This is a genomic window from Amycolatopsis jejuensis, assembly GCF_000717335.1.
In the GTDB taxonomy this organism is placed as follows: Bacteria; Actinomycetota; Actinomycetes; order Mycobacteriales; family Pseudonocardiaceae; genus Amycolatopsis; species Amycolatopsis jejuensis.
In genome coordinates, this window is the sequence record NZ_JNYZ01000005.1 from 1 (window position 1) to 57,671 (window position 57,671).

General features: G+C 69.2%; 48 protein-coding genes and 1 pseudogene (1 of these 49 running past the window's edge). 25 read left to right on the plus strand and 24 right to left on the minus strand.

Annotated elements, in window-relative coordinates; genetic code table 11:
* Nucleotides 1-94: 94 nt before the first annotated feature.
* Together OO71_RS06610 and OO71_RS06615 are read right to left on the minus strand one after the other, a co-directional pair.
* Complete coding sequence (locus OO71_RS06610) at nt 95-1,186, minus strand: glycosyltransferase (RefSeq protein ID WP_033288776.1); 1,092 nt, start codon at nt 1,184-1,186, stop codon at nt 95-97.
* Between the two features lie 318 nt (nt 1,187-1,504).
* Nucleotides 1,505-4,462: an AfsR/SARP family transcriptional regulator gene (locus OO71_RS06615; RefSeq protein ID WP_033288777.1), complete on the minus strand. Its 2,958-nt coding sequence runs from the start codon at nt 4,460-4,462 to the stop codon at nt 1,505-1,507.
* A 197-nt stretch (nt 4,463-4,659) separates the two neighbouring features.
* Between OO71_RS06615 and OO71_RS06620 the strand changes: the two genes are divergently transcribed.
* Nucleotides 4,660-5,880, plus strand: coding sequence for a hypothetical protein (locus OO71_RS06620; protein WP_033289083.1), 1,221 nt, complete (start codon nt 4,660-4,662; stop codon nt 5,878-5,880).
* 224 nt (nt 5,881-6,104) lie between these two features.
* On the opposite strand, the gene OO71_RS06625 is transcribed toward OO71_RS06620, so the two are convergent.
* On the minus strand, nt 6,105-8,078 hold the full coding sequence (locus tag OO71_RS06625) for an AAA family ATPase (RefSeq protein WP_033288778.1): 1,974 nt from the start codon (nt 8,076-8,078) through the stop codon (nt 6,105-6,107).
* A 113-nt stretch (nt 8,079-8,191) separates the two neighbouring features.
* Nucleotides 8,192-8,575, minus strand: a complete 384-nt coding sequence (locus OO71_RS06630) for a helix-turn-helix domain-containing protein (RefSeq protein WP_033288779.1) — start codon at nt 8,573-8,575, stop codon at nt 8,192-8,194.
* A gap of 339 nt (nt 8,576-8,914) precedes the next feature.
* On the opposite strand from OO71_RS06630, the gene OO71_RS52005 reads away from it, so the two are divergent.
* Complete coding sequence (locus tag OO71_RS52005; RefSeq protein ID WP_245633587.1) at nt 8,915-9,457, plus strand: hypothetical protein; 543 nt, start codon at nt 8,915-8,917, stop codon at nt 9,455-9,457.
* A gap of 6 nt (nt 9,458-9,463) precedes the next feature.
* Here OO71_RS52005 and OO71_RS06640 read toward each other — a convergent pair whose 3' ends face one another.
* From OO71_RS06640 to OO71_RS06655, 4 genes and pseudogenes are all read right to left on the minus strand, one after another.
* Entirely contained in the window at nt 9,464-10,549 is a 1,086-nt protein-coding gene (locus OO71_RS06640) for a TFIIB-type zinc ribbon-containing protein (RefSeq protein WP_033289085.1), read from the minus strand.
* Nucleotides 10,550-10,557: 8 nt separating this feature from the next.
* Nucleotides 10,558-11,697, minus strand: coding sequence for an SPFH domain-containing protein (locus OO71_RS06645; protein ID WP_033288780.1), 1,140 nt, complete (start codon nt 11,695-11,697; stop codon nt 10,558-10,560).
* A 43-nt stretch (nt 11,698-11,740) separates the two neighbouring features.
* A pseudogene (locus OO71_RS46195) lies at nt 11,741-12,886 on the minus strand (serine hydrolase domain-containing protein).
* The gene (locus OO71_RS06655) at nt 12,883-14,514 is read right to left on the minus strand and encodes an ABC-F family ATP-binding cassette domain-containing protein (RefSeq protein ID WP_033288781.1); all 1,632 of its coding nucleotides are present in this window, start codon (nt 14,512-14,514) and stop codon (nt 12,883-12,885) included. Before OO71_RS06655 ends, OO71_RS46195 begins: the two are co-directional and overlap by 4 nt.
* A 545-nt stretch (nt 14,515-15,059) precedes the next feature.
* On the opposite strand from OO71_RS06655, the gene OO71_RS06660 reads away from it, so the two are divergent.
* From OO71_RS06660 to OO71_RS06680, 5 genes are all read left to right on the plus strand, one after another.
* Nucleotides 15,060-16,706 (plus strand): sigma-54-dependent Fis family transcriptional regulator, encoded by a 1,647-nt coding sequence (locus tag OO71_RS06660; RefSeq protein ID WP_051791334.1) that lies wholly within the window; start codon nt 15,060-15,062, stop codon nt 16,704-16,706.
* Between the two features lie 63 nt (nt 16,707-16,769).
* Nucleotides 16,770-18,269 carry an aldehyde dehydrogenase family protein gene (locus tag OO71_RS06665; protein ID WP_033288782.1) on the plus strand — a complete coding sequence of 500 codons (1,500 nt, stop codon included), beginning with the start codon at nt 16,770-16,772 and terminating at the stop codon, nt 18,267-18,269.
* 28 nt (nt 18,270-18,297) lie between these two features.
* Nucleotides 18,298-19,419 carry an NDMA-dependent alcohol dehydrogenase gene (locus OO71_RS06670; protein ID WP_033288783.1) on the plus strand — a complete coding sequence of 374 codons (1,122 nt, stop codon included), beginning with the start codon at nt 18,298-18,300 and terminating at the stop codon, nt 19,417-19,419.
* A complete protein-coding gene (locus OO71_RS06675) occupies nt 19,416-20,354 on the plus strand; it encodes an AAA family ATPase (RefSeq protein ID WP_033288784.1) in 939 nt (312 codons plus the stop codon). The genes OO71_RS06670 and OO71_RS06675 overlap by 4 nt, the downstream gene beginning before the upstream one ends.
* A gap of 200 nt (nt 20,355-20,554) precedes the next feature.
* Nucleotides 20,555-21,292: a vWA domain-containing protein gene (locus OO71_RS06680; protein WP_245633588.1), complete on the plus strand. Its 738-nt coding sequence runs from the start codon at nt 20,555-20,557 to the stop codon at nt 21,290-21,292.
* A 237-nt stretch (nt 21,293-21,529) separates the two neighbouring features.
* On the opposite strand, the gene mftR is transcribed toward OO71_RS06680, so the two are convergent.
* The 4 genes from mftR to OO71_RS06700 form a co-directional block, all read right to left on the minus strand.
* Nucleotides 21,530-22,186, minus strand: a complete 657-nt coding sequence (gene mftR, locus OO71_RS06685) for a mycofactocin system transcriptional regulator (RefSeq protein ID WP_084144754.1) — start codon at nt 22,184-22,186, stop codon at nt 21,530-21,532.
* 117 nt (nt 22,187-22,303) lie between these two features.
* Entirely contained in the window at nt 22,304-23,533 is a 1,230-nt protein-coding gene (locus OO71_RS06690; protein WP_033288786.1) for a GDSL-type esterase/lipase family protein, read from the minus strand.
* 265 nt (nt 23,534-23,798) lie between these two features.
* On the minus strand, nt 23,799-24,419 hold the full coding sequence (locus OO71_RS06695; RefSeq protein WP_033288787.1) for a cupin domain-containing protein: 621 nt from the start codon (nt 24,417-24,419) through the stop codon (nt 23,799-23,801).
* 83 nt (nt 24,420-24,502) lie between these two features.
* Nucleotides 24,503-24,967: an Lrp/AsnC family transcriptional regulator gene (locus OO71_RS06700; RefSeq protein ID WP_033288788.1), complete on the minus strand. Its 465-nt coding sequence runs from the start codon at nt 24,965-24,967 to the stop codon at nt 24,503-24,505.
* A 173-nt stretch (nt 24,968-25,140) separates the two neighbouring features.
* Here OO71_RS06700 and OO71_RS06705 point away from each other — a divergent pair, with 173 nt between their 5' ends.
* Together OO71_RS06705 and OO71_RS52010 are read left to right on the plus strand one after the other, a co-directional pair.
* The gene (locus tag OO71_RS06705) at nt 25,141-28,587 is read left to right on the plus strand and encodes an indolepyruvate ferredoxin oxidoreductase family protein (RefSeq protein ID WP_033288789.1); all 3,447 of its coding nucleotides are present in this window, start codon (nt 25,141-25,143) and stop codon (nt 28,585-28,587) included.
* A 958-nt stretch (nt 28,588-29,545) separates the two neighbouring features.
* Nucleotides 29,546-31,330 carry an IniB N-terminal domain-containing protein gene (locus tag OO71_RS52010; protein WP_245633589.1) on the plus strand — a complete coding sequence of 595 codons (1,785 nt, stop codon included), beginning with the start codon at nt 29,546-29,548 and terminating at the stop codon, nt 31,328-31,330.
* A 634-nt stretch (nt 31,331-31,964) separates the two neighbouring features.
* Here OO71_RS52010 and OO71_RS06720 read toward each other — a convergent pair.
* Nucleotides 31,965-32,750: a sigma-70 family RNA polymerase sigma factor gene (locus OO71_RS06720; protein WP_033288790.1), complete on the minus strand. Its 786-nt coding sequence runs from the start codon at nt 32,748-32,750 to the stop codon at nt 31,965-31,967.
* A 136-nt stretch (nt 32,751-32,886) separates the two neighbouring features.
* The gene (locus tag OO71_RS06725; RefSeq protein WP_033288791.1) at nt 32,887-33,747 is read right to left on the minus strand and encodes a helix-turn-helix domain-containing protein; all 861 of its coding nucleotides are present in this window, start codon (nt 33,745-33,747) and stop codon (nt 32,887-32,889) included.
* 122 nt (nt 33,748-33,869) lie between these two features.
* Between OO71_RS06725 and OO71_RS06730 the strand changes: the two genes are divergently transcribed.
* Together OO71_RS06730 and OO71_RS06735 are read left to right on the plus strand one after the other, a co-directional pair.
* Nucleotides 33,870-34,772, plus strand: coding sequence for an MBL fold metallo-hydrolase (locus OO71_RS06730; RefSeq protein ID WP_033288792.1), 903 nt, complete (start codon nt 33,870-33,872; stop codon nt 34,770-34,772).
* Between the two features lie 13 nt (nt 34,773-34,785).
* On the plus strand, nt 34,786-36,123 hold the full coding sequence (locus OO71_RS06735; RefSeq protein ID WP_051791145.1) for a carboxylesterase/lipase family protein: 1,338 nt from the start codon (nt 34,786-34,788) through the stop codon (nt 36,121-36,123).
* Here OO71_RS06735 and OO71_RS06740 read toward each other — a convergent pair.
* The 4 genes from OO71_RS06740 to OO71_RS06755 form a co-directional block, all read right to left on the minus strand.
* Nucleotides 36,116-36,613, minus strand: coding sequence for an SRPBCC family protein (locus OO71_RS06740; RefSeq protein ID WP_033288793.1), 498 nt, complete (start codon nt 36,611-36,613; stop codon nt 36,116-36,118). The genes OO71_RS06735 and OO71_RS06740 overlap by 8 nt on opposite strands.
* A 4-nt stretch (nt 36,614-36,617) precedes the next feature.
* Complete coding sequence (locus tag OO71_RS06745) at nt 36,618-36,965, minus strand: metalloregulator ArsR/SmtB family transcription factor (protein WP_033288794.1); 348 nt, start codon at nt 36,963-36,965, stop codon at nt 36,618-36,620.
* Nucleotides 36,966-37,006: 41 nt separating this feature from the next.
* A complete protein-coding gene (locus tag OO71_RS06750) occupies nt 37,007-37,369 on the minus strand; it encodes a DUF5313 family protein (RefSeq protein ID WP_033288795.1) in 363 nt (120 codons plus the stop codon).
* A 104-nt stretch (nt 37,370-37,473) separates the two neighbouring features.
* On the minus strand, nt 37,474-37,848 hold the full coding sequence (locus OO71_RS06755; protein ID WP_033288796.1) for a sigma factor: 375 nt from the start codon (nt 37,846-37,848) through the stop codon (nt 37,474-37,476).
* 206 nt (nt 37,849-38,054) lie between these two features.
* Between OO71_RS06755 and OO71_RS46200 the strand changes: the two genes are divergently transcribed.
* Nucleotides 38,055-38,630, plus strand: coding sequence for an SDR family oxidoreductase (locus OO71_RS46200; RefSeq protein ID WP_245633590.1), 576 nt, complete (start codon nt 38,055-38,057; stop codon nt 38,628-38,630).
* 100 nt (nt 38,631-38,730) lie between these two features.
* Here OO71_RS46200 and OO71_RS06765 read toward each other — a convergent pair whose 3' ends face one another.
* On the minus strand, nt 38,731-39,603 hold the full coding sequence (locus tag OO71_RS06765; RefSeq protein ID WP_033288797.1) for an oxidoreductase: 873 nt from the start codon (nt 39,601-39,603) through the stop codon (nt 38,731-38,733).
* A 218-nt stretch (nt 39,604-39,821) separates the two neighbouring features.
* Here OO71_RS06765 and OO71_RS06770 point away from each other — a divergent pair, with 218 nt between their 5' ends.
* The gene (locus OO71_RS06770; protein WP_033288798.1) at nt 39,822-41,471 is read left to right on the plus strand and encodes an MFS transporter; all 1,650 of its coding nucleotides are present in this window, start codon (nt 39,822-39,824) and stop codon (nt 41,469-41,471) included.
* A 1-nt stretch (nt 41,472) separates the two neighbouring features.
* Nucleotides 41,473-41,658 carry a tautomerase family protein gene (locus OO71_RS06775; protein WP_033288799.1) on the plus strand — a complete coding sequence of 62 codons (186 nt, stop codon included), beginning with the start codon at nt 41,473-41,475 and terminating at the stop codon, nt 41,656-41,658.
* A gap of 40 nt (nt 41,659-41,698) precedes the next feature.
* Here OO71_RS06775 and OO71_RS06780 read toward each other — a convergent pair whose 3' ends face one another.
* Nucleotides 41,699-42,430: an SDR family NAD(P)-dependent oxidoreductase gene (locus OO71_RS06780; RefSeq protein WP_051791148.1), complete on the minus strand. Its 732-nt coding sequence runs from the start codon at nt 42,428-42,430 to the stop codon at nt 41,699-41,701.
* Between the two features lie 128 nt (nt 42,431-42,558).
* Between OO71_RS06780 and OO71_RS06785 the strand changes: the two genes are divergently transcribed.
* From OO71_RS06785 to OO71_RS49920, 8 genes are all read left to right on the plus strand, one after another.
* The gene (locus OO71_RS06785) at nt 42,559-43,317 is read left to right on the plus strand and encodes an enoyl-CoA hydratase/isomerase family protein (protein ID WP_033288800.1); all 759 of its coding nucleotides are present in this window, start codon (nt 42,559-42,561) and stop codon (nt 43,315-43,317) included.
* A 90-nt stretch (nt 43,318-43,407) separates the two neighbouring features.
* Nucleotides 43,408-44,844 (plus strand): aldehyde dehydrogenase, encoded by a 1,437-nt coding sequence (locus OO71_RS06790; protein ID WP_033288801.1) that lies wholly within the window; start codon nt 43,408-43,410, stop codon nt 44,842-44,844.
* A gap of 23 nt (nt 44,845-44,867) precedes the next feature.
* Nucleotides 44,868-45,284 carry a RidA family protein gene (locus tag OO71_RS06795; RefSeq protein WP_245633591.1) on the plus strand — a complete coding sequence of 139 codons (417 nt, stop codon included), beginning with the start codon at nt 44,868-44,870 and terminating at the stop codon, nt 45,282-45,284.
* Complete coding sequence (locus tag OO71_RS06800) at nt 45,277-46,827, plus strand: amidohydrolase (RefSeq protein ID WP_051791150.1); 1,551 nt, start codon at nt 45,277-45,279, stop codon at nt 46,825-46,827. Before OO71_RS06795 ends, OO71_RS06800 begins: the two co-directional genes overlap by 8 nt.
* 9 nt (nt 46,828-46,836) lie before the next feature.
* On the plus strand, nt 46,837-47,358 hold the full coding sequence (locus tag OO71_RS06805; RefSeq protein ID WP_033288802.1) for a 3-hydroxyanthranilate 3,4-dioxygenase: 522 nt from the start codon (nt 46,837-46,839) through the stop codon (nt 47,356-47,358).
* 155 nt (nt 47,359-47,513) lie between these two features.
* Nucleotides 47,514-48,596 (plus strand): class I adenylate-forming enzyme family protein, encoded by a 1,083-nt coding sequence (locus OO71_RS06810; protein WP_156096207.1) that lies wholly within the window; start codon nt 47,514-47,516, stop codon nt 48,594-48,596.
* On the plus strand, nt 48,593-49,570 hold the full coding sequence (locus OO71_RS06815; RefSeq protein WP_051791152.1) for an amidohydrolase family protein: 978 nt from the start codon (nt 48,593-48,595) through the stop codon (nt 49,568-49,570). Before OO71_RS06810 ends, OO71_RS06815 begins: the two co-directional genes overlap by 4 nt.
* Nucleotides 49,571-49,645: 75 nt before the next feature.
* The gene (locus OO71_RS49920) at nt 49,646-50,611 is read left to right on the plus strand and encodes an SMI1/KNR4 family protein (protein WP_162186038.1); all 966 of its coding nucleotides are present in this window, start codon (nt 49,646-49,648) and stop codon (nt 50,609-50,611) included.
* Between the two features lie 3 nt (nt 50,612-50,614).
* On the opposite strand, the gene OO71_RS06825 is transcribed toward OO71_RS49920, so the two are convergent.
* The 4 genes from OO71_RS06825 to OO71_RS06840 all read right to left on the minus strand — a co-directional run bounded on the left by OO71_RS06825 (nt 50,615) and on the right by OO71_RS06840 (nt 55,021).
* Nucleotides 50,615-51,448 (minus strand): IclR family transcriptional regulator, encoded by an 834-nt coding sequence (locus OO71_RS06825; protein WP_156096209.1) that lies wholly within the window; start codon nt 51,446-51,448, stop codon nt 50,615-50,617.
* Between the two features lie 95 nt (nt 51,449-51,543).
* The gene (locus OO71_RS06830) at nt 51,544-52,896 is read right to left on the minus strand and encodes an MFS transporter (protein WP_051791156.1); all 1,353 of its coding nucleotides are present in this window, start codon (nt 52,894-52,896) and stop codon (nt 51,544-51,546) included.
* Nucleotides 52,893-53,852, minus strand: coding sequence for an NADPH:quinone oxidoreductase family protein (locus tag OO71_RS06835; RefSeq protein ID WP_033288804.1), 960 nt, complete (start codon nt 53,850-53,852; stop codon nt 52,893-52,895). Before OO71_RS06835 ends, OO71_RS06830 begins: the two co-directional genes overlap by 4 nt.
* Entirely contained in the window at nt 53,852-55,021 is a 1,170-nt protein-coding gene (locus tag OO71_RS06840; protein WP_033288805.1) for a CaiB/BaiF CoA transferase family protein, read from the minus strand. Before OO71_RS06840 ends, OO71_RS06835 begins: the two co-directional genes overlap by 1 nt.
* A gap of 104 nt (nt 55,022-55,125) precedes the next feature.
* On the opposite strand from OO71_RS06840, the gene OO71_RS06845 reads away from it, so the two are divergent.
* The 3 genes in view from OO71_RS06845 to OO71_RS46205 are tightly spaced (at most 38 nt apart) and all read left to right on the plus strand, a layout consistent with a single transcriptional unit that may run on beyond the window.
* A complete protein-coding gene (locus OO71_RS06845; protein ID WP_063740025.1) occupies nt 55,126-55,971 on the plus strand; it encodes an alpha/beta fold hydrolase in 846 nt (281 codons plus the stop codon).
* Nucleotides 55,964-56,776, plus strand: coding sequence for an alpha/beta fold hydrolase (locus OO71_RS06850; RefSeq protein WP_033288807.1), 813 nt, complete (start codon nt 55,964-55,966; stop codon nt 56,774-56,776). Before OO71_RS06845 ends, OO71_RS06850 begins: the two co-directional genes overlap by 8 nt.
* Before the next feature lie 38 nt (nt 56,777-56,814).
* A protein-coding gene (locus OO71_RS46205) for an amidohydrolase (protein WP_211260456.1) crosses the window boundary here: on the plus strand, nt 56,815-57,671 show its 5' portion. Its footprint extends 283 nt past the window's final position; 857 of the gene's 1,140 nt are visible here — the first part of the coding sequence; the start codon lies at nt 56,815-56,817; its stop codon lies off the right edge, out of view.

Consider the following 57,671-nt stretch of genomic DNA (forward strand, 5'->3'; position numbering starts at 1 on the left):
CCCACGGCCTGCGCTGGGCCACACCAACCTCCCGCCACATGATCAACAACAGGAGACATCAAACCACAAACCAAGATCATTCTGTTAGGACCTCTTAGTACGTCCGCCCTTTCCACCCGGTGCGGCGGCGCGCGGAATCGAGCGTCATGAGTGAGTACAGGGCCGCAGTGAGCGGCAGGAGCAGACCGGCGATCGGTGGCTGCCGGTAGTACCGTGCGACCGGCGCGAAGGTGATCGCCATGAGTAGCCACGCCATTGCGGCTGTCCATGATGGACCGAAGACCGCAAGCACTGGTGGGGCAAGAAAAACCACGGCCATGCCGACCACGGTTCCGGCCAGCAACAGCTTCGAGTGCCGAAGTTGCGTGTACGCGCTGCGGGTCACCATGTGCCACAGGTCGGCGAGGCGGGGGTACGGCCGTACACTGTGGACATTCTCCGCGTAACCCAGCCAGATCCGCCCGCCTGCGTTGGAAACCGAACGGGCAAGGGCGACGTCGTCGATGAGCGCGCCGCGGATTGCGGCGATTCCTCCGGCGCGCTCAAGGGTTTCACGGCGGACGAGCACACAACCTCCGGCCGCGGCGGCGGTGTGCCAGCTTGGGGAATTGACCCGGCGGAATGGGTAAAGCATCGCGAAGAAGTAGACGAACGCGGGGACGATCAGCTTTTCCCAGAAGGTTTCCGTGCGGAGGATGGCCATCTGGGACACGAGGTCACGCCCGCTGTACGTTGCGGCGACCAGGGTTTCGAGCGAATCGGGGCTGTGCGCGATGTCGGCGTCGGTGAGGAGGAGGAAGTCGACGTTGCCTGCTTCGGCGACGCCATGGGCGACGGCCCACAGTTTGCCGGTCCAGCCGTCCGGTGGGTCGCCGGGGCTGGTCACGGTGAGGTCGAGTCCGTTGAGGACAGTGAGGGAGCGCGCGATTTCCGCGGTACCGTCCCGGCTGCCGTCGTCGACGAGGATGACGCGGGCCGCGCCGGGGTAGCTCTGGCCGAGCAGGGTGGGGAGCGTTGACGGCAGGAGCGCGGCTTCATCACGTGCGGGCACGACGATGGCGACCGACGGCCACCGCTCCGGCCGGACGAGCGGGGGCAGCCGTTGGTCGGTACGCCAGAACCAGCTGTGCCCCAAAGCAAGGCCGGCCCAGATGGCCACCGTGATCCAGCCGAGAACCCCGATCATGCACGGAGTGTAGTCAGAACGCGACCCATCTCGGGGGTGGTCAGCAACGCCACCAGGCCGTGATGGCACCCATCGCCAGTGCGAAGGCTGGCGCGAATTCGGCGGCGGACAACACGAAGGACAGCAACGATAACTCCTGGCTGCACGGCGGGGAGGGTGGATGTTGGGCAAGCGTAGCAACGTGGATCTCACAACGTGACCGGGGTCGTCCGGCAGCCGAAATCGGATTGCGCAGAGTGGCTGTCTGCGGGCGGTAACCGCTCGGCGGAGGGATCCTTTCGCAACAATGGGTGGTTCAACCAGTGGTGATTTCTACGTTCACCCGTTCGTGATAGCTCGGGGTGCCGGCATGGCCACGGTGCTTTCCCCGCTCTCCCCGTCGCGTGCCGGAGGGATCACCTGCGGATCGCGGATCGCGGACAGTCGCGCTTCGATGCGGTCGGCCTTGGCGTGCCGTCCGCGCCCGCGGTAGAAGCCGGCGGCGCGAGTCCACGCATCGACGGCGTCGGCGAGGTTGCCACGCACGTAGAGGATCTCCGCGAAGGCTTCCAACGCCCGAGCCCGGCCGGTCGCGTTGTGTGCCCGGGCGGCGAGCTCGACTGCTTCCTGTGACAGCCGCAGCGCGGCCCGGTCGTTCCGTTCGGCCATGGCGAGCCGCGCCTGCACGGTACGCAGCCGCATGCCGGCCGTCAGGTCGCCGTCGAGCTGCTCCGCGGCTAGCCGGCAATGCCGGTGGGCGGCGGTGAACTCCTCTTCAGCCAGGTGAAGCTCGGCCAGCGCGATGTGGGTGGCGACCTGGCCTGAGCTGTCCCCGATCAGCACACGCAGGTGCAGTGCCCGGTGGTAGTGCGGCAAGGCATGCTCGTACTGGTCGAGGTCGGCGAGTGTTTCGCTCAGGTACTGTTCTGCTTTTGCTTCACGAACCCGGTCCCCGATGCGCTGCGCGTGAGTGATGCAGCGCCGGTAGCGGGAGATCGCTTCCCCGTAGTGCCCGGTTTGCCGGTGCAGGCGGGCGAAGTTGATGTCGACGGTCAGCACCCCCATGGCGAAACCTTCGGTCGTGACGAGCTCGAGTGCCCGGGCGAGCGCATGCGCGGCCGCTTCGTCGTTGCCGAGGACAAGATGCAGCTCGCCGAGATCATTGAGGGTGGAGGCTTCGGCGAGGGCGTCGTGGTTCGCGCGCGCGGCCCGCGCTGCCGTGCTCAGCCCGGCGCTCATCTCGTCGTAGAAGCCGTACCGGTCGAGCGTGTCGAGCGTGAGGTGGGGAAGCGAGCAGGCGTACTCGAAGAGCCCGCTGGACTCCGCGAGGGCCGAAATCGCCGCGAGATTCGTGCGTTCCCGGAGGAACCATCGGGTTGCTGCGGCCGGAGTGTCGAACCGCGTCGGGCGGATGCCCGGCTCCGCTTCGGGCAAGGGCGGACGGCTGCGGTGTGGATGTGCCATCCGGTGTGCGCCCGCTGCGGTGTGGCTGTAGTGGGACAGCAAACGGCGCAATGGCACCAGATCACGGTCTTGATCGCCCAGTGTTTGCGCGTACCGGTGGAAGATCGACAGGATCCGGTAGCGGTCGGTGTCGCCGGGTTGATCGACGAGATGGAGCGCGACCAGGGTCTCCAGCGCACCGCGAGTCTCAGTGGCCGGGAGACCGGAGGCGGACAGTAGCGTGTCGATGTGGATCTCCGCGCCGGGATGGTGGCCGAACAGCCGGAAAACCCCTTGGCTCGGTGGCTCCAGTGTCTGGTACGACGACGAGAAGGTGGTGCGCAGGCTCTGGTCGTCCCCGTTGTCTCCTACGCTCAGCAGCATTTCCGGATCCCGCAGCTGGTCGAGCATCGTGGCGAGGCTCAGGCCCGGCCTGTCCGCGGCCCGTTCGGCGACCAGGGTGAGGGCGAGTGGGAGCCCGTCGCAGAGATGCGCGATCCGGCGTGCCGCATCGGGTTCCTTCTGGCCACGCCCGCGCATGCGCCGGACGAGCAGTTCCAGCGAGTCGCGGTCGTCGAGGCGGGTGAGGCTGAGGCCGGCGAGCTCGTGCCGCCGGATGAGGGCACCGAGCCTGCGCCTCGAAGTGACGACCACAGCGGAGTCCGCCAGAACATTCAGCAGCCGGTCCACGTGATCGGAGTTCGCGGCGTCGTCGAGGACGACGAGGACGGAACGTTCCGCCAGCCGCTGCCGGAGTACCCCGGCCCGAGCCGCGCCGTTGACCACGTGGTCGACGGGGTAATCGAATGCCTGCAGGATCCGGTCGACCACATCGGCTGGTTCGAGCCGGGGCGCGGGCCCGAAGCCGTGCAGGTCGAGGTAGATCGCCCCACCGGGGAACCGGTGCGCGTTGCGATGTGCCCAGTGGATCGCGAGGCTCGTCTTCCCGATGCCCGGCGGGCCGCTCAGCACCACCGCCGGTGCGCCGGGCCGGAGCAGATGATCGAGCGTCGCGAGGGCATCGGCACGGCCGATGAAACCGCCGAGGTCGCGGGGCAGCACCCGGATCGGCCGCGTGACCGGCGGGGCGATCTCCCGCGGGCGTTCGTGGCTGCTCCGGATCTCGTCGTGGAAGGCGCGCAGGGCCGCCGCGGCGGTGTCGTCGGCTGCCTCGCGGAACCGGCGGTAGGACTCGAGGTAGTAGGTCTGCGCCCGGTCGAAGTGGCGGAGTGCGTAGTAGGTCTGCGTCCGGAGCTTGACGAAAACCAGGTTCCCGGCATGCTCGCCGGGCAGGTCGTGCAGCCGGCGAGCGGCGTCTTCGGGCCTGCCGAGCTCCAGCAATTGGCGCACGGCCACTTCATGGGCCGGAAGGTATTCGGTGAGCATCGTCTGCCGCCGCCAATTCCTGGCCGGTTCGGTGTGCATGCCGGCCAGTGGTTCATCGCGCCACAAGGAAATCGCTTGCTGTGCTGATTCATATGCTTTTTCATGCTCACCGGATTCGGCCGCACGGTGCGCCTCGCGCATTCTGGCACGAAACGCGCTGAGGTCCACGAAATTCGGATCGAGGTCGAGAAGGTAGCCGTCTCCGGCACTGCGGATCGGAGCAGGCTGGTCCGCCCCGGCCAGCGCGCTGCGCAGCCGGTTGACCGCTTTGTAGAGTGCTTCCTTGGGGTTGGCGGGTACCTCGTCGTGCCATGACCAGTCGATGAGGGTGCGCAGGGAAATGCGCTTGCCCGGCCGGGTCAGCAAGATTGCCAGAATATTCCGCGCTTGGGGTGGCGCCCACTGCTCATTCATCTTCCCGTGCATCCGCACCGCAGTCTGCCCGAGAATTCCGTACGCGATCTCCACCTCGACGTCCCTCCCTCGCCGACTTTCCAGTTTTGCATCGAATCGGTGAATGGGCGACCTCGTCCGGATAACGATCGGCCCGGGAAATGAACTGTCCGGTTTCGGTCAGCTTCGGGTCCGGCGCCGGGGAGGGGATGGACAGGTCCGCGCGGCAGTCTCGGGTCTGTCGGGAATTGCTTGCGATGGAGGGGATTCGGATGGTGCACGAGGTGTGGGTTCGCGGCCCGAACGGCATGGACGCCGCTTCGCGGGTGACCAGGCCGGGTTGCCGCGCGGTGCTGATCGTCGTTCCGACGATGACTGCCGGGACCCGTCTGCTGGAGCTCGTATCCCTGCTCGAACCGGACCTTCGGGTGCAGGTCGTGTTCACCGTGCCGCACGGCAACGACCGGTGGTATGGCGTAGCGGAGTACGTGCGTGCGCAGCACGGCCTGGTGCTGCCATGGGAACAGGCAGCCAGGCACAGGTTCGACCTTGTGCTGGCCGCCAGCCACCGCCAGCTGGACCAAGTCCGCGGGCCGGTACTACTGGTCGGGCACGGGGTCGGGCAGGTGGGGCAGCGGAGGTTCAGCCGGAAGGCGTGCGGGGCGACCGTCGAGACGACCGGCCTTGACCGGGAACTGCTCACTTACCGCGGGCGGGTGCTCCCGTCGGTGCTGGGGCTGGGGACCGAGGCGGAGCTCGACCTGCTGCGCGAGCGGTGTCCGGAAGCGGTGCCCACCGCTGTCGTCGCCGGTGATCTCTGCTTGGACGGGATGCGCGCGGCGGCCGGTCTGCGCGAGCGGTACCGCAGCGCTCTGGGGGTCGGTTCGCGCCAACTCGTAGTGCTCAGCTCGACCTGGTTCACGGATTCGGCCTTCGGCAGTGCCCCGCAGCTTTACGCGGCGGTCGTCGACGCGCTGCCGCGGGATCGCTATGCGGTGGCCGCCGTGCTGCATCCGAACGTCTGGGCCGTCCATGGCCGGCGCCAGGTCGCAGCCTGGCTCGGCGGGTGCCGGGATGCGGGCCTGCTGGTGATCCCGCCTGAGCGGGGCTGGCAAGCGACGATGATCGCGGCGGACTGGGTGATCGGGGACCACGGCTCGACCACCGGCTACGCGGCGGCGCTCGGCCGGCCGGTGACGCTCGCGGCGGAGCCGGACGGGCGGCCGAAAGCCGGGAGCGTCGCGGACGTAGTACAGGCCCACGTGAAACGGCTTGACCCGGACCGTTCGTTCGAACACCAGGCAGCAGCCGCGGCGGCGGTCGCACCTCGCCTGGCGGCAGCCGTCCTGCCGGTGGTGAGCACGAGAGTGGACCAGTCTGCCGGGATCCTGCGCGCGGCGATGTACCGGTTGCTGGAACTGTCGGAACCGCAGACTGCGGCGCGGCCGCCTCTCCCGGCCGTCCCGCGCCCGTTGCCCGGGTGGGACGGATGACCCGCGGAGTCGTGGTCGCCCGGCTTTCGATGACCGGTCGCGGTGCGGTGCCGCTGCTCGTCGTCGACCTCGACGCAGCCGGGTCGCAGTGGCCGGCGCACGCCGACGTCGTGGTCGCCGGGTACGGATCCCGGGAGGTGGCGATCCGCGCGGCTCGGGAGGTGATGAGTGCGTGGCCGGGAGCGGTTGCCGCCGTCGTGCGGTGGCCGGGTGGAACGGTGTGCTCACTGCGTCGGCTCGCCGGAATCACGGCGGAGCAGGCGGGCTTCCTCGCGATGGCGCTGGGCGCGCTCCTCGTTGCCATGGCAGTCTTCGAGGCCGGCGAGCGCGAGGAGAACCTCGGCCTGGAAATGAGGTGACTCGAGCTGCTTCACGCTTTCGAGCGCACTCTGCAGTTCGGTACGCGCCCGGTCGTAGTCGCCCTGCCGGTCGTGTACTCCGGCGAGTGAGATCACTGCGCGGGCGTGCTGACTGGCGTCCTGTACGGCGGCCATGATCGCGGCTGCTTCGGCCAGTTCGCTCAGTGCTTCGTCGTCGCGTCCCAGCCTGATCAGTAGTTCACCGCGACGGCGTCGTGCCAGGCCGACTCCGCGCGGAAGCCCGATTTCCGCGTACTTCTTCGCGCTGCGCTCGTACAGCGCGAGCGCGCCCTCCAGTTCGCCCCGGCCCCGGGCGTCCCTGGCCAGCCGCGACAGCGCGTCGGCCTGCGTCGGACCGTGCTGTTCCCGATCGCCGATTTCGAGAGCAGCGGCGTGATGCGCGGTCGCTTCCTCATCACGGCGCAGCTTGGTGCAGGCAAAACCGAGCTGGCTGTGCAGCCGTGCTTGCACCAACGGTTTCCGGCACCGCCGAGCAGCATCGAGGCCGGCCGTGGTCATCCCGAGGAAGTTTTCGTAGTCCCGGTGGTGCAAGAAGAAGCCCCAGGATACTTCGGCGAACTGCCACAGTTCCTCGTCCCAGCGGTGGTGCTCCGCCGCGACGGCGACAGCGTGGATGATGGGGAGATTTTGCCGCCACCAGTGCAGCGCGGTGTAGCGGTCGGGGAAAATGGCTGAAGGGGCGACGGTTTCGGCGGCGAATGCCGGCCGGAACGGATGAATGAGGGCGCTCGCGGCGACAGCCTGGTCGCGGTACCAGCGCGTGTATCGCCGGAGAAGATGGGCACGGTCCTCTTCGGCGACTTCCCGTTCGCCGCGTGTTCTGGCGTCATGGCGGACGACGTCGTGCTGCGTCACGGTGTCGTCGTCCAGCTCGACGAGGAGATTGGCCTCGATCAGTTCGTCGACGGCGTCGTCCAAGTGCGCCGGCGAACTGGGTAGCGTTTCGGCAAGCGCGCCGAGGGCGTGGTGCGGCCCGGGCAGCAACCCGCAGGTCCGGTAGAGCCGCGCGGCCGCGTCGCCGAGGGTGCCGTATGCGTCGTCGAAAATCGTTGCGAGAGAATCGAGTTCTCCGGTCGGCCGGTACCGCCCCCGGCGGGCTTCCCGGCGGAGGCTGCGGGCTGGACGGGTGCGCAGTCTCGCTCCGGTGATGGCGAGCGCAAGCGGGAGACCGGCGCAGGCATCGAGGAGTTCGTCAGTCGCGTTTTCGCCGATCCGGCCCGGCCCCGCCCGGTGGGCGATCACCTCACGGGCAGACGTGTCCGGAAGCGGGTCGAGCGGAAGGATTTCAGCGCCGTCCAGCGCCAGGCTGGTCAACTGCAAGCGGCTGGTGACGAGCACGAGGGCCGTGGCGCTGGCCGGCAAGACGGCACGGGCGTCCGCACCGTGCGCGACGTCGTCGAGGAGGACAGCGAACGTACGCTCGGCGGTCATCGCCCGGAATCTCGCGGCACGCTGGGCGAAGGAGGCGGGAATGTCGTCCGCGGGAACGCCCAGTGCGGTCAGGAAGCCGTGGAGCACGCTGCTCGCGGATTCGGCTGCCTCGTCTCGTTCGACGGAGAATTTGGTGCACAGGATGCCGTCGGGAAACTCGGTGCGGTGCGCGTGGAGCCAGTGCAGGGCGAGGGCAGTCTTGCCGATTCCGCCGACCCCGGTGAGCACGACGACCGACGGCACCGGATCGGATCGGTGCCAGATCTCGTCGAGCCGCGACAGTTCGGTGCCGCGGCCGATCAAGGCGGGTGGCATGGGCGGGAGCTGCACCGGCGCCGGCGTGCATCCGGATCTGCCGTGCGGTGCCCACTGCCGTTTGTCGCTCATTGCGCCTCCCCGACATCCCTGTCTACCGTTTCGGGGCGGCGAGCGGAACTTGTCAGTGGCCAATCTCCTCTTCGGGGTGCCCGGGAGGCCTGCAGTGGACCGGACCACTGCGGTCAGTGGTCCTGACTGCCGTTCGGACTCCGCCTTTCGCCGGCATTGTGTCCGCCATGTGGGCGTATCGCGACGTTTTCCCGGAGCAGCAGCCGGCGGATCGTGCCATAGGACGCCTGATGCCGATCCGCCAGGCTGCGCAGCGTCGCACCGGACCGGTACTCCGCGGCGATGCGCTTCACGTCGAGTTCGCGCCGGACTCCCGGCCGGACTTCGGGCTGGTCGGCACCCTGCTTGCGGAGCAGCCGCCCGGTCCAGCCCAGGGAGAGCCCGTGTTCGCGGGCAATCTCGGTGATCGAAGCTCCGGCCTGCCAGGATTCGAGCATCCGGCGGTTGCGGTCTGCGCGTTCCGTCCGATCCGGGTGCGGTGTGCCCGGCGTGTCCATGAGATCGCCCCCGCGGCTGGCGCTGATCGTGGTCGGCCTTCCATTGTGGGCCCGGCGGGAGCGCGGGTCGACCCGGCAAAGGTGTGAGTGCACGTGCGCACAATGGGTGTTGCCAACTGATGACGCCACCCTGGTGAGGTGTCCGCTCCGGATGGCGTACGCCATGGGTTTCGTACTCGGAAGCCTTGCTGTTGCAAGGTTGCCGTTCCTGGGCAGCTGGTGCCTGATCGGGCACGCACCGGCGGGATGTCCGCGCAGGGTTGGGCTCGCGCAGTTGCCCCTCGTGAACCTGCGGTCAAGGCTCGGGCGGACTGGTACCGAATCTCCGGAGGAATTCCCGTGACTGGCAGGCTTACTGGTTCGAATGCGGTGCGCTCCCTGCTGGGGGCCGCAGTGCTGGTCGGGATGGCCGCGTGCAGTACCGACGGGACCGCGTTGCCGGTGCGCGCGGCTGCCGCGCAGCCCCATGCCGGGCCGGGGGCCGACACGCCAGGGGCAGCGGTCGAGGCATGGGTCACGAATATTCTCACCGAGCGCTACAAGGAAGCGTGCCTGGCCAGTGCGCCGGTGTCGGCACCGGGGAAGGATCCCGAAACCGAGTGCGCCGATCCGTCCCGGATCTCGGCGGCCAAATCGCTGCGGGAGGCCTGGGCGAAGCCGGGTGTGAAGCTGCCGCCGGAGAGCAAGGTGGAGGTGACCGGCGTGCCCGCGGACGGGGACAAGGTCGCGGTGCCCGACACGGCGATCAAGCTCGACGGCCGGACCCTGCACAGCCTCGAACTGATCGGCGCCACCGGGAACACCGACGGGTTCAGCCTCAAGATCACCGCGCAGAAGCACGACGGCAAGTGGTACATCGGCGACATGGACATCAACTTCTGAGGCGCGTCAACGCCCCTTGGCCGCGACGAGGTAGACGATCGCCGCGATCACGAGCACGGCCAGTACCACCGCGATGGTGATCTTGACCTTGCTCCACGGGCGCTCGCCGTGGATCTCACCGGTGCGGCCGTTGACCAGGATCTGCCAGTTCCGGCCGCCGTACACGTAACTCGCGACCCACACCGGCAGCAGCATCAGCTTGAACGTCACGTTCTGGTGCTGCGTGTCCACCGACGTCAGCTGCTGCGTGTCGCCGCCGATGTCGGCCCGGCAGTCGTCGGCGATCACCGGCGCCATGCGGTTTTTCGCCTCCTCGAACCCGGATTCCGCCTCGATGTCGTACCGCAGCGCGAAATGCCCGGCGAGGAACTGCGGCTGGTACGGCGCCGCCTCGGCCAGCGGCCACGGCGCGAGTTTGTCCAGCTCCGGCAAGGGTAATCGGGTGCTCCCGGGTACGAGGACGTCGTCGAAAGCCCGCTCGACCCGGCCGCGCGCCGGGTACCACCTGGTGTGGCGGACCTGGCGGGTCTTGCGTTCGCCGTTGACGTAGTACGTTTCGGTGACGTAGTAGTACTCACCGCGCGCGCCGGTGTACACCGACCTGGTCTGCGAATCGTAGGTCCAGTGCGGAAGGTAGGTGCTTTTCGTGGACTCCGCCGTGGTGACCTTCTTGAGCGCGGTGGGCGCGAACCACCGCGACGACGTCCACTTTTTCAGGTTCGTGCTCACCGCGCCGCGGTCGACGGCGAACGGCAGCACGCCCTCGGGCACCAGCTGCCCGGACGCCGTCGCGTCGATCACCAGCGGCGCGCCGCAGAACTGGCACCGGCTGGCGGTCTCGTTCGTTTCGGTGCGGGCCGCGCAGCGCCGGCACGCGAAGACGTACTTGCCGATGCTGCCGACCGGTTTGCGCGCCAGATTCACCAGCTCGGCGAACGGGATCTCGCGGATCTGCCGGTCGCCGGTGGTGATTTCCTGCCGGAATCCGCAGTACGGGCACTGCATGACGGTGGATCCGGGCGCGAACTCCAGCCGGGCGCCGCAGCCGCCGCACGGATAGGTCGCGGCGGCTACGCCGGCGGGATCGGTCACGGGCTCGCTCACGCTTGCGGCAGGGGCGGCGGGGTCGCGCCGAACAACGCCGCGACCTCCGGCACCTGCGCGGCCGGGGTCCACTGGGCCATCCCGGCCTTCCAGACGAGGGTGTCCGGGGTGAGGATGCCTGCGGAGACCTGCTGGCCGACCTGGGCGCGATCGAACGGGCCGAGCTGCTGACCGTTAGAGCCGAGGAACCATTGCTCGACCGGGGGAAGCGGCGGCGGTCCCTGCGGCGGGGCGGGTTGCTGATACTGCTGCGGCGCAGGTTGTTGCTGATACTGCTGCGGTGCAGGCTGCCCCGGCTGGGCCGCGCGCTGTCCCAGCGCCATCCCCAGCCCGATCCCGACCCCTTCACCCGCGCCGCCCTGGTTGTTCGCCGCCGCCTCGATGGCGTTGGCGGACTGGAACTTCGTGTACTGGTCGAGGTCGCCGACCACGCCCATCTGCGTGCGCTTGTCCATCGCCGCCTCGACTTCGGGCGGCACCGAGATGTTCTCGATGACGAACTTCGAGATCTCGATGCCGACCGAGCGCAGCTCGAGGTTCAGCGCGTTGGCCACCTTTTCGCCGATCCGGTCCTGGTGGACGACCAGGTCGAGCATCGGCACCTCGGCGGCCGCGATCGCCGGGCCGAGCTTGCCGATGATCATCTGCCGGAGGTAGTCCGACACTTCCTCGGTGCGGAACTGCGGATCGGTGCCCGCGAGTTCCCGCAGCAGCGCGACCGGCTCGACCACGCGTACCGCGTACCCGCCGAACGCGCGCAGCCGGACCATGCCGAACTCCGGGTCGCGCAGGATGACCGGGTTTTGCGTGCCCCACTTGAGGTCCGTGAACTGGCGGGTGTTGACGAAGTACACCTCGGCCTTGAACGGCGAGTCGAAGCCGTACTTCCAGCCCTTCAGCGTGGACAGCACCGGCATGTTCTGCGTCTGCAGCGTGTACATCCCGGGCGGGTAGGCATCGGCGACCTGGCCCTCGTTCACGAATACCGCGGCCTGCGACTCCCGGACGGTGAGCTTGGCGCCCATCTTGATCTCGTTCTCGTAGCGCGGAAAACGCCACACGATCGTGTCACGGCTGTCGTCGGTCCAGTCGATGATGTCGATGAACTCGCCGCGGATCTTGTCGAAAATGCCCACGCCCGGCCCCCCTGTGAGTGCTTTCGTGCGCAACACTACCTGCTCACTCCGGGGCGGCCGCCCGCCGCCAGAAGGCTTCCAGCAGCTCGGTGCTGCCCGGCCCGTCGACGCCGCGCTGCACCAGCAGGATCGCGACCGAGCCAGTAGCCGGAACCAGATACGCGCTGGTCCCGGTGCCGCCGACCCAGCCGTAGCGGCCGGGTACCCGCCACGGCTCGCCGGGTGCGACGTCCACGCTGCCGCCGAAACCCCAGCCCTGGCCGTCGAGGAAAACGGGGTTGGCCGCGCGTTGCTCGCCGGTGATCTGGTTCGTGAGCATCTGCCGCACCGATTCGCCTGCCAGCAAGCGTTTCCCGGCCGCCAGCCCGCCGGACAGGAGCATCCGGGCGAAGCGGTACCAGTCGTCGGCCGTGCCGGCCAGCCCGCCGCTGCCGGCCGGGAACGGCGGCACCTCCCGCCACTGGCCGTCCGGTCCGTCGGCCAGTTCCAGGCCGCCCTCGGCGGACCGGTAATAGGTGGCGAACCGGTGCCGTTTCGCGGCGGGCACCTCGAATGCGGTGTCGGTCATGCCGAGCGGCTCGAACAGCCGCTCGGCGAGGAAATCCGGAAACGACCGGCCGGACGCCCGTGCGACCAGGATGCCCTGCAGGTCGGCACACGTGTCATACAGCCACGCCTCGCCCGGCTGGTGCAGCAACGGGATGCGGGCGAGCCGCGCGAGCCATTCGCCGGGTTCCGGGCGCAGCCGCACCTCGCGGCCGTCGGTCTGCACCGTGAACAGCGCCTGGACCTGCGGGAGCGAGAAATCCGACGGAAAGCCTTACCCGGCCCGGAAGGTGAGCAGATCGCGAACGGTGATCGGACGGCGCGCGGGCACGACGTCGTCGATCGGGCTCTGCGGGGTCCGCACCACCACCGGGTCGGCGAGCTCGGGCAGCCACGGCGCGATGGGGTCGTCGAGGCCGAACCGCCCGTCCTCGACCAGCATCAGCACCGCGGCGGCGGTGATGGGCTTGGTGATCGAGGCGAAGCGGAAGATCGTGTCACGTGCCATCGGGGTGCCGTCCTCGAAACCGAGCGTCCCGGCAGTGGTGACCCGGACGTCGTCGCCGCGCGCCACCAGCGCAACGGCACCGGGCACGTACCCGCTCTCGACGTGCCTGTTCAGCACCTCTTGCTCCGTGGTCATGTTTCGAGCACGCTACCCGTCCCGCCGGTTTCCCACAGCCGTCCGTCCGCCAAAGTCAGCCACCTGTCCACCCCGATTTCCGCGAGAAACCGCGAATCGTGACTGACGACCACAAATGCCCCGCGATACGCATTCAGCGCACTTTCCAGCTGCCCGGCACTGATGAGATCGAGATTGTTCGTGGGCTCGTCGAGCAACAGCAACTGCGGCGCCGGTTCGGCGAACAGCACGCACGCCAGCGTGGCCCGCAGCCGTTCGCCCCCGGACAGCACCCCGACCGGCAGATGTGCCCGCGGACCCCGGAACAGGAACCGGGCCAGCAGGTTCATCCGATCCGCCGGCACCATCTCCGGCGCGGCAACGGCGAGGTTTTCCGCCACCGTACGGTCCGGGTCCAGCAAATCGAGCCGCTGCGACAAATACGCAATGCGCCCGTCCGCGCGGCTGATTTCCCCGGAATCCGGCGTAAGTTTTCCATGCATCAACCGCAGCACCGTCGATTTGCCCACCCCGTTCGGCCCGGTGAGCGCAATCCGCTCCGGACCGCGAATCGACAGGTCCACGCCGTCGCCGAACAACTCCCGCACCCGCAATTGCTTGCCGTCGAACAGAGTCCGCCCGGCCGGGACTGCCGTCTTCGGCAGTTCGAGATTGATCTTCCGGTCGTCGCGCAGGGCCCGTTCGGCTTGGTCGAGCTTGGCTTTCGCCGCGCTGACCCGAGCGGCGTGCGTGCCGTCGGCCTTTCCGGCGGATTCCTGGGCGTTGCGTTTCATCGTGCCCGCGAAGATTTTCGGCAACCCCGCGCTGGACAAATTGCGTTGCGCGTTGCTCGCCCGTCGCGCCGCGCGTTCCCGTGCTTGCTGCATCTCGCGTTTTTCCCGTTTGACCTCGGCCTCCGCGGTGCGGATGTGCTTCTCCGCGACCTCGCGCTCGGCCTGCACCGCCTGTTCGTACTCGGTGAAATTGCCGCCGTGGAAACGGATTTCCCCGGCGTCGAGCTCGGCAATGCGGTCCATCCGGTCGAGCAGGGCCCGGTCGTGGCTCACCACGAGCAGGCAGCCGGACCAGTCGTCGAGCACGGAGTAGAGCTTCCGGCGCGCCGGGTCGTCGAGGTTGTTGGTGGGTTCGTCGAGCAGCAGGATGTCGGGCATGCGCAGCAGCTGCGCGGCCAGCCCGAGGGACACGACCTGGCCGCCGCTGAGGGTGCCGAGCAGCCGGTCGAGCGCGATGTCGCCGAGCCCGAGCCGGTCGAGCTGGGCGCTGGTGCGGTCCTCGATGTCCCAGTCGGTGCCGATGGTGGTGAAATGCTCCTCGGCCGCGTCGCCGCCCTCGACGGCTTCGATCGCGGCCAGGATCGCGTCGATGCCGAGCACCTCGGCGACCGTGCGGTCAGCAGTGAGCGGCAGGTCCTGCGGGAGGTACCCGAGGACCCCGTCGGCGGTCACGCTGCCCGCCGACGGGGTGAGCTGCCTGGCGATGAGCTTCAGCAGCGTGGATTTCCCCGCGCCGTTGGGCGCGACGAGCCCGGTGCGCCCACCGGGGAAAGTGGCGGACAGCTCGGTGAAAACGGGGGTGTCGTCGGGCCAGGAAAAAGAAATCCCGGACAGGACGACGCGAACGTCGGACATGGCGGAAGCCTCACGGTGGATCGGCAGGACGACGTCCTGCTACGGACGGTTTCGACGACTTTTTTCCGGCGGCTTCCCACACCCGGACAGGCCGGGGCGACGGGAGCTACGCGGGGCCGGTCGCGCGTTCGAGTGCGCGCAACGGCCCGGGCTCACCCGGAGATGTCGTCTTCACCTGCCACGGCCGTGCTTCCTTGTGCTCGGGGTTGCGTCCGCTCGCCACGATACCAGCACCCGGTGACAGTGCCGCTGGAGTCCACAATGGACAGTGCGGTGGCTGGCCGTTCCGGCAGAGGCGCGGCGTATCCCAAGCGCCGACCCGTCCGGGCAAGGGATCTTGATCCGGCCAGCGGGAGCCGGGCCCGGCTCCCGTCACGCGCCGCGAAGATCGTCGCCGCGCCCGGACACTCCCGGCCCAACCCGTCGTCCACTCAGGACAGTGCAGGTCACTCGGGGTGCACGTCTGGAACTTGCCGGTCCGCGAAGGTACTGTCGAACGAATCACAACGAACCGCTACGCCGACGTCCGGTGGTCGGGAGGAGCAGTGTCGCTCGGAGGGATACCGGCGCAGGGTGGCACCACCCTGCGGCCGCCGATCGCGGATTCGTGGCGGCGGTCCCGGCTGTTCGGCGTCGAGCCCGGGCTCGGCCCGGGGGCCATTTCGATCGGCGCGGTCGACCGGACCAGCAGGCTGATGACCGCGGCCCGGCCGGTGCTCGAACAGCTGGCCGAGCAGCTTGCGGGTACCCGGTTCAGCATCCTGCTCGTGGACCGCGACTGCCGCCTCGTGTTCCGCTGGTTCGGCGACCGCGGGCTGCAGCGCCAGCTGGAGGAGATCGGCGTCCTCGAAGGCTCGCAGCTCAGCGAGGGCCGCGTCGGCACGAACGCGCTCGGCACGCCGCACGAGTCACGCCAAGCCGTCGAAATCCATGGTCAAGAGCACTATGCCGAGGCGTTGAAGCGATTCAGCTGCTACGGCCATCCGATCCGGCATCCGCTCACCGGGCGGATCGAGGGCGTCCTCGACATCACCGGCGAGAGCAGCAGCGGCAACCCGCTCTTCGGGCCGCTGGTGAAGCGGGTCGTCGGCGATATCGAGCAGCTCGTGCTGGAGAGCGCCCGCGCGTGCGAGCGGCGGCTGTTCCTCGCGTTCCAGCAGGCCACGCACCATCGCAGCGTGCCGGTCGCGGTGCTCGGCGGCGACCTCGTGTTCGCCAACGAAACCTGCATCGAACAGCTCCGGCCCGCCGATCCGACCCTGCTGCGCACCCTGTTGCCGCAGGTTCCGGAACGCGGAGTGTTCGACACCCGCCTCGATGTGGGTGACGGGGTCAGCCTTTCGGTCGTAGCCGAACGCGTGGAGGGATCCACGGACGGTGCGGTTTTCCGCATTGCAAAGGCCGGACCGAGCAGTCGTAAACATGTCCCTGCGGCGGCAAAACCCGCTCGGTCGATCCTCGTCGCGGGTGAGCCGGGCACCGGCCGTACCACCGAAGCCCGCAGGCTCGCCGGAGTCGACGACCCGGTGGTCCTGCATGCTGCCGCCGCGCTGCGCGAGGAACCCCGCGCGTGGGCGGCCCGGTTCGCCGACCTCATCGCCCGCCCGCGCACCACCGTGGTCCTCGACGACGTCCACCTGCTCCCGGAAAGCCTCCTGCCGCTGGTCGGCGAGGCCTTGGACAACGACTCCCCGGCGCGGCTGCTGCTCACGTCCGTCCCGGCGAACGCCATGCCACCGGCAGTCGCCGCCGTCGCGATCAGATGCGCGGAAACGGTCACGCTCGCCCCGCTGCGCGAGCGGCTCGACGACCTTCCCGAGCTGGCCGCCGCCATGTTGCGCGACGAATATCCGGACCGGAAACCGCATTTCACCGGTACCGCGCTGGCCGCGCTGCGCACGCATCCGTGGCCGGGCAACCTGCACGAGCTCCGCGCGGTGCTGCGCGAAGTGTCCCGCCTTCCGTACACGGGGGTGATCGACCTGGCCCAGCTGCCGCCCGCCTACCGCGGCAGTTCGAGAACCCGCCGGCTCGGCGGGCGCGAACTCGCCGAACGCAATGCGATCGTCACGGCGTTGCGCGCCAGCGAAGGCAACAAGCTGCGCGCGGCCCGTGAGCTCGGGATCAGCCGTACCACGCTCTACCGCCGCATGCAGGCGCTGGGCGTCACCGACGACTGTCCACTTCTGTAACACTTCGGGCCCGGTCCGCCGGGCCACGATGACCTCCGTCACAACGTAGTGAGGAGGCGCCAGGTGACCGCAACGGTGGAATTCCCCCTGCACACCGAGGTCCGCGAATTCGTGAGCGGCCCGCTCGAGCTCTTGATCGGCGGGCGGTGGGTCCCGGCTGCGTCGGGCCGCACGTTCCCGACCTACGACCCGGCCACCGGGGAGAAGATCGCCGAGGTCGCGCACGGCGAGGCCGAGGACGTCAATCGCGCGGTCGCCGCCGCGCGCAAGGCGTTCGACGAGGGCCCGTGGCCCCGGATGAAGCCGAACGAGCGCGAACGGCTGATCTGGCGCATCGGTGACCTGCTGTCCGAGCGCGCGGAGATCTTCGGGCAGCTGGAAGCGCTCGACAACGGCAAGTCGGCGGGGATCGCGACGGTCGTGGACACCGGGTGGGCCGCGGACGTATTCCGGTACTACGCGGGCTGGGCGACGAAGATCGAAGGCAGCACGGTGAACGTGTCGATGCCGTTCGCGCCGGATGCGCAGTTCCACGCCTACACGCTGCGCGAGCCGGTCGGGGTGTGCGGGCAGATCATCCCGTGGAACTTCCCGCTGCTGATGGCCTCGTGGAAGATCGCCCCGGCGCTGGCCGCGGGCAACACCGTGGTGCTCAAGCCCGCCGAGCAGACGCCGCTCACCGCGCTGCTGCTGGGTCGCCTGTTCGAGGAAGCCGGATTCCCGCCCGGCGTGGTCAACATCGTCACCGGGTTCGGCGACGCCGGGGCCGCGCTGGCCGCGCACGACGACGTGGACAAGATCGCGTTCACCGGGTCCACCGAGGTGGGCAAGAAGATCGTGCAGGCCGCGGGCGGCAACCTCAAGAAGGTCTCGCTGGAGCTGGGCGGCAAGAGCCCGAACGTCGTGTTCGCCGACGCCGATTTCGACCTCGCGGTACCGGGTTCGGTGAACGCGTGGATGTTCAACCACGGCCAGTGCTGTGTCGCGGGCACGCGGTTGTACGTCGAGGACACGATTTTCGAGGAGTTCACCCAGGCCGTCGCGCAGGCGGCGAGCCAGGTGAAGATCGGTCCCGGTCTCGACCCGGAAACCCAGCTGGGACCGATGGTTTCGCAGGAGCAGTTCGACCGCGTTTCGCGCTACCTCGGCGAGGGCCTCGCCGACGGCGCCCGCGCGCTCACCGGCGGAAAGCGCTGGGGCGACACGGGATACTTCATCGAGCCCACCGTTTTCGTCGACGTCCAGCCGGAGTTCAGCATCGTCCGCGAGGAGATCTTCGGCCCGGTCGTGGCGGCCATGCCGTTCAACGCCGAACAGGGCGTTGCCGCCGCGGCCAACAGCAGCGAGTACGGACTCGCCGCCGGCGTGTGGACAAAGGACGTCTCGAAGGCGCACCGTACTGCACGTGAGCTCAAAGCGGGCTCGGTGTGGGTGAACCAGTACAACGGCTTCGACACGGCGATGCCGTTCGGCGGGTACAAGCAGTCCGGCTGGGGCCGGGAGCTCGGCGCCGCCGCGCTGGACCTCTACACGCAAACCAAATCCGTGAACGTCGCGTTGTGATCCGCCCGTCCGAACAAAGGAGTTCCCGATGAAGACGAAGGCCGCAGTCGTCTACGAGGTGGGCAAGCCGATCGAGGTGGTGGAACTCGACCTCGAAGGCCCCGGCGAGGGCGAGGTGCTGATCCGCTACACGCACGCCGGGCTGTGCCACTCCGACGTGCACATCGCGCACGGCGACCTGGAGGCGCGGCTGCCGATGGTGCTCGGCCACGAGGGCGCGGGCATCATCGAGGAGGTCGGGGTCGGCGTCACCCGCGTCAAGCCGGGTGACCACGTCGTGTGCTCGTTCATCCCGAACTGCGGTGTGTGCCGCTGGTGCGCCACCGGCCAGCAGGCGATCTGCGACATGGGTGCCACGATCCTCGAGGGGTACCTGCCGGGTGAGCGGTTCCCGTTCAGCGGTCCCGGGCCGGTGAAGCAGTACGGCGCGATGTGCATGCTCGGCACGTTCAGCCAGTACTCGACCATCCACCAGAACTCGGTGGTGAAGGTCGACGACGACCTGCCGCTCGACAAGGCGGTGCTGGTCGGCTGCGGTGTCCCGACCGGATGGGGTTCGGCGGTCAACGCGGCGGACGTGAAACCGGGCGAGACCGTGATCGTGTCCGGCGTCGGCGGCATCGGCATCAACGCGGTGCAGGGTGCGCGCTATGCCGGGGCGAAGAACGTGATCGCGCTGGACCCGCTGGAGAACAAGCGGGAGAAGGCGATGGAGCTCGGCGCGACGCACGCGGTCGCGACGCCGGAGGAAGCGGCCGAGCTGGCGCAGTCGTTCACCAACGGCAACGGCGCGGACAAGACCATCGTCACCGCGGGCATCGTCACCGAGGAGATCGTGACCGGCGCGTTCAACGCCACCGGCAAGGGCGGCACGATCGTGCTGACCGGGCTGAACAAGCTGTCGGTCAACAACATTCACCTGCCCGGGTCGATCCTCACGCTCTTCAAGAAGACGGTGAAGGGCAGCCTGTTCGGCGACTGCAACCCGACCACGGACATCCCGAAGATCCTCGGGCTGTACCAGAGCGGGGACCTCAAGCTGGACGAGATCATCACCCGCACCTACACCCTGGACGAGGTCAACCAGGGGTACGACGATCTGCTGGAGGGCCGGAACGTGCGAGGCGTGCTGGTCCACGACGCACCGTGACGGCTTTGCATGCGGCGGACCGGGGGCCGGTACCCGGCTCCTGGTCCACCGCCCATTTCCCGTCCGCGGACGTGGTCGGCCGCCGCCGCGAGATCGAGCTGCTGCTCGCCGGTCTCGACTGCGGCGCGCACGTGGTGCTCGAAGGACCACCGGGCACCGGCAAGACCACGCTGCTGCGGGCGGTCGCGGAGGCGGGCGGTTCGCCGTTCGTGTTCGTGGAGGGCAATGCGGAGCTGACCCCCGCGCGGCTGGTCGGGCAGTTCGACCCGTCGCAGGTGCTCGCCGAGGGTTATGTCCCGGCGACCTTCGTGGACGGGCCGCTGATCGAGGCGCTGCGCACGGGCGGCCTGCTGTACGTCGAGGAGGTCAACCGGATCCCGGAGGAGACGCTCAACGTCCTGATCACCGTGATGTCCGAGGCCGAACTGCACGTGCCGCGGCTCGGCCGGGTACGCGCGGCGGACGGGTTCCGGCTGGTGGCCGCGATGAACCCGTTCGACGCGGTGGGCACGGCCCGGATTTCCTCGGCGATTTACGACCGGGTGTGCCGGATCGTGATGGGGTACCAGGACCACGAGGAGGAGAGCGACATCGTCGCGCGCCGGTGCCCGCCGGTGCCGCCGGAGTGGCGCGACCGCGTGGTGGACCTGGTACGCCGCACGCGTGAACATGCCGACGTCCGGGTGGGTTCGTCGGTCCGCGGGGCGATCGACGTCGTACGGCTGTCGGTCTCGCTGGCCCGGATTCGCGGCGGGCTCGCCACGGAATGGCGCATCGGGCACGATGCCGCACTGGCCGCGTTGTCCGGCCGGATCGGAATGCACGAATCCAGCGGGCGGACCGCGGAATCGGTGATCGATGAGCTGTACACGGCCGTGTTCGGAGAGGAATCAGCTTCGGACGATGCGGCAGGTGACCCGCCGGGGGAAGCCTGAGCCCGCCACCGGCGGGCCCTCAACAGCAGCAACGCCGTCCGCGCCCGGGATCGGCGCGCAGTAGCACCACGCCGCGCTCGGAGCTGTCCCGCAACGGCCGGTTCGCGGAAATCTCCCCCGAGGTCGGCGTACTGGACGAGGAGGCATTCAGCGCCGTATTCCGCGACGACGCAGACGAAGCGATGGCGCTACTGGTCGAAATGAGCAAGGCGACCGACGAATCCCTGCGCGCCGCCGCACGAGGCCTGGCCCGCCGCCTGATGATCGACGTCGCCCGCCGCGGCGTCCTTCGCGGACGAGGCGTCGGAAAACTACGCCGAGACCGAGCCGACCGCGGCGGCGAACTGGACCTGGACCGGTCGCTGCCTGCGTTGGTAGACGCAGCGGCAATCGGCGGCGTACCACCGGTAGACGAGCTGGTGGCCCGACGATGGGCCCGGCCGGAATTGGCGCTGTGCCTGGTAATCGACACGAGCGGCTCAATGACCGGCGCCCGCTTGGCCGCCGCCGCCCTCACCGCAGCGGCGTGCGCATGGCGGGCCCCAGCGGAACACGCAGTGGTGTCCTTCGCCCGGACAGCGGACGTAATCCGGCCAATCCGGTCGTCGCGCTCGAAGGCGTCGGTGGTGGATGCGGTGCTTTCACTGCGCGGCCACGGCGTGACAGCGTTGTCCACAGCATTGCGAAAGGCGAACGAACAATTGGCGTCATCGCAAGCAGCACGCAAGACGGTAATCCTGCTGTCAGACTGCCGCGCAACCGACGACCAGGACCCCGTACCGGCCGCACGAGCCTGCGAGGAACTGCTGATCCTGGCCCCAGCAGAGGATTGCGAGGAAGCAGAACGCTTCGCAACGACCACCGGCGCCCGATGGCACCCCCTGAGCGGCGCCGCCGCCGCCCCCGCAGCCTTAGCCGCACTTCTCGACCACTCCTAGACCACTCCTAGACCGTCCGTGAAGGGAACCTTCACGGAATCTGATTCCCTCATGGTTCCCTTCACAGACCTACATTCCGTGAAGGTTCCCTTCACGGACTTCCATCCACCACCACCCACCCAACCGCCGCCCGCGCACCCATCGGACCCAGGCACCCAGACCCGGCCCTGCTCCCCGATCCGCAGCCCCTCAGACCGTAGTGACACTCGGGCTTCGGGGTACCCCCGCAACAGTTCTCTATGACCGACCAGGCGCATCAGGCTCCCCAACAAGCACCTCATCGGAAAACCCAGCCCCCAACGCCCGCAACCCGGCATCCAAATACAACGTAAGATCGGCATCCGCCCGAGCAGACCACCGCTCATAAGCCGCCCGGCAAGTCGCCAGCACCGCCCGCCCCACCGCCAGCGGGTACAGCGAATCCTCCGGCTGCCCGGTCCGCCGCGCAACGAAACCGATCACCGCCCGCTCCCACGCGTCATAATGCCGGGTAGCGCTAGCCGCCAATTCCGCAACCGTGCTCAGCAAATTCATCCGCATCCGCAGCTCCGGCACGTCCTCAGCGCGGTAATGATTGGCCGCCAGGACCGCCCGCCGAACCGCTTCCAGCACCGGCAGATCGTCCGGCATGTCCGCGAGCAGCTCGCGGATGGTGTCCACCTCGGAGTCGAACTCGTTCCACAGCACATCCGACTTGGCCTCGTAGTACCGGAAGAACGTGCGCTTGCTGACGCCCGCCGCGCCGGCGATCTGGTCCACCGTCGTCTCGTGGAAGCCCTGTTCGGTGAACAGCCGCAGCGCGATCACCTCCAGCTGCCGCGCGCTGGTGCCCCGCGGCCGCCCGCGCCGGGGCCGTCCTGCGTCGGCCTGCTCGTCAGCCAGGTCAGCGGACATGCCGTTCCCTCCGGTGCGGTGCTTCTGTCACCGCGTGACACTACTCGGTCACCGCGTTCCGTGAAGGGAACCATCACGGAATCTAATTACGTGATGGTTCCCTTCACGGACTTCGGGTCACCGCGTCGAGGACAGCAGCTGCGGCAGCGAGAGGTACCCGGCGATCGCCTGCTGGCCGGTGCTGTTCGCGTGCACCCCGTCGCCCGAGTCGTACCGCGGCTGGAGGCCGTTGGGCCGCAACGGGTCCTTGAGCACCTGGTCGAAGTCCGTGACCCCGGTGCAGGTGCCCGCGCACGACTCCCACTGCTTCACGAACGTGCCGACGGCGTAGCGGTCGAGGTTGTTCTGGTCGCTGTAGCCCGGACGCGGCGTGATCGGCGTGACGAACACCTTCACCCCGGCTTGCCGCAGCCGCGCGAACACCGTTCGGTAGCTGGTCAGGATCTGGTCGGCGGAGCATCCGTAGGCCAGGTCGTTCGTCCCGTAGTAGTAGACGACGCCGGTGACGCCGTGCAGGCCGAGCACGTCACGGTCGAGCCGCGAGGCCGCGTCGAGGCCCTTGACCCCCGAGGGCATCCCGGGGCAGTCCGGCGCGCTGGTGGTGCCGCCGATCCCGGCGTTGGCCACGGTCATCCGCTGCCCGGCCGGGAGCTCCGCGGTGATGCGGCGGGCGAGGTCGTCGGTCCAGCGGACGTTCGCCCCGTACGTGCTGCCGTTCCCGTCGACGACCGAGCTGCCGAACGCCGCGATCGTGCCGCGGAGTGCCGTGTTGTGCACGTCGACTGCGCTGACCAGGTAGGTTTCGGACACCTTCTGGGCGTACGCGTTACCGTCCGTGTCTCCAGTGTGGTTGCCGGCGCCGGTCGCGGTGAGGTAGTGGTCGCGCAGGCCGGTGTTGTGCTGTCCGGGCACCGCCTTGCCTGCCACGTACATGCTCACCCCGACGTCTTGACCGGCTTCCGTGCGGAGGTCGGCTGCATCGCTCCAGACCTCGCCACCGGGCTGGACGGTGACCGACCGCTTCCCGGCGAAGGTGACCGGGCGCGGCGCGGTGACCGCGGAGCCGCCGCTGCTCTGTCCGACGGTGGTTGCATCAACGGTGAGCGGGCTGGTGCCGAAGGTGTTCTGGATCCGCACGCGGACGGCGTCCCCGCCCTGGCTCAGGTGCGTGACGACGCGGACCGACTGGTGGTCCAGCGTCCGTCCGGCCTGGCTTTGCTGCGATTGCGCCCACGAGGTGAACCACCCGCTCCGCGCGAGCTGGCTACCGGGCGCGGCGCCGGTGAGCGCGGCGCCGAAGAACGCGACCAGGGACAGGACGAGGGCCGATCTGCGGAATGTGCGCACAGGTACTCCTCGGGCGGATGGCACGACGGGGACGCGCCGGGCCGTGGCGGCGTCCCGGAGTGGTTTTCGGTGCGGCTACGACGATTCTCGTTCTGCTCCACAGTGGACAGTGCGGGTACTGGCAGGTCCGGCTCGCAGCGACATCGAAGCCTCCAGCTCGGGTCCACTGAGCAGATGGTTCAGACCCTGCTAGGCGCCCCGGCGACCTGTCAAGAACATCGCCGGACCTTGTCCGATTCACGTCGCCCGGTCAGGCTTGCGCTGATCAGCCCAGCGGTTCGTGCAGGAAGAGGATCAGGCACCCGGTCCGGCTGAAGGTCTGGTGCTCGATCGGAGACGGGTAGTCCACGAAGTCCCCACGGCCGCGGCGGGCGGTGGTGCGCGTGCCGTCCGGGAACACCAGCTCGTCGTCGGCCTCGCCGTCGAGGAACAGGAACCGGTGCGCGGTCGGATGCGGATGCCGGGCGGCGAACGACCCCGGTTCGAACCACGCCAGGCCGACCACGCGTTCGTCGAAAGTCTCGTCGAAGGCCACGTCGAGCAGCAGCCGGAACCATTGTCCCGGACCGGATTGCTGCCAGCCGGCGGGGCCGAAGACGTCGTCGGCCGGGGCGCCGAGGCGGTCGCCGCGGATGCTCAAGGCAAGGCAACCGTCCGAACTGGACAGTGCGCCGTCCGGAGCGAAGTACGCGCCGGTGCGGTGCTTGTCCACAGTGCCTTCCAAGAGCAGGAACCGGTCACCGTCCGGTGTGGACAGTCGGGCGCCGGGTTTCATTCGTACCAACGAGAACGAGTCACCGGGTGACTCCAGGAGCTCTTTGGTCCAGACACCTGGTCCGGTCTCGGTCCAGCCGATGGGGCCGAAGGTCGCGGGGTGGCTCGGCATGATTCCCTTTCGTCTCGTCCGGGTCCACAGTGGAGAAGAGCGTGGGTGGATGGCAAGCGGAATACCGGAACTCTGCCCGAAGGTCACGCCGGATCCGGTCGCTCCTGCCCGCGTACCCACGATTCGAGCACGATCAGGGTGCGGGTGCTGGTGATGCGGTGGCTCTTGCGCAGTTCGTCGATGGTGTGCTGCAGGTGGGCCATGTCGCGGCTGCGCAGCCACACGACCGCGTCCGGGTCGCCGGCGATGGTGAACACGGCCTGCGCCTCCGGGATGCGGGTGGTGGTCTCCACGATCTCGGCGACGTTCGTGCTGCCGAAGAACCTCAGCTGCGCGAACGCCTCGATGCCCCAGCCGAGCTTCGCGTGGTCGACCTGCACGGTGAAACCGGTGATCACGCCCTTCTCCCGGAGCCGGTCGACGCGGCGTTTCACCGCTGCGGTCGAGAGCGACACCTGGCCGGCGATGTCCGCGAACGTGCGCCGGGCGTCCTCGCGCAGCAGCGCGATGATCTCGTGGTCCGTCGCGTCCAGCAGTTCCTCGGCCATGACCGATATCGTACGCAACAGATCGGCTCACATCGGCATGTGAGACGGTATCTTTTGCGTCCTTGCTCGCTTTGTGGCGGAGTGCGTTGCGCCGGAGCTCGAGGTGCGGTGAGGTGGCTCACGTCCCAGCGGCGGGTGCCCGTGGGCGGATGGCGTGCGGAAGGGAAGTGCGGATGAGCACCTTCACGTTGGAAGACCGGTACGTGCGCGAGGCGGGCACCGTCTACTTGACCGGCGTACAGGCGCTCGTGCGCGTCCTGCTGGACCGGATCCGGCTCGACCGGCTGGCCGGCGCGGACCCGGCGGCGTTCGTGTCCGGGTACCAGGGCTCGCCGCTCGGCGGGTTCGACCTGGAGCTGGGGCGGCGCGCCAAGCTGCTGGCCGAGCACGCGATCGTGCACAAGCCGGGGCTCAACGAGGAACTCGGCGCGACGGCCGTGATGGGCAGCCAGCTCGCCGCGCGGGCGGGCACGATGCGCCCGGACGGCGTGGTCGGCATGTGGTACGGCAAGGCGCCCGGCCTCGACCGCGCCACCGACGCGCTGCGGCACGCGAACCTTGCCGGCGCCGACCCGCGTGGCGGCGCGGTCGCGCTGGTCGGCGACGACCCCAACGCGAAGTCGTCGACCATCCCGTGTGCGTCCGAGCACGCCCTCGCCGACCTCGCGATGCCGGTGTTCTTCCCGGCCGATCCGCAGGACGTGCTCGACCACGGCAGGCACGCGGTGGAGCTGTCGCGCTCGAGCGGGCTGTGGTCGTCGATGAAGATCGTCGCGAACGTCGCCGACGCGGGCGGCACGGCGGTGGTCGATCCACAGTGGACTGCGCCGGAGCTGCCCGAGGGGGCGTACCGGCATCGGCCGAACAGCCGCTTGCTCGGCCCGGAGCTGGTGACCCTCGAACACAGCCTGCACCGGGTCCGGCTGCCGCTCGCGCTCGAATACGTGCGCGTCAGCGGGGTCAACCGGATCGTGCGGTCCGGCCCCGGTGACCGGATCGGCATCGTCACCGCCGGGAAGTCCTATTTGGATCTCCGGCAGGCGCTGCGGATGCTGGGACTCGACGAATCCGACCTTTCCCGGTACGGCATCCGGCTGCTCAAGCTCGGCGTCGTGTACCCGGTGGAGCCCTCGATCATCACCGAGTTCGCCGAGGGGCTCGACGAAATACTTGTGGTGGAGGAAAAGCGGGCGTTGGTGGAGCCTGCGATCAAGGAAATCCTTTATGGACGCACGGGCGCGCCACGCGTGTTCGGCAAGTCCGATCCGGACGGTCAGGTGCTCTTCACCGAGCTGGGCGAACTCGACCCGGACCGCATTGCGGGCGGGCTGGCCAAGCGTCTGCCGGACGTCGAACCCGTTGCGGCGTGGCGGAAGCGCCGCCGTCGTGAGCGGATTTCGGTACCGCTGCTGTCACGTACGCCGTACTTCTGCTCCGGCTGCCCGCACAACTCGTCCACCAAGGTCCCGGACGGCACGCTCGTCGGCGCCGGGATCGGTTGCCACACCATGGCTTTGTTCATGGAGCCGGAGCAGGTCGGCGAGGTCGTCGGGCTGACCCAGATGGGCGGCGAAGGTGCACAGTGGATCGGAATGGCGCCGTTCGTCGAAACGCCGCACCTGATGCAGAACATCGGCGACGGCACGTTCATGCATTCCGGCAGCCTTGCCGTACGGGCTGCGGTGGCGGCCGGTGTTGATATCACGTACAAGCTGCTTTACAACTCCGCTGTTGCGATGACGGGAGGCCAGGACGCGGTCGGTGGGTTGCCGGTGGAAAAGGTTGCTGCGCTTTTGCTGACCGAGGGTGCGGCGAAGGTGATCATTACTTCGGATGCCCCGCGACGATTGCGTCGGCGGTCGTTGCCGCGTGGCGTCGAGGTTCGTGATCGGTCGGAACTGCTTCGTACGCAAGAGGAACTCGCTGCTTCGTCCGGCGTGACGGTGCTGATCCACGAGCAGGAATGTGCGGCGGAAAAGCGTCGTAAACGCCGTCGGGGAAAGCAGGAAACGCCCGCGCGCAAGGTGTTCGTGAACGAGCGCGTATGCGAGGGCTGCGGCGATTGCGGGGTGAAGTCGAATTGCCTTTCCGTGCAGCCGGTGGACACCGAGTTCGGGCGTAAGACGCAGATTCACCAGGCTTCGTGCAACGTCGACTATTCGTGCCTCGACGGGGATTGCCCGTCGTTCCTGACCGTGGTGCCCAGTGGTGAGGTCCGCCGCCGTCACCTGGCCCCGATCGCCGACGGTGTCCTGCCGGAACCGGTGCGGACCGATCGTGACGTCGCCGTGCGGATCACCGGCATCGGCGGTACCGGAGTGGTCACCGTCTCGCAAATCCTCGGCGTGGCAGGGGTTCTCGACGGGAAGTACGTGCGTACCCTCGACCAGACCGGGCTGGCGCAGAAGGGTGGCGCCGTGGTGTCCGACGTGAAGGTCACCGTCAGGCCGGTGGAACAGGCAGCCAAGCTCGCCGCCGGGGAATGCGATCTTTACCTGGCGTGCGATGCGCTGGTGGCGGCCGATCCGGCGTATCTCGGAGTGTCCGATGTGGACCGTACAGTGGCCGTGGTGTCCACTTCGGAGGTTCCGACCGGACGAATGGTCGTGGACAAGGAAGTGTCCTATCCGGACCAGTCAAGCATCCGCAGCGCACTCGGCGACGCGACCGCAAGCGCGCACTACCTCGACGCCCGCGGCCTGGCCGAGCAGATCTTCGGCGACGACCAGTTCGCGAACATCCTGCAGCTGGGCGCGGCGTACCAGACCGGCGCGCTGTCGGTCACCGCGGAAAGCCTGGAGCGCGCGATCGAGATCAACGGCACCGCGGTGGAGACGAACGTGCAGGCATTCCGGCGCGGCCGTCAGCTGGTCGCGGACCCGGATGCGCTGAACGCGGAACTCGCCCCGCCGTCCGACGCCACGGTGAAGCCGGTGGACAGCGCCGCCGTCGGGCGGGTGCGGTCGCTGGTGCACGCCGGACCGGACAGCGAACTCGGGCGGCTGCTCGACATCCGGGTGCCGGACCTGATCGCGTACCAGAACGAGCGGTACGCGCGGGAGTACGCGGAGTTCGTGGAGCGCGTCCGGACGCAGGCGAGCGCGGCAGTGACCGAGGCGGTCGCGCGGAACCTGTACAAGCTGATGGCGTACAAGGACGAGTACGAGGTCGCGCGGCTTTCGCTGGACCCGCAACTGACGGCGGAAATCGAAGCCCAGTTCGGCACCGGTACGCGTTTTGCGCACCGCCTGCACCCGCCGGTGCTGCGCGCACTGGGCATGAACCGCAAAATCAGCCTGGGCGGCCGGAGTTTCCGCCCGGCATTCGCGGCGCTGCGAGCCATGCGCAAGATCCGCGGGACGCGCCTGGACGTGTTCGGCTGGGCGGAGGTCCGGCGGGTGGAACGCGCGTTGATCGGGGAGTACCGGCAGGCGATCACGCGCGCGATGGAGATCGCTTCGCGTGATGATGCGCGGCTGGTCGAGCTGGCCGGGCTGCCGGACGCGGTGCGCGGGTACGAGGAGATCAAGCTGGCCAACGTGGCGACGTACCGGCACCGCCAGGAGGAGCTGCTGAGGGAACTGGCAACCCCGGACTCCGCCCGGGTGGCTACTGCTTGATTCCGCTTCCGCCGGTGGGTGGGGTTGGTTGTGGCGCGGGTGGTGGCTGGTTGATTCCGCTTCCGGCTGGTGGGTGGTGGGGTTGGTTGTGCTGGTTGCGGCGTGGGGTGGTGACTGGTTGATTCCGCTTCCGGCTGGTAGGTGGTGGGGTCGGTTGTGCTGGTTGCGGCGCGGGTGGTGGCTGCTTGGTTCCGCGCCCGGCCAGTGCTTGCCGGTTGCGGGCCCGCGTGACTCGCTCCCGGCGAGTGGTGCGTGTCGGTGCCGGGAGTCGGTTGTGTCAGGTTCGGCGCGGGTCACGGCTGCTTGTTTCGGCAACCGTGGCGTGGCGGCGGGAGTTGGCCGTGCCGGACTCGGTGCGAGTGGTGACTGCCTGATTCGGCTCTCGGCCGGTCGGTGGTTGGCGCTTGAGCCAGGCGAAGGCCCCCTGGCAGGGCGCGTGTGCCGCCGCCACTGGCGCGGGCGGGGCTGCTCGGCGCACGGTGAAGCCTTCCGGCCGGGGGACTCCTCGTTGCCGCAGCTTGTCCCAACGAGCGGGCGGCGGTCGGGGGTGCTCCGCCGTCCCGCCGTTTTGGCCGCTCCCGAGGGTCACGGTGTGGGCGCGTCCGGCTCCGGTGATTGCCCGTGCGGTCAGCCGATGTCACACCAACGGGTGGTTCTGCGAGATTCCGACTTGCGGGGGTCAGCCGTCCCCCGATTGGCGGGGTCGGTGGGGGCGGCCGTGGGCGAGCCTGTGACCAGGAAGGACCGCGCAAATCCCCTAATGCCCCTAATCGGGGGATGGGGCAAGTCCCTAGCGGGTGGTGCCGTGGACCCGGGTGACCCCCCGATGGCGGGGGTTCCGCGGCGCCCTATGTTCGGACCCGAGCCGGCTCCTTCGTCGGCTCGTCCGTGCTTTTCGGAGCTTCTCGGACCCCCCGATCCGTTGGTCATTTACAGGAGATAACGAACTATGGGCCCGGTGCAGACGCTGCACGAATTCGCGCTGAACCTGCTGAACGACCCGCAGTCGCTCGCGGACTACAAAGCCGACCCGCAGGCGGTACTGAACGGCGCCGGTCTCGGCGAGCTCAGCCCGGCCGACGTGCAGGAGATCATGCCGCTGGTCATGGACACCGCGCCGCTGTCGTCGACGTCCGCCGCGCCTGCTGCGACTGCCGCCGGTGACGTGTCCGGCGTGCTCGACCAGGCGCACGCCGCTGCCGCGCCCGCCGCGCACCAGGCCGGTGCCGCGGCCGGTGGGGTGCTCGCCGACCTGCCGAACCTGAGCCCGGTCTTCGAGGCGGTCAGCCACGTCGCCGAAGCCACCGGCCTGAACACCCTCACGCACGGTGCGCTGGGCGGCGTGTCGCACGTCGTCGACGGCGTTGCCGGGGCGACCAGCGGCATCCCGCTCGCCGGCCCGCTGGTCGACGCGGGTGCGACCGACCTGCAGAACACCGTGGGCGCAGTGGGCGACCACGTCTTCGACGGCAAGCTCGTCGGTGCCGCAGTCGACGCCACCACCAACCACCTCGGCGACGCGCTGCTGTGGAAGACAGCGGTCAGCGAGGTCAGCGCGCTGCCGGGCGTCGGCGGCCCGGTCGGCGGCCTGGTGGAGAACGTCCGCCAGCACGGCTCCGACCTGCTGGGCTCCGTGAACGACGCCATCGGCTCAACCCCGGTGGGCGTCCACGGCAGCGACCTCCGCGCGGACGTCTCGCACGCCACCGGCGACCTCACCGGCGCCGGCGACCTGAACGGCACGCTGGACCACGCGCTGGGCTCGGCCCCGGCGTTGCCTGCGGTTCCGGGTGTTGGTGGCGGGGTTCCGGCTCTGCCTGCGGTTCCGGGTGTTGGTGGCGGGGTTCCGGCTCTGCCTGCGGTTCCGGGTGTTGGCGGCGGGCTTCCGGCCCTGCCCGCGGTCCCGGGTGTTGGCGGGGTTCCGGCTCTGCCTGCGGTCCCGGGCCTGGACGGTCTTCCGGCTTTGCCTGCGGTGCCGGGCGTCGATGGTGTTCCGGCTCTGCCGGGTGTCGGCGCGGTTCCGGCTGTGCCCGCGGTCCCGGGTGTCGACGGTCTTCCGGCGCTGCCCGCGGTCCCGGCTGTCGGTGCGGTTCCGACTGGTGGTGGGCTGCCTGCGGTCCCGGGTCTGGACGGTCTTCCGGCCGTGCCTGCGGTTCCCGGTGTCGATGGTCTTCCGGCGGTGCCGGGCGTTGACGCGCTTCCGGCCGTGCCGGCGGTGGACGGGCTTCCGGCGGTGCCGGGCCTGGACTCGGTCCCGGCGGTTCCGGGTGTCGGCGGGGTTCCGGCGCTGCCCGGCGTCGATGGGGTTCCGGCGGTTCCCGGTGTCGGGGCGCTTCCGGCCGTGCCTGCGGTTCCGGGTGTAGGGGCGTTGCCCGCGGCTCCGGCGGTGCCGGGCGTCGGCGCGCTTCCGGCCGTTCCCGCGGTCCCGGCTGTCGGTGCACTGCCTGCGACGCCGTCGGTGCCGTCCGCGCCGTCCGTTCCGGATGCCGGTTCGCTGACCCACACGATCGAGGGCGCGACCGCGCACGCTCCGGTCGCGAACGAGGCCACGCAGCACGTCCTGGGCGCCACCGAGGATGCGACCGGAACCGCCACTCAGCACGTGACCAGCGGCGACCTGGCCGACACCACGCACACCGCGCCGGTGCTCAACGAGGTGCAGAGCCACGCCCACGACCTGGCCGCGGGCCTGGAGTCGCACGCGGCGGGCACCCCGCTGGACAACCTGCACATCGGGCACTGACGCCCCTGCGCTGAGCGTTTCCCTCTGCGGGCCCGGACCGGACAGGTCCGGGCCCGCAGTGCGTCCGGGGCCGGGGGCTGAAGGGAGTGGCGTTGGGGGTGGGGTGTTCGGGCGCGGCGGGCTGCCGTGGTGGTTGGGGTATTCAGGGCGGGCGTCGGTGGAGTGGCGGGGAGCGTTGGGTTGCCGTGGCAGTTGGGGTATTCAGGCCGGGCGGCGGTGAAGTGGCGGGGAGTGTTGCCATGGTGGTTGGGGTATTCAGGCCGGGCGGCCGCGGAGTGGCGGGGAGCGTTGGGTTGCCGTGGTTGGTGTTCGGACCGGATGGGCCGGGGCGGGCGGCAGCGGAGTGGTGGGGCGCGGTGGGCTGCTGCGGTTGGTGAAGTGATCCTGACGGGTGGGGTATCCGAGCAGTGGGGAGCGTTGGGCTGTCGTGGTTTGTGGCGGTGCTCGGCCCACGTGGGCACCCTGCGGCGAAGCGCGTTGGGCCACCGTCGTTGATGGGCGTTCGTGGCGGATCAGTCGACCCCAGCGGATGCATCACGCTGCAGTGACCGGACAAGCAGCCCGACGGAGGAATGATTTACCGCCCCCAACCAAACCCGGCAAAGGCACAAGTACCGGAATCCCCAACCCCGCATCAGCGAGGTTCCGGTACCCCCGACCCGCCGCAGCCGGACGTCGGCGGTAGTTCTCGGTTTACCTCTGCCAGTTCCGAAGCCACCGAGTGGCATGGCGTGCACCCCGCGAGGTGGCCTGCCAGCACTCCGGCTCGGCGGGCCGGCAACGTGCCCCGCAGCCAGGCTCCCATCCGGCGCCGGACTTCCTGACATTGCGGCAGATCCGTCTCCGGCACCTGTACCTGCAGGTACGCCTGACGCAAGCCTTCGCGCGCGCGGCGGGCCAGTACGGCCACTCCGTTCGGCGACACGCCCAGCAGCGGGGCCAGTTCGGCGGTCGTGTCGCCTTCGGCCGCCAGGCGCCACAGGACCGTCCGCCAGCGGCCGGGCAAAGTGCGGTACGCCGACCACACCAGGCGGTCTTCCGAGCGGATCACGGCGAGTTCGTCGGCTCCGCAGTCCATCGTTGCGTGTTCCGGGACCGTGGCGTACAGATCGATGCGGTTTTCGTACCGGCTCCAGCGCGCGAACAGGTTCCGCATGGTTGCCACGAGGTACGCCGGTGCGTTCGATTCCGGGCCGCCGCCAGCGGAGACCGTGCTCAGCACTCGCGCGAAAGCCTCGGCGACCAGGTCTTCCCGCTCAGCCGGTTGCCGTACCAAGCCGCTTGCGACGCGGCGCATCAGGGTTACGTGCCGGCGGAAGAGTTCGCCTCCGGCCTGGCAGTCGCCGGCCCGGACCGCGTCGAGCAGTTCGGCGTCCGTGCGCGCGTCCGCGACCGCGGTGCTGCCCGGCCATCCGTCCACCGCGCACCTCCCACCGGACCGGCCCCCGCGGGACTACTGAAAGTAACAGGTACAGCAGTGTACTCCATACGCCGACGGGGGCCGGGAAGTCCATCGAATGTCCGAATCGGAGCATACGCGCCGGTCAAGACGGAGGTCACACCGGCGCGTCCGAAAAGGCCGCCATTACCGAGCGTGCCAGTAACGTCATGGCGGTCTCCGCGCTGGAACCCGCTTCGGCCGTCACGATGCACAGCGACTGGTCCGGCGTGCGGGCCGGGAAGAGCACGTGCTGCGTCACGGTCAGGCTGCCGACCAGCGGATGCCGCACGTCGTACCGGTCGGCCTCGCACGGGCGGACCCGGTGGTCGCCCCACAGCGCCGCGAATTCCGGGCTGCGCACGGACAGTTCGCCCACCAGCGACGCGAGCAGCGAATCGTCCGGATACTTCCCGGCGACCAGCCGGAGGTGGCCGACCACGGCGCGGGCCTTGCGGGGCCAGTCGGCGTAGAGGTCGCGGGTGTGCGGGTCGAGGAAGGTCATCCGGGCGAGGTTGGGGCGTTCGGCGGGGCGGTCCGGCGCCGTCACGTCCACGTGCCCGGCCAGCAGCGCGTGCCCGAGTGCGTTCCAGGCCAGCACGTCGGTGCGCCGGCCGAGCACGAGCGCGGGTACCGACGTGAAGGTACCCAGCAGTTCCCGCGTCTCCCGGCTCAGCCGTTCCGCCGGTGGGCGACGCGGTGGGCGCGGCCGCCGGGTGGCGAGGTCGCGCAGGTGGGCGAGTTCGTGGTCGTCGAGCCGGAGGGCGTCGGCGAGCGCGGCGAGGATCGCGTCCGACGCATTCCCGGACTGACCCTGCTCCAGCCGCGTGTAGTACGACACGCTCACCCCGGCGAGCTGCGCCAGTTCCTCCCGTCGCAGGCCGGGTACCCGCCGCGGCCCGGGAAACCGGGGCAGCCCGGCGTCCTCCGGCCGCAGCCGTGACCGTCGTGCCCGCAGGAAATCGCCCAGCTCGCTCACTCCGCCAGTATCACCTCGTTCGCCCGGCCGTGCCTGACCCTGCCGGGGATAGCCGGAGCCGGGACTGGCTGCCGGTCCCGCACCCGCCGCAGGGTGGGGGAAACGGCAGCGAGGAGCACAGGATGCACGAGATCGTGCTGGGTGACGTCACGGTCACCCGCGTGGTGGAGTACTACGGGCCGGTCGGGCTGCGGCCGGCCGAGTTCTTCCCGGAAAGCACCGGAAAAGCCTGGCGGGACAACGAATCCTGGCTGGCGCCCGACTTCGTCGACCCGGCTGCCGATGTCTGCATTTCGGCCGCCCAGACCTGGGTGCTGCGCAGCGAGGGCCGCACGATCCTGGTCGACACCGGCGCGGGCAACCACAAGGAACGCCCGTACGCGAAGGTCTGGAGCCACCTCGACACCGGCTTCCTCGACACGCTCGCCGCGGCCGGGGTCCGGCCCGAGGACGTCGACCTGGTGGTCAACACGCATCTGCACGGCGATCACGTCGGCTGGAACACCCGGCTCGAAGGCCGCGAATGGGTCCCGACGTTCCCCAACGCCACCTACCTCATGCCGCGCGCCGATTTCGACTTCTGGAATCCGGACAACGGGAATTCGTCGGTGCTCGGCCGCGCCGGCCAGAACGTGTTCGAGGACAGCGTCGCGCCGGTGCACGAGGCAGGCGCCACCCTGTTGTGGGACGGGACCCACCGCATCGACGCCAACCTGCAGCTGGAACTCACGCCAGGGCACACGCCGGGTTCGTCGATGCTCACGCTCGCGTCCGGCACGGACCGCGCGCTGTTCGTCGGCGACCTCCTGCACACGCCGCTGCAGATCGTCGAACCTGACACGAACAGCTGCTTCTGCGAGGACCCGGCGGAGTCCCGCGCCACCCGCCGTCGGCTGCTGGGCCAGGCCGCCGACGAAACCGCGCTCGTGTTTCCGGCCCACCTCGGCGGGCACGGCGCGGCCGAGATCGCGCGCGACGGGGACCGCTTCGCCATCAAATCCTGGGCACCGTTCGCCCGCCTCTGACCGGAGGAACCTGATGATCATCACCACTCCCGACGGCGCCGTCCGCGGCCGAGCCGAGGGCGACGTCCAGATGTTCCTCGGCATTCCCTACGCCGCCCCGCCGACCGGCGCGGCCCGGTTCGCCGCACCCGCACCGCACGAGCACTGGTCCGGAGTCCGCGACGCCACCCGGCTCGGTCCGACCGCCCCGCAGCCGGACCGCGACTTCGGCACGCTCGACATGTCACCGATGTTCGGTCCCGGCTGGGTCCGCGGCGACGATTTCCGCACGGTCAATGTCTATGCGCCGCAGGCAAACCAGCACAGTCCGGTGCTGGTTTTCGTGCACGGCGGCGGATTCGTGACCGGCTCGACCAGTGCGTCGCTCTACGACGGGACAGCGTTCGCCCGCGATGGCGTCGTGCTCGTGACCGTCAACTACCGGCTGGGCGCGCCCGGTTTCCTCGACCTGCCCGGCGCTCCGGCCAACCGCGGGCTGCTCGACGTCGTCGAGGCGCTTCGCTGGGTTCAGCGCAGCATCGAGGCGTTCGGCGGCGATCCCGGTAACGTCACGCTGTTCGGCCAATCCGCGGGCGCCACCCTCACGGCGGCGGTGGTCGCGACTCCCGAGGCAGACGGCCTGTTCCACCGCGCGATCGTGGAGAGCGGCAACGGCCTCGGCGCGTTCTCGCCCGAGCAGGCGGCCCGCGTGACGCATGCGGCGGCCGAGCTGCTCGGGGTCGAGCCGACCGCCGCCGGGTTTGCCGAGGTCCCGGACGAGCGGCTGGTCGCGATGCAGCTCACCGGTCTTGACCTGCGAACGGCGACCCGGTTCGACCCACTGCTCGGCCTGAGCCCGTATGGCCTGGTACTCGAGCGGCAACCGGCGGAAACGGCGCCGCGGGTGCCGCTGATGGTCGGTACGAACGCGGAGGAGGGCAACCTTTACGTGGTGCCGCAAGGAAATCTGACCACGTCGACCGAGGCGGACGTCCGGATTCTTGCCGCGCAGCTGGGCCCCGATCCGGACGCGTTGATCGCCGGCCATCGCCGACCCGGCGCGAGCTGGGGCGAGGTCCGGTCCGCGCTGCTGGCCGAGGGGCTGTTCGGCGCCGGGAGTCGCGCGCTGGCCGCCTCCTTCCGGTACGAATTCGCCTGGCGCGCACAGGGATTGGCCGGACAACTCGGCGCAGCGCACACGATGGAGCTGCCGTTCGTGTTCGACCGGCTGGACCTGCCGTCGTTACGGGGACCGCGCGGCTGGTTCGGCGACGGCGAGCCACCCCGGGAGCTGGCCACGCGGATGCACGGCGCGTGGGTTTCCTTTGCCCGTGACGGAAATCCGGGCTGGGAGACCCAGGTGTTCAGCTAGCCGGTTTCCCCGCCAGTTCTTGGAAATACGGTACCAGCGCGGGGTGGTAGTCGGCGAAATCCGGCTGCGGGGTGCCCTCGAAGGCGGCCATGAGCAGGTCGAGGTAGTACTCCCAGCCGGGTCCGGCGTCCGGGATCGGGTCGATCGAATCGAGGTGGTGTACCAGCTGCAGTTCTGTCGTCTCGCCGTGGGAGACGAGCCGGAGTTCCATCCGCCAGCCACCGGATTCGTCGGTGGACGAGACGGCCAGCCGGCGCGGCGGTTCGCAGGCGTCGATGCGCAGCGGGTACCACGGTTCGCCTTCCTCGAACAGCATCCGGACCTGGATCGTGCGGCCGGGTGCGCCTTCGCCTTCCCACGGGCCGAACCAGCGGGCGGTGCGTTCCGGTTCGGTGATCGCGGCCCACACGTCTTCGATCGATGCGCGGAAGGTGCGGGGCAGCACCAGGTCGACGCCCTCGGCGAGGTGGTGCACGCGGGCGGTGGGCACGGGTTCATGCGGTGTTTTCCTTTCCGGAAAGGCCACGGGCGCGGCGGGTGCGGTGGACCTCGGTCTCCAGCGCGTCGAGCCGCTGCTGCCATGGCGGCGGCGCCGTCATCCGGGCGAGCCAGGCGGTGAGGTCGGCGAAACCCTGCGGATCGAGTACGTAGAACCGTTGCCTGCCGGCGAGTTCGTCCCGCACCAGCCCGCTTTCCCGCAACACGCGCAGGTGCCGCGACACCGCCGGACGGCTGATCTCGAAGTGCGCGGCGATCTCCCCGGCGGACAGCCTGCGCTGCCGCACCAGTTCGAGGATGCCCCGTCGCACTGGGTCGGCGAGCGCGCCCACGACCAGATCCACGGCAGAAGCGTAACCTGTAGGTTACGGGTTCGGCAAGCCCGTCACGGCCACGTCGCCGCCCCGCCACGGCGTTTCCGCACTTCTTTCCCGGTCCCGGGCGGGAATCCGTGCTTGGTCAGGCGGACCTCGGCGAGCTCGTCAGCGCTGGTGACGGTGAGGAAGAGGCTCATCAGCAGGCTGAGCAGCAGTGCGACGAGCACCATCGGCACCGGGAGCGGGGTGAGCAGCGTCAGCACGAAGTACGCCGCGACGAGCCAGGGGAGCGCTTCCACGAAGATGCGGAACGCGAAGCGCAGCACCCAGGTCTTGGCAGTCGCGTCGTGGAGTACCCACTCGCGGTAGTCGTCGGGCAGCCGGCCGCCGTAGACGTAATGCAGCCAGCGCACCGGGCCGGGTCGCTTCATCCCCGCCGGGTACCCGCTGGTCAGCCTGCGTACGCGGCGAGCTTTTCCGGGTTCATCATCCAGAACACGCGGTCGATGCCGTGGCCCGGACCACGGCGAACGCGTTACCGTCGCGGCGCAGGACCGGTCGGCGAACGTACTTCGCGACCGTCTCCGCGCCGTACCCCGGAATGCGCGAGGCCCGGACCGCTCCGCCGCTGTCGGAGTAGCTCACGACGTCCTTGGTGAACAGCTCCTCCAGCGGATGTGTCGATGGGCTCGGGCAGCCGGGGCCCGGCGTATGTCTCGTGCCGGACGCGGGCGGTCTGACCTGCGTTGATGGCGAGCCGCGTGGTCGTGGTGGCGAGGTATGCGCCCGGATTCTCGACGGCCGAGCGGTCGCAAGCCTGCCAGCGCAGCCACACGTCCTGCAGGAGATCCTCGGCGTCGATGGCGCTGCCGAGCATGCGGTAGGCAATGCCGAAGAGCCGCGGCTGCACGCGCGCGCACAACGCGGCGGCCTCGTCGCGAGCTTAACGGCAGGGGTGTCACAAACCGGACCGCTGCCCGGTCTTGACTGGTGAACTCACGGGACACCAGGAGGGAACTGAGATGAAGATCGTCGTCATCGGCGGAACCGGGCTGATCGGCTCGCAGGTCGTCGGGCTACGGGCGCGCACGGCCACGAGGCGGTGGCCGCACCGGCGTGAACACCCTGACCGGCGAGGGCCTGACCGGGGCGGAGGTGCTGGAGTTCTTCCGCCGCTCGACCGGGAACTTGGTGGAAGCCGCCCTGAAGGCGAAGGTGAACCACTATGTCGCCCTGTCCGTAGTGGGCGCTGATGAGCTTCCCGATTCCGGTTACCTTCGGGCAAAAGTGGCACAGGAAGTCCTGATCCGGAACAGCGACCTGTCTTACCCGATCGTGCGTGCCACGCAATTCCTGGAATTCGCCGCCGCGATCGCCGACACCGCGACCGTCGATTCGGTGGTACGACTTCCCGGCGCCGGTACCCAGCCGATCGCCGCCGCGGATGTCGCTCGCGCAGTCGCCCACGCGGCGGAAGAGCCGCCAGCCAACGGAATCATCGAGATCGGCGGCCCGGACGTGCTCCCGATCGACGAATGGATCCGCAGAGTCCTGACCGCACGGGACGACTCACGCAAGGTGGTGACGGACCCGACCGCAAAGTACTTCGGAACGCTGCTCGGTGCCGACAGCCTGGTCCCGGCCACCCAAGCCCCCCGCGGCACCGTGCCCCTGACCGAGTGGCTGGCGTGAAGTCCGTGAAGGGAACCATGAGGGAATCAGATTCCGTGATGGTTCCCTTCACGGACCTTCGACCCCGCCGCGCCCAGCCCGATGAAGCCGATCGCGGTGGTCACGTGGCGATGCTGTCCAGTTCGGACAGTGCGTCGGCGGGCAGTGTCAGCTCGGCGGCGGCCACGTTTTCCTTCAGGTGCGCCACCGAAGACGTCCCCGGAATCAACAGCACATTCGGCGACTGGTGCAGCAACCAAGCCAGCGCAACCGCCTGGGGAGTCTCCCCAAGCTGACGAGCAACCCGATCCAAAGTCCCGGACTGTACCGGGCTGAAGCCACCCAACGGCCAGAACGGCACATACGAAACCCCTTGCCGCGCAAGGGATTCAATCAACCCCTCATCCCCCCGATGCGCGACGTTGTACCAATTCTGCACCGTGACCACCGGTGCAATCGACTGCGCTTCAGCCACCTGATCAGCAGAAACCACGCTGACCCCGAGATCCCGGATCAACCCCTCTTCCCGCATCTCCGCCAACGCCCCGAACGGCTCCGCCAACGAACCCGGTACCGGCGAATGCCCGTCCGCCCCACCTCCGACCCGCAAATTCACCACATCGAGCACGTCAACCCCGAGCGTCCGCAGGTTCGACTCCACCTGCTCACGCAACTGCCGAGGCGAACGCGCATGCGGCCATCCGCCGTCCTTGTCCCGTACCGACCCGACCTTCGTCACGATGTGCAGCCCGTCGTAAGGCGCCAGCGCGTCCCGGATCAGCTCGTTCGTGAAATGCGGCCCGTAGAAATCAGCCGTGTCAATGTGGTTCACGCCCAGCTCGACCGCAGTCCGCAGCACCGCGGTCGCTTCGGCGCGGTCCGTCGGCGGCCCGAACACGCCCGGTCCGGCGAGTTGCATCGCGCCGTACCCCATGCGGGCCACCGTCCGGCCGCCGGCCATCGTGAACGTCCCGCCGGGGAGGTTGTCGGTCATTTCCCGTCCTTTCTTCCGCCGCGCCGGTTGCTGCCGCGGCCTCCCCCATCCTGCGGCAGGGGGTAGCGGTCCTGCCAGCTCCCCTCGATCCTGGGAGTGGCAGGGCCAGTTTCCGTTCACCGGAAAGCGGGACGCCCCCACCGGGCGCCGGCGGATCTACCGTCGCCTCCGAACGTCGCCCGCACTGTGGCGGGTGGCCGGCCCGAGGAGAGACGTCGATGAACAAACAGGAACTGAAGGTGGTCGGTGCGTCGGCGGTCGGCACCGCCTTCGAGTGGTATGACTTCTTCCTCTACGGCGCGCTGGTCCCGGTGATCGGCGCCAAGTTCTTCAGCGGCTACGGGACCGCCGCGCAGACCGTGTTCGCGCTCCTGACCTTCGCCGCCGGGTTCATCGTCCGGCCGATCGGTGCGCTGCTCTTCGCCCGGATCACCGACCTGGTCGGGCGCAAGATGGTGTTCCTGCTGACGCTCGTGCTGATGGGCGCCTCGACGGTCGCGGTCGGCCTGCTGCCCACCGCCGACCAGATCGGCATCACCGCGCCGATCCTGCTGGTGACCTGCCGGATCCTGCAGGGGCTCGCGGTGAGCGGCGAGTTCGGCGCCGCGGTCACGTACGTCTCCGAATACGCCCCGCCGAAGCAACGCTCGTTCTTCGTCGGCTGGCTCACAGGTACGACGGCCCTCGCGTTCAGCCTCTCGCTCGGCGTGCAGATTGCGGTGCAGGCGATCGTGGGTACGGCGGCGTACGACTCTTGGGGCTGGCGCGTGCCGTTCGTGATTTCCGTGCTGCCGCTGGCCTTGTCGGTGTGGATCCGCACGAAGCTCAACGAAAGCCCGCTGTTCCTGCAGATGAAGCAGGAAGGTACGCAGGCGAAGGCGCCGCTGCGCGAGGCGTTCGGGTCCCGGGCGCGGGTGCGGATGATCGCGGTGGTGTTCGTGATGGCCTCGGCGCAGTCGTTCATCGGGTACCTGTCCACGGTGTACCTGGTCACCACGATGAAGACCTACCTCAAGGCCGACGCGCTCACCGTCAACGCGATCTTCCTCGTCGTGATGCTGATCGGGTTCTTCCTGTGCGTGTTCTTCTGCTGGCTGTCCGACAAGATCGGCCGCCGTCCGGTGTTGTTCGCCGGGCTCGCGCTGGCCGCGGTGCTCGCGTTCCCGGTGTCGCACGGGATCACGTCGCTCACCAACCCGGACCTGGCCAGTGCGCAGGACAAGGTTTCCGTGGTCGTGAAGGCCGACCCGGCGACCTGCTCGTTCCAGTTCAACCCGGCCGGTACGGCGAAGTTCACCTCCGATTGCGACCGGGCGCGCGGCGTGCTGCAGTCCCATTCGGTCACCTTCGATCAGCAGGACGTGACCGGTCCGACGACGGTGGTCGTCAACGGCACCGAGGTCGCCGGTGGGCCGCAGCTCCCGGCCAACCTGCTCACCGCGCTCAAGACCGCCGGATACCCCGGGGACGCGCCGGCACCGCTCAAGGTCAGCGGGATCGGCGACTTCTTCCACGGTCCGGTGCTGGGCGTGTCGCTGCTGGTCCTGGTGCTGGTGGCACTCGCGCAGATGGCGCAGGGACCGGCCGCGACGGCGATGGCCGAGGTGTTCCCGACCCGCATCCGCGCGACCGCGCTGTCGATCCCGTACCAGCTCGGCGTCGGTGTGTTCGGCGGGTTGCTGCCCGCGACGATGGTCGCGATCGGGGCCGAGGCCGGCAGTTTCACGGCCGCGCTGTGGTACCCGGTCGGCGCGATGGCGCTGGGGCTGGTGATCCTGCTGTTCACGCTGCCGGAAACCCGCGGGGTCGACCTTTCCGAGGTGCGGCTGGCCAAGGACAAGGCGGAACCCGCCAGGCAGGATGCCTGACATGCCGATCGTGGACGTATCGCTGGTCGCGGGTCGGAGTCCCGAGGAGCTGCGCGGGTTGATTTCCGCGGTGCACGAGGCGGTGGTGCGGAGCCTGAAGGTGCCGGACGCGTCGGTGCGGGTGGTGCTGCGGGAAGTCCCGGCAACGCATTGGGCGGCGGGGGATGTGACGATCGCCGAGCGATGAAGACGGGGGCGAGGCGTTCGTTACGCCTCGCCCCCGTTTTTCAGTCGCGGATGTGGGTGTTGGTCCAGCCGCCGTCCACGGGGATGACGACGCCGGTCACGAAAGCCGCGTCGGCGGAGGCGAGGAACGCGATGACGCGCGCGATGTCGTCGGGACGGCCGACGCGCGCGAGTGGACGGGCGCGCGTCACGAGGTCGTCGAACGCTCCCTCGGCGATTTTCGCGCTGGTGGCAGGGGTTTCGATGAGTCCCGGGGCGACGGCGTTGACCCGGATGCCGCGGCGGCCGTAGTCGGCGGCCATCTGCCGGGTGAGGCTGGCGACCGCGCCCTTGGCCGCGGAATACGGCGCGGAGCCGCGGACTCCGGTGAGCGCGAACGTCGACGACGTGTTGACGATGGCGCCGCCGTCCGGTCCGAACGCGTGCACGGCCTGGCGGCTGAGCGCGAACGTGGTGCCGAGGTTGGTGCGCAGGAAGAAATCGAGATCCTCGTCGGCGGTCAGCCCGGCTGCCGCGTCCCCGGCTTTGCCCGCGATGTTGGCGAGGATGTCCGGCGTACCCAGGGTTTCCGCGCAGTGCGTGAACACCTGCTCGGCCGCGCCGGGGGCGGTCAGGTCGATTTTGAGGCTCGGGATGCCGTCGAGACTCACCTCGTCGCGGTCGACGGCGAGAACCCTGGCGTCGCGCTCGGCGAAAAGGGCGGCGGTCGCCCGTCCGATGCCGGACGCCGCTCCGGTCACGATCGCGGTGCGGCCGCTCAGCTGTTCGGTCACTGGTCCCTCCACAATGGTCGGTATCGGCCCGATCCTCCGGTCCGGGACGCGGTCCGGGCCATCGCGGGTTTCCGGTGGATGAAAACAGATCCTGGCCGGGGGCGGGCCGGTGCGGTCGGCTGCCGGGCATGGACCTGCGAGTGAGTTACCCCGCCGACGGCGTCGGACTGCTGGAGCTGGACCGGCCGCACCGGCGCAATGCCCTCGACCGTGCGCTGCTCGACGGCCTCCCCGGCGTCCTGCGTGACCTGGCCGCGGACGACCGCGTACGGGCACTGGTGCTCACCGGCCGCGGCGGCGCGTTCTGCGCGGGTGGCGACCTCGACGCGATTGCCGGGGTGGGTGTGGAAACGCCCGCGGAGGGCCGGGCGCGGATGACCCGGGAGTTCGCCACCGCGCAGCTGCTGCACGACTTCCGGGTGCCGACGGTGGCCGCGGTGGACGGTCCCGCCGTTGGCGCCGGGCTGGGGCTGGCGCTGGCGTGTGACCTGCGGATCGGCGCGGCGTCGAGCGTGTTCAGCAGCCCTTTCGTCCGGATGGCGCTCGTCCCGGACTGGGGAGTGTCGTGGCTGCTGCCGCGAGCGGTGGGACCGGCGCGGGCGACGGAGATCGCGGTGTCGGGGCGCAAGGTCGGGGCCGAGGAAGCACTGCGGATCGGGCTGCTGGATGCGGTGGTGGCGGACCCGCTGGCGGAGGCGGTGTCGCGGGCGTCGGCATTGGCGGCGGCTCCGTTGGCGGTGTCGGTGGCGACGAAGCGGCTGGTCAATGGGGTTGGGTCGCTGGCGGAGGGGATTGCGGGGGAGATCGAGGCGCAGTTGCGGGCGATCGGTTCGGTGGAGTTCGGGCGGCGGATGGCGGAGTGGACCCAGGCGGTCCGCGGCCGATAGCGGCGTTTCCGTTCGATGGAAACGCTCCGTTGTCCCGCCGCGGCGGACGCCGCAGGGTGGGTGGACCACGAGGAAAGAGGAGGACCAGCGGTGGAATCCTTCGGGCACGTCATCGGCGGCGAGGAGGTCGCGTCGGTCGGCGGGGCGACGTTCGAGTCCGTCGATCCCTGGACGCGGGCGCCCTGGGCCACGGTTGCGCTCGGCTCGGCCGAGGACGCGCGGCGGGCCATCGACACCGCGCGAACGGCTTTCGACGACGGGCCGTGGCCGCGGATGAGCTTTGCCGAGCGCGGGCAGCTGCTGCACCGGCTCGCCGACCTGATCGACGCGCACACCGACGAGCTCGCGCTCGCCGACACCACGGACATGGGCAAGCCGATCGCCCAGACGACCAGCCACGACGTACCCCGTTCGGCGCGCAACTTCCGGTTCTTCGCCGACCACGCGCGGATCACACCCGCCGAGACGTTTCCCATGCCGGACGGGCACCACGCGTACACGCGTTACGACCCGGCTGGCGTCGTCGCGGCCATTGCGCCGTGGAACTTTCCGCTGATGATGGCGACCTGGAAGATCGCGCCCGCGCTGGCCTGGGGAAACACCGTCGTGCTGAAGCCGGCCGAGCAGTCGCCTGCGTCGGCGACGATTCTTGCGCGGCTGGCGCTCGAGGCCGGGCTGCCGCCGGGCGTGCTGAACGTCGTGCACGGGTACGGGCCGTCGTCGGTCGGGCAGGCACTCACCGAATCGCCGGACGTCGACCGGATCACCTTCACCGGTGAGTCGACCACCGGCCGGGTCATCTCGCGTGCGGCGGCCGGGAATCTGACGCCGGTGAGCCTGGAGCTGGGTGGCAAGGGCGCGAACCTCGTCTTCGCCGACGCGGACCTCGACCACGCCGTCCGCTGGGCGATCCAGGCGATCTACAGCAACAGCGGCCAGGTCTGCCTCGCCGGTAGCCGGTTGTACGTACAACGCGGGATCTACGACGAGTTCCTCGCCCGGTTCACCGCCGCCGCCGAAGCGATGGTGCTGGGCGACCCGAAGGATCCGGCGACCCAGATCGGGCCGCTGTCGTCGCAGGAGCACTACGAGAAGGTCGCCGGGTACCTCGACGTCGCGACCGCGGACGGCGCCCGGCTGCACACCGGCGGCCGCGCGGACGGCTGGACGATCCGGCCGACTGTGATCACCGGCGCCGGGCAGCGTGCCCGCGTGACGCAGGAGGAGATCTTCGGCCCGGTGGTGGTCGTGCTGCCGTTCGACGACGAGGCGGACGCGGTTTCGGCGGCCAACGACTCACCGTACGGGCTCAATGCGATGGTGTTCACCCGTGACCTTGCGCGGGCGCATCGGGTGGCCAACGCTCTGCGGGTCGGCACGGTGTGGGCGAACTGTTTCTTCGTGCGCGACTTGCGGGCGCCGTTCGGTGGTGCGAAGAATTCGGGAGTCGGCCGCGAGGGCGGCACGTACAGCCGGGAGTTCTTCACCGAACCGAAGGCCGTCGTCATGGAAATCGCGGCATCGTGACCGCCGAGCTGGAGGAGCCGAAAGTGCCCGACATCCGACCCGTCAGCACCCGCAATGCGCCGACCGTCGGCTTCTCGACCGGAACCGCGGCCCCGTTGTCGCAGGCGATCGTGCACGGCGGCACGATCTACTGTTCGGGAACCGGGCCGCTCGACCCGGAAACCCGCACGATCGTGTCCGACGATTTCGCCCGCCAGGCACGGCAGACGCTGGACAACCTCGTCGCCGTGGTGGAGGCAGCGGGCGGCACGCGGGAAACGATCCTGAAATGCACGTGTTTCGTGCGCGACGTGGAGAATTTTCCGACCTTCAATGCAGTGTACCGGGAATTCTTCGAAGGCGCACCGCATTTCCCGGCGCGGACCACGGTGATCGCGACCCCGCATCGTACGGGCGTGCAGGTCGAGGTCGAATGCATTGCGGCCGTCGCACATGACTGACCTGGTTTTGCTCGACGGCCGCGTTTATCCGCCGGACGGTCCGCCTGCCGAGGCGCTCGCGGTCTCGGGCGGGCGGATCTCCGCGGTCGGATCCACTGTGGACATCGCCGCGCTGGCCGGTCCGGCGACCCGGGTCATCCGGCTCGGCGGGCGCGCGGTCATTCCGGGACTCGTCGATTCGCATTGCCATTTCGAGAATGCCGGAATGGACGGGTACACCGTTTCGTTCGACGGGGTGACGACGATCGAGACGGCCCTCGAACGGATCGCGGCGCTTGCCGCCACGCGTTCGGCGGACGGCTGGGTGCTCAGCCGCCTGTGGAATCCCGTGCTGCAGACCGGACGTGCGCCGGACCGGCTCGAGCTGGACCGGGCCGCGGGCGGGCGGCCGGTGTACCTGCCGGAGGGGCACGCGGCGTCGGTGAGCACGGCGGCGTTGCGGCTGGCCGGGATCGATCCGGCCGGACACGACGGACGGCTCGTCGAGGGCGATGTGCACCAGGTCGCGCGGTTCGTTCCGGAGTGGACGGTGGAGGAGCGGGCCGGGCAGATGCTGGCGGCGATGCAAGTCCTTGCCGGGTACGGGATCACGTCGGTGGTGGCCGGTGCATTGCCGCTCGCGGACGTCGAGGTCTTGCGTTCGCTGGCGGAATCCGGCCGCGCGCCGGTGCGGGTGGCGGCGATGGTGATGCCGACCGGTGAGCTGAATCCGTCGGTTTCGTCGGCACAATGGCGGGAATTGCTGTCCGCCGGGCCGCCGAAACCGGTGGGTGACTTCTTGTCGGTGCGCGGGATCAAACTGCAGATCGACGGCGGGATGACGCTGGGAACGGCGGCAACGCGTGAGGGGTACCACACCGATCCGGAGTACCACGGGGAAATGTTCGTCGATCGCGAGCGGCTGACTGCGCTCGTCGCGGCAGCGCACGAGTACGGGTGGCCGGTGGGTACCCATGTGGTCGGCGATGCGGCTATCGATCTGGCATTGGACGTTTACGAGGCGACCCGGTTGGCCGGGTTGCTGCCGGACGTGCTCATTCACGCCAGCATGATCCAGCCGGATCAGATTGTGCGGGCGCGGGAATTGGGCGTGCAGGTGGCGACACAATTGCCGTTCCTGTGGCGTAACCGCGACGCGATTGCCGGGCACCTCGGTGCGGCGCGCGCCGACGGGGCGATTCCGCTGCGGGATTTGGTCGACGGACTGGGTTTCGCCGGGGTTTGCGCGGGGACCGATTATCCGGTCAATGCATTGGATCCGTGGCAGAACATCCACGCGATGACCACCCGGCACGATGTTTCCGGACGCGTGCTCGGCGCCGGGCAGGCGATCACCCGGGCGGAGGCGGTGGATCTGTACACCGTGGCCGGTGCCGCGCACACCGGGGAGGCGGCGCGGAAAGGACGTCTCGAACCGGGATTCCTGGCGGATGTGACCGTGCTCGACACGGATCCGTTCACCGCGGCGGATTTACGTGCCACGCAGGCAGTGCTGACCGTGACCGGCGGCCGGGTCGTGCACGACCCGGGCGTGCTCGACTAGGAGGTAACCATGCACCCCAGCCAAATGCCCATTGTGGAGCTGCAGAAGATGGCCGGTGAGCTGCAGGACAGTGGCCGTCGGGTCAAGGTGCTGTGGCAGGAAAGCGAATCGCTCGCCTTTCTCGCCCGCGGCCGGGAGTACCGCAGCGAATTCCACCTCAATCCGAGTGACGAGGTGATGCTGATGGTGCGTGGTTCGATGGACCTGCATTACCGCAAGCCCGAGGGCGGGTCGGACATCGCGGTGATTCCGGAGGGCGGCACGATTTTCACCCCGACCGGGATCGCCCATTCACCGCGGTTTGCCCCGGACGCGTTCGTGCTCGTGATCGAACGGCTCCGGCGGCCGGGTGAGCTGGACCGGTTCCGCTGGTTCTGCCCGGGTTGCGACGAGTTCCTGCACGAGGAAGCGGTGCACGTGGAGGACTATCGGACGGATCCGGTCGCGGGGGCGTACGCGCGTTTCTACGGCGATGTGAATGCGCGGACCTGCAAAGCGTGTGGCACGGTCATGCCGGACGAACGCCTGTGACGTCGATCGGGGAGCTGATTCTCGCTGCGCTGGATGCGCATCCCGATCGGGTTGCCTTTCGGTATCGGGGAAATGAGGTGTCGTACGCTTCCGCATCGCGTTCGGTTCGGGCGTTGGCCGCACAGTTTGCGTCAGCGGAGTCCACTGTGGTCCAGATGCGGCCGAACGATCCGTTGCAGTGGCTGGTGAATGCCGGATGTTACGTGGCCGGGCGGCGGTCGGCGGCGCTTCCGCCGGGGTCGGAGGTCGATCCCCGGATCGGACCGGCGTTGGTGCTGTCAGCGGACGTGCCGATCGGGGAAGCACCGGACTCCGTTGCGGTGGCTCCGTCGGACGCCGTGGTACGGCTGGCGTTCACGTCAGGGATGACCGGCCCGGCGAAGGGGGTCGAGCTGACCAGCGGTGCGCTCGGGGCGGTCGCTCTCGCCTTGCGCGACACCCTGCCATGGCCCGAGCGGCCGCAGGTGCTGTGTGCGGAATCGGTGTCGGGTGGCTTCGGGAACATGGTGCTGCCGACCTTCCTGCTGGGCGGTAGTTTTGCCCTGCCGGACGAGCCAGGAGTGGATTCCTTTTTGGACGCGGTGGTGGCGGGCCGGCCGACGGTGCTGATGATGATGCCGCCGATCCTGCGTGCGGTGCTGAATCATCCGCGGGCGGACTCGGTCGACTGGTCCTCTGTGGAGCTGGTTGTCTACAGTGGAGCGTCGCTGGAAAGCTCCGAAGTGGACCGTGCGCATGCGGTGTTCGGCGAGGTGCTGTGTCAGGTGTTCGGCCAGGTCGAGGTGCCCAAGACAATTGCGTACAGCACACCTGCGGATCATCGCGGCGAGCGGCGGTCGGCGTTGGGGCGGCCCTTTCCCGGTACGGAAATCCGACTGTGCGGGCCGTCGGGGACTGAGGTTCCGGCCGGGCAAGCGGGCGAGTTGTGGGTCCGCGGGCCGACGATTGCCCGTTCCTATGCCTTCCCCGCCGGGAGTCCGGTCCACGATGGATGGTTGCGGACCGGCGATGTGTGCCGGATGGACAGTGCCGGGTATCTGTACTATGTGGACCGGGTGCAGTACGCAATTCCGCTGGGAGACAGCTATCTGTGTCCGAGTGATCTTGAGGAACGGGTGTTTTCACTGACCGGGCAAGTGGTTTCGGCAGCGACCACCGAGGACTCGTCGGTGAGGTTCGTACCGGGCGCGCCGCCGCGGGACGTCATGGGCAGACCTGATCGGAGAGGGTTGGCGTGATTGTCGACGTACATGCGCACGCCTTGCCGATTCCGTTGCTGGACTGGCTTTCCGGACAGGGGCTGGCGGAGGTGGGTGACGGGGTGGTGCGGATCGATCCGCAGCTGTCCGCAATGCCTGCCGGGGCGCCGATTCCGTTGCCCGCCGCGCAATATGACCTTGAGGTCCGGCTGGCGGACTTGCAACGGACCGGCGTCACCCGGCAGCTGGTGTCGCTGCCGCCGTTCGTGACCGGCGCGGACGCGCGGGATGCGGACTTGGTCGCGGAGACCGTGCGACGGGGTAACGACGCCCTGGCCGAGTTCGCCGCCGGACATCACGGGGTGGTCGATCCACTCGGTTTCGTGCCGCTGGGTACAAGTGCGGCGGTGGCGGAAGCAAAGCGCTGCCTGGACGAACTGGGATGTGCCGGGATTGCGATCGGAACGCGCGGCGTCGGGCGGGAACTGGATGCCCCGGAACATGAGCCGCTGTGGGAATTCCTGGCTGAGCGGCGGGTTTTCGTCTTCCTGCACCCGAACAGCGTCCCCGGCGGCGGGCGGCTGGCGGATTACTGGTTGCCGCAGCTGGCGGGTTTCCCGATGGAGACCGCGGTGGCCGTGTCGCGCCTGATTTTGGGCGGAGTACTGGAACGTCACCGGTTGACCCTGTGCCTGGCGCACGGCGGCGGTTGTCTTCCTGCACTGCAAGGCAGGCTGGACTTGGGGTGGTCGCGAAAGCCGGTCGCGCATACGACGCCGTATCCGCCGAGCGAATACCTGCGCCGCTTGTATTACGACACAGCCACCTTTTCGACGCCGCTTTTACGCCGGTTGGTGGAGGATTTCGGGGCAGACCACCTTCTAGTGGGCACGGATTATCCTTTCGAACTTGCTGATACGGACCCGATCTCGACGGTGGCGGCGCTGGGACTCGCGGATGGGGAACGGACGTTGATCGAGGAAGGGACGATCGCTGGGTTGCTTCACACCTGATGGTTCGTGCGGGATTCCCCTCGGAAGCACCGCACCGCCGGACGCGCGAGGCCGGGTTCGACCATCATGCGGCCGATGAATGTTCCCGTGACGCCTCCCGAATGGCGGGAGTTCCTGTCCGCCTACAGCGACGAGTACCTGCGCCTGGAGGACGACGACGAGGATCTCGAACCGGCGCAACGGGAAAACCGCTGGCTGGGCTACGAACCGGCGACCGCAGAGGCCGTGCGGGAGGCCGAGGTGCGGCTGGGGGTGGCGTTGCCGCCGGAATACCGGAACTTCCTGCTGACCAGCAACGGCTGGCGCAACATCGACCCGGAGGTCGAGGAACTGTTCCCGGTGGACGAGATCGGCTGGTTTGCGGACCTGGAAGCCGAACTGCTGAGCTGGTGGGATCACGACAAGGAGGTCGTCGCGCAGGTGAAGCCGTGCCTGCTGGTCTCGGCCCCGGGCAGCTGCGCAGTGTACTGGCTGCTGGACCCCACGACGATCGGCCCGGACGGCGAATGGGCCGCCTATGAATGGGCGACCGGGGACGGTTCCTTGCCCGCTTCGTATCCGAGTTTCGGTGCGTTGGTGGCGAGTGCCCGGAAGGTATTCGAAAACTGGAAAGCCGAGGGGTCGATTGTCAAGGATTCCGGAGAACGCAAACCTGCCGCCGGATCGGTTCCGGAAGACAGCGGCGTACGCCTTTCCGCGCAGTTCGACCATCTCGCGTTGACCGTCGCGGACCGGGCCGCCTCGGTCGCGTTCTACACGAGTCTGCTCGGCATGGAAGCGGCCGCCTCCGACGACCGCAACACCATGCTTACCCTTGGTGACCGGATCCACCTACGCGTGAGCGAAGGCACCCCGGGTAACACCGAGCTGTGCTTCGTGGTGGACGACCCGGTGCTGCTCCTGATCGACCGGCTCCGGGAACGGGGCGTGAAGATCGAAGCAGGCCCGATCAGCGAAATCGGCGCGCGGGGTCCGATGTACAGCCTCCATCTGCGCGACCCCGACCGGAACCTGGTCAAGCTGTGCAACTACCTGGACTGAGCTTCACTGCGGCCGCAACGGCACCACTCCGGCCTGCCCGATCCCGTCGTACCCCTTCGCCAGCTCGCGGCTGATCGACAACGTCGCCAGGCGGAGGGCGGGTTCGACCGCGGCCAGGGAGCGCGGGCGGGTCACCGTGTGGGAGACGACCGAGAGCGCCGCGACCACCCGGCGGTCCGGGCCGAAGATCGGGGCCGCCACGGACGCCGTACCCAGCGACAGCTCCTCCGTGCACCGTGCGATGCCGGTGTCCCTGGCCTCGCGCAGGGACTTCATGAGCACGCCCGGCAGCACGATCGTATGCGGCGTGTACCGCTTCAAGCCCGCCTCCAGCACGGCCGTCTGGAGCTCGCGCGAGGCGTGGGCCAGGAGGATCTTCCCGACGCCCGTCGCGTGAAGGGGAGAGCGCCCGCCGACCCGGCTGACGACGTCCACCGAGCGGCGGCCCCACACCCGCTCGACGTACAGGACCTCGTCGCCCTCCAGCACGGCGAGGTGGACGTTCTCCGCGGTGGTCTCGTACAGGTCCTGCATGAATGGCAACGACACGTCCCGCAGCGTGCGCGGCGCGGGACAGAGCGAGCCGAGCTCCCACAGCCGCAGGCCGATCCGGTACACGCCGTCGCGCTGTTTCTTCAGCGCACCCAGCTCGACGAGTTCCGCGGTGATCCGGTGAACCGTCGACACCGGCATGCCCGTGACGGCCGCCAGCTCGATCAGCCGCATGGCAGGCCGTTCCTGCGAAAAGGCGTTGAGCAGCGCGAACACCCGCCCGGCGACCGTGCGCCCGGCCTGGCTTTCCCGCGACACGCTCATGATCGGCACCGGTTCGGTCATGACCGCCTCCCCATGTCGGCGGTCTCGCGCGATGGTACCTGGATTGCGGCTGAGAATTCCCCTGACGGCCGACGTCCTGCGCGCGCCCGGTCTGGTCATGATTGCCTCCCCGCGCCGACGGTCTCGCGTGACAGCGCCCTGCCCGGGTGTCGCAGATCGCGGATGAGCAGCCCCACCACGGCTACCGCGACGGCTGACATGGCGATCGCCAGCACGCGGATGTCCGGTGGCGCACAGGGTTCGGGTGGAGCGGTCGCCCCGGCCAGGCCGACGGCCAGAATCGCTCCCGCGTACCGCGCGGACTGGAACAGCCCGCCGACCACGCCCGACATCTCGGCCGGGGCCCGTTCGTACATGAGCCGTTGCAGGCCGAGGTTGCCCAGTCCGTACGGCACGCCCAGCACCACGCCGTCGGCCACTACCAGCCACGCTGGCGTGTCGGGGCCGAAGACGGCGATCAGCGCGACCCCGGCCAGCAGCACCACCCCGGCCGCCACCAGGGTCCGTCCGACGCCCAGCCGTCGCATGATCGGGCTGCCCAGCACGGTTGCCACCACGCTGGTCACGGCGATCGGCATGATCAGCAGCCCGGCCGCGGCGGCGTCGTACCCGAGCGTCGACTGCAGCCACGGCGGCAAACCGTAGAACGCGCCGTAATAGACCAGGTTGAACAGCACGAAAATGCCGAGCACCGACCGCACCCCGCCGAGCGCGCGCAGGTCCACGAAGGGCTCGGCAGCACGCCGTTCCCACCAGAGGAATCCGCCTGCGCCCAGCCCCAGGACGAGGGCGCCGAGCAGGGAAAACCCGGTGAGCACGACGTCCAGGAGCCCGATTGCCGCCGCGGCGAACAGGGCGACGCCGATCGGGTCGAGGCAGCGCAGTACGGAGCCGGGGCGGCGGTCGTCCGGGCCGAGGGCGCGCCAGGCCAGCACGAGTGCGGTCGCGAGGATCGGCAGGTTCACCCAGAAGATCGACTGCCAGCCGCCCCACGACGTCAGCAGTCCGCCGAGGACCGGGCCGACCGCGCCCGCGGTGGTGTTGACCGTCGCGATCATCGACAGCCGTCCCGCGGCCGCGCCACCGTCGCGCCGGAGGACGACCATCGCGCACGGGAACGCCGCCGAAATGCCGACCGCCTGAAGGCCGCGGCAGACCACGAGCACGGCGAACGACGGTGCCAGTGCCGCCATCGCCGACGCTGCGGTAGCCACGAGCAGGCCCGCGGTGAAGAGCCGTCGCGGGCCGATCTGGTCGGCGACGCGTCCGAGCAGCGGCTGGCACACGCTCGCGGTCAGGTAGAAGACCGTGACCATCCAGGTGGTGGTCGCCAGCGAGAGCGTGAAATGCTGCTGGATCGGCGCGACGGCCACCGCCACCATCGACGAGTTCAACGGCGCGAGCAGCGTCCCGGCAAGCAGCGCGACGAGCGCGGTCCGGCGGGTCATCCAGGTACCCGCAGCAGCAGTTTGCCCCGGACCTTGCCCGCTGCGAGATCCCGTAACGCCCGCGGACCTTCGGACAGCGGCAGCACGTCGTGTACCCGGTGGCGAAGGCGGTCGGCCCAGCCGAAGATCGTCCGCAGGTTGGCTTCGTGCGTCGCGCGGTCGCGCCGGACGAACTCGCCGAAGAACACCCCGACCACCGAAGATCCTTTGACCAGCGGGATGTTCAGCCCGACCCGCGGAATCCCGCCGGAGGCGAACCCGACCACGAGATACCGCCCCTGCCACCCGACCGCGCGTACCGCGGCCTCGGCGACCGCGCCACCGACCGGGTCGAAGATGACGTCCGCGCCACCGGTGAGGTCTTTGATCTTTTGCTTCGGGTCTCCGTCGCCATAGGAGAACGTTTCATGCGCGCCGTACTCAAGCGCCAACGCCGCTCGCTCCACTGTGGACGCACCGGCAATCACTTTGGCACCCAACAGATTTCCGATGTCCACTGCGGCCGATCCCACGCCACCTGCCGCGCCGAGAACGACCAGCGTCTCACCCGCACGCAGTCCGGCCCGTTGTACGAGCGCGTGATAAGCCGTGGCGTATGCGACCAGAATCGCGGCACCTTGAGCTTCGCTGACGTGCTCCGGCAGCCGCGTGACCCGATCTGCGCGGACGACCACAAACTCCCGCGCACAACCGTATTCTTCGTTCCCCACCACGCGATCGCCGACCTGGATCGAGGTGACCTCCGAGCCGGCCGCCGTCACGGTACCGGCATATTCACTGCCCGGAGAGAACGGCGGCTCCGGCTTCACCACGTGCTGTCCGGCGATGACCAGCGTGTCGTGGAAATTCAACCCGACGTGACTCACGGCCACGACCACCTCGCCAGGCCCGGGTACCGGATCCGGCAGCTCCAGCAGTTCGAGCACGCCGAGCCGGGTACAGACCAGGGCGCGCATCAGGAACCCGACCCGGGCGCGAAAACCACTCCGGCGGCGAGGAAACCGGAAACTTCGGAAGAAGAAAAACCGGCGTTGCGCAAGAGATCCACCGTGTGCTCGCCGAGTTCCGCCGGAGGGGTACGCACTCCGGGTAGCTTCCCGTCGTATCGCACCGGATGCCGGACCACTGTCGCTTGTGCACTGTCCACTTCGAACTCGGTGAGCAAACCTTCCGCCACCACTTGGGGATCGGTGGCGAGGTCGTCGTAAGTGGCCACTCGCTCGAACCAGAAACCCCGTGGCGCCAGGCGGGAAGCGAATTCCGCGTAGGTGAGTCCGGAAAGGACAGTCTGCAACATTTTGACGTACTCGTCCCGCTCTTCGTACCCGGCCAGTTCGGGCGAACCCAGTGCCTCGCCGAGGTGGTCCATCGGACCGCTGATCGCGAGGACCACCGAGGCGTCCCGCAGCCGGTAGACGCCGTAGGGCGCGTCGATCGACCAGCACGCCAGTTCGACGGGCCGCTCCAGATCGGCGTGGGTCCGGCGGCCCGAGTAGTACAGCGCCAGCGATTCGGCCTGCAGGTCGAGCCCGGCGCCGAGCAGGCTCGACTCGACCCGCGTGCCCTCGCCGGTGGCGAGTTTGCGGGCGTACGCGGCCAGCACGCCCATCGCGAGCAGCGCGGCACCGTGGTGGTCGACGACCGGGGTACCCGCGGCCGTGTGGTGGTCGCCGGTCGCGTCGATGAGCCCGGTCCGCGCCTGCACCAGCAGGTCGACCCCCGGCCGGCCGGCCATCGGCCCGCGCGAACCCCAGCCGGTGGCGGACGCGTAGATGATGTCCGGCTTGATTTCCCGCACCGCTTCGTAGCCGAGGCCGAGCCGGTCCAGCGCGCCGTCGCGGTAGTTCTCGAGCACTACGTCGGCGCGTTCGAGCAGAGGACGGAGCACGCGGAGCGCGTCGGGATGTTTGAGATCGACCGAGATCGACCGCTTGTTGCGGTTCACCGACAGGTGCGTGACGCTGCGCCCGGCCAGCCGGATGCCGCCGCTGCCGACGCGCCGTTCCCACGACCCGCCCGGCGGCTCGACGGTCACCACGTCGGCACCGAGGTCCGCGAGGTGCTGTGCGGCCGCCGGTCCCTGCACGAAGTGCGCAAAACTCAGCACGGTCATCTTCTCGAGCATCTGCCTGACGCTAGAAACCCGCCGCGCTCCGGCCAATGCCGCGTTTCCGGTGAACGGAAACGCAGTGTCGCGACCTGGGCGTGATCCACGGCAGGCTGGCCCGTATGGAACGCATCCGGCTCCCGGGTCACGTGCTCAATTGCGCGGTCACCGGCCACGGTCCCGCCGTCCTGCTGCTGCACGGCTGGCCGCAGACCGGTTACGCGTGGCGGCACGTCGTCCCGCTGCTCGCCGACCGGTACACCGTCGTCGTGCCCGATTTGCCCGGGTTCGGCGCCAGCTCGCGTCCGGCTGATGGGTACGACAAGCGGTCCGTCGCCGGAATCCTGCACCAGCTCATGACGCACCTCGGGCTGCCGCGATACCACGTTGCCGGGCACGACGTCGGCGGCCAGATCGCGTACCCGCTTGCCGCGCTGCACCCGGAATCCGTGCGCAGCTTGACTTTCGTGGAAGCCGGAATCCCCGGCCTAGGCAACAGTCTCGCCGCGGCGAACCCGCTCACCGGCGGATCGTGGCATTTCGGCTTCAACCAGGTCCCGGACCTGCCGGAGTACCTGCTGGCCGGGCGCGAACGCGGGTACCTGGAATTCCTGTTCCGCCGCGATTCCATCGGCCTTTACGTCACCGAGGCCATCGATGATCGCGCGCTCGATGAGTACACCCGTGCCTTGTGTGTTCCCGGCGCAATTCGTTCCACGATGGCCTATTACCGCGCGCTGCCCGCTGACATCGAAGACAACCACAAGCTCGCGACGACCCGGCTCACGCTGCCGACCGCGGTGATCGGCGCACGCCACGGCGTCGGTCTCGGCTGGCTGGACACCGTGCAGGAGGCAGCGGAGGACGTGTCGTCGTGGTGGATCGAGGACTGCGGGCACTACGTTCCGGAGGAGCGTCCGGCGGAGCTGGCGCACATCCTGGCCGAGAGGTGGGGGACTGATGATTGACGTGGTAGTAGTGCACGGCGCGTGGCACAGTGCGGGCCATTTCGCTGCGCTGGCGGCGGAACTGGCGGCGCGCGGACACCGGACGCTCGCGGTCGACCTGCCGGGGCACGGTACCCGCGCGCGGTTTCCGGCGAGCTACCTGGCGCGTGATGTCGAGAGTCTCCGCACGGAACGGTCGCCCTTGGCTGATCTCACGTTGGACGAAGTTGCCCAGGACGTCGTAGCGACGCTTCGCAGGTTCCCGAAGCCGCCCGTTCTCGTCGCGCACAGCATGGGTGGCGCGGTTATCAGCCGCGTGGCCGAATTGGCGCCGGAATCGATCGCGCGGCTGGTGTACGTCGCCGCATTCATTCCGACCCGTGGTCCGGCCGGTGCGTATTTGGCGTTGCCGGAAGCGAAATCCGCTCTGGGTGACGGGCTTTACCTTGGTGACGCGGCCGCGCTTGGCGCCGTGCGTATCGACCCGCGCAGCACCGAATCCGGGTATCAAAAGGAATTGCATGACGCATATTTCTCCGACCTCGACACTCCGCAATTCCAGGCCCTCGCCGCCACCCTGACCCCGGACCAGCCCCTGTCGTTTCTGGCCACCCCAACCGGCGCAACCGCCGAGCGATGGGGCGGTGTCCCGCGCACCTACCTGCGCACCACCCGCGACCGTGCGTTGCCGATCGCCCTGCAGGACGTGATGCTCCGGGACGCTGATGCGCTGGGCGGCACTACCACCGTCAGGACCCTGGCCGCCGGGCACTCGGTCTTCGCCGCACGGCCGGGCGAGGTCGCGGATGTGGTCGTGCGCACCTGAGCCAGCCAGCGGGAACCTCAGTTTGGTATACCATAAGCATGGCTTCTCTCACGGTGACCGGCGTGCGCCCATGGGGCGGCGCGCCCGCCGACCTCGTCTTCGACGGCGCACTCATCTCCGACGTCCGACCGGCCGGTTCGGCCCCGGTCGAAGGCGAGCGGATCGACGGTCGCGGGCTGCTCGCGCTGCCGGGGTTCGTCAACGCGCACGCGCACGTGGACAAGAGCTGGTGGGGTAAGCCGTGGGTGTCGTACGGCGGGGTGGCGACCACCGAGGGCCGCATCGCGCACGAACGGGCCGAGCGGGATGCGCTGGGTATCCCGAGCATCGAGGTCGCCGAGGCGGTGCTGCGCGAGTTCATCCGGCATGGCACCACTGCTACGCGCAGCCATGTGGACGTCGACCTGGGTCTCGGACTCCGCGGCATCGAGGCGGTCCGGGAGGCGGCGGCCAACCTGGGCGGTGCGGTCGAGGTCGAGATCGTGGCCTTCCCCCAGGACGGCGTGCTGCGGCGGCCGGGCGTCCTCGACCTGCTCGACCAGGCCGCGGCGGCGGGCGCGGACCGGATCGGCGGCATCGACCCGGCCGGGATCGACCGCGACCCGGTCGGCCAGCTCGACGGCTTGTTCGCGATTGCCGAGCGCCGGGGCGTCGGCCTCGACATCCACCTGCACGACAGTGGCGAGCTCGGCGCGTTCCAGTACGAGCTGATCGCCGACCGGACGGTCCGGACCGGGCTGCAGGGCAAAGTGACCGTCTCGCACGGGTTCGCCCTCGGCGAGGTCGCCCCGGCGCGGCAGGCGCAGCTGCTGGACCGGATCGCCGAGGCGGGGATTTCGCTCGCCACCGTCGCCCCGGTGCGCTCGGCGCCGCTGCCATGGCCGGACCTGTCCGC

What these genes read in the sequence shown, in the direction of transcription:
- OO71_RS06805 (WP_033288802.1), top strand. Translation starts at nt 46,837, where the DNA reads ATGCACCCCAGCCAAATGCCCATTGTGGAGCTGCAGAAGATGGCCGGT.
- OO71_RS06845 (WP_063740025.1), top strand. Translation starts at nt 55,126, where the DNA reads ATGGAACGCATCCGGCTCCCGGGTCACGTGCTCAATTGCGCGGTCACC.
- OO71_RS06850 (WP_033288807.1), top strand. Translation starts at nt 55,964, where the DNA reads ATGATTGACGTGGTAGTAGTGCACGGCGCGTGGCACAGTGCGGGCCAT.
- OO71_RS06625 (WP_033288778.1), bottom strand. Translation starts at nt 8,078, where the DNA reads ATGAGCGACAAACGGCAGTGGGCACCGCACGGCAGATCCGGATGCACG.
- OO71_RS06825 (WP_156096209.1), bottom strand. Translation starts at nt 51,448, where the DNA reads ATGACCGAACCGGTGCCGATCATGAGCGTGTCGCGGGAAAGCCAGGCC.
- OO71_RS06800 (WP_051791150.1), top strand. Translation starts at nt 45,277, where the DNA reads ATGACTGACCTGGTTTTGCTCGACGGCCGCGTTTATCCGCCGGACGGT.
- OO71_RS06735 (WP_051791145.1), top strand. Translation starts at nt 34,786, where the DNA reads ATGATCATCACCACTCCCGACGGCGCCGTCCGCGGCCGAGCCGAGGGC.
- OO71_RS06810 (WP_156096207.1), top strand. Translation starts at nt 47,514, where the DNA reads ATGCGGCCGAACGATCCGTTGCAGTGGCTGGTGAATGCCGGATGTTAC.
- OO71_RS06620 (WP_033289083.1), top strand. Translation starts at nt 4,660, where the DNA reads ATGGTGCACGAGGTGTGGGTTCGCGGCCCGAACGGCATGGACGCCGCT.
- OO71_RS06655 (WP_033288781.1), bottom strand. Translation starts at nt 14,514, where the DNA reads ATGTCCGACGTTCGCGTCGTCCTGTCCGGGATTTCTTTTTCCTGGCCC.
- OO71_RS06630 (WP_033288779.1), bottom strand. Translation starts at nt 8,575, where the DNA reads ATGGACACGCCGGGCACACCGCACCCGGATCGGACGGAACGCGCAGAC.
- OO71_RS06705 (WP_033288789.1), top strand. Translation starts at nt 25,141, where the DNA reads ATGAGCACCTTCACGTTGGAAGACCGGTACGTGCGCGAGGCGGGCACC.
- OO71_RS06730 (WP_033288792.1), top strand. Translation starts at nt 33,870, where the DNA reads ATGCACGAGATCGTGCTGGGTGACGTCACGGTCACCCGCGTGGTGGAG.
- OO71_RS06770 (WP_033288798.1), top strand. Translation starts at nt 39,822, where the DNA reads ATGAACAAACAGGAACTGAAGGTGGTCGGTGCGTCGGCGGTCGGCACC.
- OO71_RS06695 (WP_033288787.1), bottom strand. Translation starts at nt 24,419, where the DNA reads ATGCCGAGCCACCCCGCGACCTTCGGCCCCATCGGCTGGACCGAGACC.
- OO71_RS06830 (WP_051791156.1), bottom strand. Translation starts at nt 52,896, where the DNA reads ATGACCCGCCGGACCGCGCTCGTCGCGCTGCTTGCCGGGACGCTGCTC.
- OO71_RS06785 (WP_033288800.1), top strand. Translation starts at nt 42,559, where the DNA reads ATGGACCTGCGAGTGAGTTACCCCGCCGACGGCGTCGGACTGCTGGAG.
- OO71_RS49920 (WP_162186038.1), top strand. Translation starts at nt 49,646, where the DNA reads ATGAATGTTCCCGTGACGCCTCCCGAATGGCGGGAGTTCCTGTCCGCC.
- OO71_RS06840 (WP_033288805.1), bottom strand. Translation starts at nt 55,021, where the DNA reads ATGCTCGAGAAGATGACCGTGCTGAGTTTTGCGCACTTCGTGCAGGGA.
- mftR (WP_084144754.1), bottom strand. Translation starts at nt 22,186, where the DNA reads ATGTCCGCTGACCTGGCTGACGAGCAGGCCGACGCAGGACGGCCCCGG.
- OO71_RS06765 (WP_033288797.1), bottom strand. Translation starts at nt 39,603, where the DNA reads ATGACCGACAACCTCCCCGGCGGGACGTTCACGATGGCCGGCGGCCGG.
- OO71_RS06835 (WP_033288804.1), bottom strand. Translation starts at nt 53,852, where the DNA reads ATGCGCGCCCTGGTCTGTACCCGGCTCGGCGTGCTCGAACTGCTGGAG.
- OO71_RS06750 (WP_033288795.1), bottom strand. Translation starts at nt 37,369, where the DNA reads ATGAAGCGACCCGGCCCGGTGCGCTGGCTGCATTACGTCTACGGCGGC.
- OO71_RS06775 (WP_033288799.1), top strand. Translation starts at nt 41,473, where the DNA reads ATGCCGATCGTGGACGTATCGCTGGTCGCGGGTCGGAGTCCCGAGGAG.
- OO71_RS06680 (WP_245633588.1), top strand. Translation starts at nt 20,555, where the DNA reads ATGAGCAAGGCGACCGACGAATCCCTGCGCGCCGCCGCACGAGGCCTG.
- OO71_RS06610 (WP_033288776.1), bottom strand. Translation starts at nt 1,186, where the DNA reads ATGATCGGGGTTCTCGGCTGGATCACGGTGGCCATCTGGGCCGGCCTT.
- OO71_RS06700 (WP_033288788.1), bottom strand. Translation starts at nt 24,967, where the DNA reads ATGGCCGAGGAACTGCTGGACGCGACGGACCACGAGATCATCGCGCTG.
- OO71_RS06670 (WP_033288783.1), top strand. Translation starts at nt 18,298, where the DNA reads ATGAAGACGAAGGCCGCAGTCGTCTACGAGGTGGGCAAGCCGATCGAG.